This is a genomic window from Aeromonas sp. s7(2024) (assembly GCF_040907825.1).
GTDB classification, from domain to species: Bacteria; Pseudomonadota; Gammaproteobacteria; order Enterobacterales; family Aeromonadaceae; genus Aeromonas; species Aeromonas veronii.
This window is the reverse complement of record NZ_JBFOCM010000011.1, coordinates 1-57330: the sequence shown is the minus strand read 5'-3', so window position 1 is coordinate 57330 and position 57330 is coordinate 1. Positions and strand designations below refer to the sequence as shown.

Sequence of the window (57330 nt, the reverse complement as noted above, 5' to 3'; positions counted from 1 at the left end):
AGAGTGCCATGACGGTATTGAAGAGCCGGGCTCTGGCGGCCAACCCGCCCGAAGCAGCCCACCTCAAGGGTTACGAGCTCAAGGAGTGGGCCGGACTCGGCTTTTTGCGCGATCTCAGCCCGATGGCCGAACACCTCGGCTGGTACAGTCAGATGCCACCCATGGTGCGTGCCACCCTCAGCCAGAATGGCGCCCTGATGGCGGTGCCCACCGGCATCCACCGGGTCAACTGGTTGTGGCTCAACCGCAAGATCTTCGAGCGCAACAAGCTGACTCCACCCACCAGCTGGGCCCAGTTTGTCACCGTCGCCGACCAGCTTAAAAAACGGGGCATCACCCCGCTCGCCATCGGCAACGAGCCCTGGCAGCTGGCAGTGTTGTTTGAAACGGTGGCGCTCGGTGAGGGCGGTAAAGAATTCTATCGCAAGGCGTTCCTCGAGCAGGACAGCGCCACCCTGACCGGCCCCGACATGGTGCGGGTGTTGACTCGTTTTCAGCAGCTGCGCGCCTATGTGCCGCAAAAATACGCCGGTCTGAAGTGGCATCAGGCCACCAACCTGCTGGAGAGCGGTGGCGCCGCCATGCAGGTGATGGGGGACTGGGTGAAGGGGGAGCTGAGCGCGGGCAACTACCGACCGGGTGAGGATATCGCCTGTCTGCCGAGCCCGGGCAGCGCCGGGCTGTTCAGCTACAACCTCGACTCCATCGCCATGTTCAAACAGCGGGATCCGGCCCAACTGCAGGCGCAGGGGGATCTGGCCCAACTGCTGATGACGCCGCAATTTCAGGAGGAGTTCAATCGGGTGAAGGGGTCGATCCCGGCGCTGACCAATCCCGACATGAGCAAGTTCGACCGCTGCGCAGTCCGCTCCTATCAGGATTTCCTGCTGGCGGAAAAGCAGGACAACCTGCTGCCCAGCATGGCGGAGGGGATGGCGACGCCGACCAATATGCGGCAGGCAATCCTCGATGTGCTGAGCAACTTCTTCAACGACCCCAAGGCCAACCCGGAGCAGACGGCGCTGCATCTGGAGCGGGCGATGCGCTCGACCCGCTGATCCGGGTACATTGCCAAACGGCAGAAATGACAAAGGCGGAATTGCTCCGCCTTTGTTGTTGAATCGTCATCCGATTCAGGATTGATCGTTCTCGTCCTCATCCTCGTCATAGTAATCGCTGAGCTCGATCCAGAGCCCCAACCCGACCATCACCATGGAGCCGAACCAGGTACCGGTATTCCCGATCGGGCTGCCCATCACTATCATGGCGAAGGACAAGAACCCCATGCCTGCATAGGCCTGTAATCTGCCGTAGGAGACCTGCATATTCACCTCCTTGTTGAATATGGTTCAATTTTTATATTACTCGTCCGGCGCAAGCTGGATAGGGCCGAATAACATTTCGGTTACATATGCTGGTGAATGGGTCGTTTGTTTGATTATTTTTTAGCCCTGAGTATCATTGGCAGCCGAATAGGTTGAAGGTTGATAATAGATGAGTGATTTATTCTGCGGCGCAACTCACGAGTTGGACGCAATCGGGCTTCGTTGCCCGGAACCCGTTATGATGGTTCGCAAGAAAGTGCGGCTGATGGCGGATGGCGAGACCCTGCTGGTCAGCGCCGACGATCCTTCAACCACCCGCGACATCCCCAGTTTCTGCCGCTTTATGGATCACACCCTGGTCGCCAGCGAGACAGAGCAGGCCCCCTACCGCTATCTGATCCGCAAGGGTCAATAAGCCCCTGTACCGGAGCACTCCATGACAACCATTACCCGAATTGGCACCACCCAGCGTTGGTCAGACGTGGTCATCCACAATGGCACCCTCTACGTGGTGGAAGTGCCCGTCAGCGAAGAGGCCGACATCCACCAGCAGACCCGCGAAGTGCTGGCAAGCCTGCAACGCCTGCTGGAAGCCAACGGCTCCGGCGTAGACAAAATTCTGATGGCCAACATCTATCTCAAAGACATTCAGGATATCGCTGCCTTCAACGAGCAGTGGGATGCCTGGATCCCGGCTGGCACCGCACCTGTGCGCGCCTGCGTACAGGCCCGTCTGGCCCACGAAGGCTACAAGGTCGAAGTACAGCTGACAGCGGCTGTCTAAGAGGCGCTTATCCCCGCCCCCTCTCCCACAAGGGAAAAGGGAGCAAACAACAGGGCGCTATTGCCAGCAACGGCTCCAATAGAAAGGCCCCGCCATCACTGGCGGGGCCTTTTCGTTACCGAGACCTGAACGACTTAGGCGGTCGGGGTCAGGGTAATGGTCACGCGGCGGTTCTGGGCTTTGCCAGCGGCGGTGCTGTTGGTAGCAACCGGCTGATCCGGGCCCACGCCGGTGGTGGAGATGCGGCTACCTGCTACGCCCTGACCAATCAGCTGGGCGGCAACGGCATCGGCACGATCGCGGGAGAGCTTCATGTTCAGATCGCGGGAACCGGTACTGTCGGTGTGACCGACCACGTTCAGGCGGGTCTTGTCGAACTCGGCAACCACCATGGCCACGCCGGAGAGGGTGTTGGCACCGGCCGCTTTCAGCTGGGAGCTGGAGCTGTCGAAGGTCACGTTGTTCGGCATGTTGAGGATCAGCTCATTGCCATTGCGGGTCACGCTGACGCCGGTGCCTTGCAGCTTCTCGCGCAGCTTGGCTTCCTGCACGTCCATGTAGTAGCCGATACCACCACCCAGCGCCGCGCCAGCAGCAACGCCGGTCAGGATGCCCTTCTTGCGGTCACCCTTGCTGGAGGAGAGCGCACCTACGGCCGCACCGGCAGCGGCGCCAGCCAGCGCGCCCCAGGCACCTTTGGAGGTCTGGGATTCACCTGTGTAGGGGTTGGTGGTACAGCCGCTCAGGGCAACGGTCAGTGCCAGAGCAGGCACCAGGATCTTGGCTCGCATGAAAAAACCTCTGTGAAAACAATCCGGCACCATGCCGGGGGCCGGATTGTAACGCGCTGGCACGCCATTGTCTGACGCAAGCCTGAACAGATGGCGAGAGTGGTGTTTTTTTGGGCAATCGGCGGGCTGTCAGCGCGGTAACTGACACTCGGCGTGGCAAGGACAGCTGACCAGATGATCGTTCACCATCCCCACCGCCTGCATAAAGGCGTAACAGATGGTGCTGCCGACGAAGTTGAAGCCGAGCTTCTTGAGCGCTTTCGACATGGCATCCGACTCCGGCGAGGTCGCCGGAATATCGCCGTTGCCCTGCCGCTGGTTGACGATGGGGGCGCCGCCAACAAAGCCCCACAGGTAGTCGGCGAAGTCGATCCCCTGCTCCTGCAACGCCAGATAAGCGCGGGCATTTCTGATGATCGACTGCACCTTGAGCCGGTTGCGGATAATGCCGGTGTCCTGCATCAGCCGCTCTACATCCTGCTCGTCGAAGCGGGCAATCTGCACCGGATCAAAGTCCGCATAGGCACGGTAGTAGCTCTCGGTGCGCTTGAGGATGGTGATCCACGACAGCCCCGCCTGCTGGCCGTCGAGGCAGAGCTTGGCAAACAGCTCGCGCGAGTCATAGACCGGCCTGCCCCACTGTTTGTCATGGTATTCAATATATTCCGGGTCCTTGGTCACCCAGGCGCAGCGCAGTTCCATTTCCTCTCCCTCGTTATTTCAGCGGTTTGCCCGACCCTGCCCACTGTGCAGGCGGCACTGCTCACATCATATACCGGACATCCCGCCCGACCAGCCAGGGCGCAGCACCATCCCGCGAATCCGCTGCAATTTCGCCTATTATCCGACCATGCCAGACGGTATACTCCCTCGGTTCACATTCAGCAAATCTTGCTCTGATTTTCACTTCGCGCGAAAAAAATTATGCAAAAATTCGATGTCAAAACCTTTCAGGGCCTGATCCTGCAGCTGCAGGACTATTGGTCCCGCCAGGGCTGTACCATCATTCAGCCGCTGGATATGGAAGTGGGTGCCGGTACTTCCCACCCCATGACCTGTCTGCGTGCCCTGGGCCCGGAGCCCATCGCCTGCGCTTACGTGCAACCGTCCCGCCGTCCGACCGACGGCCGCTACGGTGAAAACCCGAACCGCCTGCAGCATTACTACCAGTTCCAGGTGATCATCAAGCCTTCCCCCGACAACATTCAGGAACTCTATCTGGGCTCCCTGAAAGAGCTGGGTATGGATCCTGAAATCCACGACATCCGCTTCGTGGAAGACAACTGGGAAAACCCGACTCTGGGTGCCTGGGGTCTGGGTTGGGAAGTGTGGCTGAACGGCATGGAAGTGACCCAGTTCACCTACTTCCAGCAAGTTGGCGGCCTCGAGTGCAAGCCGGTTACCGGCGAGATCACCTATGGTCTCGAGCGTCTGGCCATGTACATTCAGGGCGTAGACAGCGTCTACGATCTGGTCTGGTCTGACGGCCCGCTGGGCAAGACCACCTACGGCGACGTGTTCCACCAGAACGAAGTGGAGCAATCCACCTACAACTTCGAACACGCCGATGTGGAGTTCCTGTTCCACTGCTTCGAGCAGTACGAGAAGGAAGCCCAGAATCTGCTGGCACTGGAAAAACCGCTGCCGCTGCCTGCCTACGAGCGCATCCTCAAGGCCGCTCACTCCTTCAACCTGCTGGATGCCCGCAAGGCCATCTCGGTCACCGAGCGTCAGCGCTACATCCTGCGCATTCGCACCCTGACCAAGGCCGTGGCAGAGGCATACTACGCCTCCCGCGAAGCGCTGGGCTTCCCGATGTGTCAGCGCAGTGAGAACAAGCAAGGTTAAGGAACGGACATGGCACAACATACATTTCTGGTAGAGATCGGTACCGCTGAGCTGCCGCCCAAAGCCCTGCGCTCCCTGGCCGAAGCCTTTGCCGACAACTTCAAAGCCGAACTGACCAAGGCCGATCTGGCCTTCGGCGACGTCGAGTGGTTTGCCTCACCGCGCCGTCTGGCGCTGAAGGTAAGCGAGCTGGCTGGCGAACAGCCGAGCAAGAGCGTCGAGAAGCGCGGCCCGGCCGTGGCGCAGGCGTTCGATGCCGAAGGCAAGCCAACCAAGGCTGCCGAAGGCTGGGCCCGTGGCAACGGCATCACCGTTGAGCAGGCCGAGCGTCTGGTCACCGACAAGGGCGAGTGGCTGGTTCACACCGCCAAGGTTGAAGGCCGTCCGGCCGTCGATCTGCTGGGTGAGCTTGTTAGCCAAGCGCTGGCCAAGCTGCCCATCCCGAAAATGATGCGCTGGGGCGACAAGACCATCCAGTTCGTGCGTCCGGTCTTCACCGTGACCCTGCTGCTGGATGGCGAGCTGGTTCCCGCCCACATTCTGGGTATCGACTCTGCCCGCACCCTTCGCGGCCACCGCTTTATGGGCGAGAGCGAGTTCACCATCGACAACGCCAGCCAGTACCCGCAGATCCTGCAGGAGCGCGGCATGGTGATTGCCGACTTTATGGCGCGCAAGGCCAAGATCAAGGCTGACGTCGAAGCGGCCGCTGCCGCCTTCGGTGGCGTGGCCGATCTGGACGACGCCCTGCTGGAAGAGGTCACCGCACTGGTCGAGTGGCCGGTGGTGCTGACCGCCAACTTCGAAGAGAAGTTCCTGGCAGTTCCGGCTGAAGCGCTGGTGCACACCATGAAGGGTGACCAGAAGTACTTCCCGGTCTACGACAAGAACGGCAAGCTGCTGCCGAAGTTCATCTTCGTCACCAACATCGAGTCCAAAGACCCGAGCCAGATCATCAGCGGCAACGAGAAGGTGGTTCGCCCCCGTCTCTCTGACGCCGAGTTCTTCTTCAAGACCGACCTCAAGCAGACCCTGGCCTCTCGCCTGCCGCGCCTTGAAACCGTGCTGTTCCAGCAACAGCTGGGCACCGTCAAGGCCAAGGTCGAGCGTATCGAGACCGTCGCCGGCTTTATCGCCGAGCGTATCGGCGCCGATGTGGCTCAGGCCAAGCGTGCCGGTCTGCTCTCCAAGTGTGACCTGATGACCAACATGGTCGGCGAGTTCACCGACACCCAGGGTGTCATGGGGATGCACTACGCCCGTCACGATGGCGAAGACGAAGCAGTTGCCGTGGCCCTCAACGAGCAGTACATGCCGCGCTTTGCCGGTGATGCCCTGCCGTCCGGTCTGGTTGCCTGCGCCGTCGCGCTGGCCGACAAGTTCGACACCTTGGCCGGTATCTTCGGCATCGGCATGCTGCCGAAGGGTGACAAGGACCCGTTCGCCCTGCGTCGCGCCGCCATCGGTGCCCTGCGCATCATGACCGAGAAGCAGCTGGATCTGGATCTGGTTGAACTGGTTGAAGAAGCGGTACGCGTCTACGGCGACAAGCTGACCAACAAAACCGTCGTTACCGACGTGGTCGACTTTATGCTGGGCCGCTTCCGCGCCGCCTATCAGGATGAAGGCATCGGTGCCGACGTGGTGCTGGCCGTACTGGCCCGCCGCCCGACCCGTCCGCTCGACTTCGATCGCCGCGTCAAGGCCGTCAGCCACTTCCGCACGCTGGATGCCGCACTGGCACTGGCTGCCGCCAACAAGCGCGTGAGCAACATTCTGGCCAAGGTTGAAGGCGAGTTGCCGACTGCCGTCAAACCGGAACTGCTGGTCGATGCCGCCGAGAAGGCGCTGGCCACCCAGGTTGCCGAACTGCAAGCCGAACTGGCCCCGCTGTTCGCTGCCGGTGACTATCAGGCTGCCCTCACCCGTCTGGCCGCCCTGCGCGAGCCGGTCGATACCTTCTTCAACGAAGTCATGGTGATGGCCGACGACGAGGCCCTCAAGGCCAACCGTCTGGCGCTGCTGAACAACCTGCGCAACCTGTTCCTGCAAGTCGCGGATATCTCCCTGCTGCAGTGATTTTGGTTGAATCAGTGATATAAAAAACGGCGCCGTTAAGGCGCCGTTTTTGTTTGTTCAAAACATTTAAAAAATCTATTTTAAAAATCATTGTCTTAAGCGTTATTGTAACTCTGACCTTTTACTCATATTTTCATGATATCAATTGAATATTCTTTGATAAAACGTAAGAATCATGCTCTCAAACGGAGGAATGATACATGGCCACCAATTACTCAATTCGTATTGACTTTGATAGAGAGCAAGAAAATCCTCAGCGAGTGTTCATCGCTATGGCCATGTATATTGAAGGATTTAATGCATTACAAGAGTCTTTTATGCAAGGTTTTGGCAAGGGTATCGAATTTGATACTTCCCTTGAAAAAACTAGAGAAGGGTCATGCATTGCAGACATAGCTATAAAAGTGAAAGATATAATAAGAGGGGTTCGCTTAGAGAGTCTTTACGATTGTATTTATGAAGGAATCAAGAAAGAGATTAGTACATCGGAGAAAATTGATTCAGAAACAGATGTGAAAACATTTATTAAAAATGTTTACTCTGCTTCAGGGGCAAACTCACCCCAAGATAAATTATTTACTTGTCATGGCGATGCAGACCCTATAAATATAGCTGACGCACTTAACAAAATATACAAAGCCAATAGTGAATTGAGTAAGAATGATAAGGTCCAGTTCGGGAGAGGAGATGATTTAACCGACATTAGTGAAACCTTCTCATGTCCAAGAAATGGCAGCCAAATATTTTCTAACACTGTAGAGGATTTCCCTGCCAAGGAAATTCTTATTGTTCGTCGTCCATCATATGTGAAAGGTTTACAATGGGATTTTGAAATAACTCATGGTAAAAATAAAAAGATAACTGCAGCAATGCTAGATGATGTTTGGTTCGAAAAGTGGGTTAGACACGAAGATGCACTATGGCCAGGGGATGCACTACATGCGTATGTCAGAACCAAAAGAAAAACAAATAAGCTAAGACCTCACCTCGCATCATACGAGAAAGAAATTGTTAAAGTCATACGCGTAGTCCCTCAAGGGGAAGTACAACAACTAGGCTTGGAGCTAGATCATGAATAAAAGAAATTATGATGTGGCGAAGAAAGAGGTTGTATTTATTGCACTTCCCTTACTTCTTCTATTCATAATAAAGTTATTTGACGATGCTTTAATGTCATTTGTTAAAATATCTGATTTCTCATTAGCTTTATCTATGATGTATGGTCAACTGCTGGCAAAAAGCCTTGATGTGCCTGATACAAAAAACGTATAGAAAGATTTAGTACATATCAGGTTTATATCTTTGCGATATCAATGATATCCATAACAATGTATATTTCATTTAATCTCATCCCATCTGTTAGGGTCGAATTCTATATTGCCCAGATAATTATCTTTATCGTGGGGATTATCTTTTATATTCCTATGTCGACTCTGATGAGTGACCTTTCAAAGAAATAACCCGTAGGTTCGATTAGCCGTCAGGCGTAATCGGACGTTCGCGTAAATGGATTCTCTCGCCATAACGGCCAGCCGCACTTCCCCCTCCAGCTGGCCGATCCTGTTTCACGGCAACCACCGTAATCAAAGCCTCTCGATCGTTCGATTACGCTGCGCTAATCGAACCTACAGGGGGGTAATGAGCTGTTATCATTTGAGACAGTGCCCAGCGCCGCCACGCCCAAGAGGAAAGTCATGGATATACCTGCCGCCCCATCCCCCGCCATCTGCCAGCTGTGTCAGGAGAAAGCAGATCTCGACTTCGACTTCACCATGGCCTTTCAGCCCATCGTCGATTGCAGCAAGCGCACCATCTTCGGCTATGAGGCGCTGGTACGGGGGATCAACAACGAACCGGCGCAGAGCGTGATTGCCCGGGTCAACGATGGCAATCGCTACCGCTTCGATCAGTTGTGCCGGATCAAGGCCATCGCACTGGCCGCCCGGCTCGATATGCGGGGCATGCTGAGCATCAACTTTCTACCCAATGCGGTCTACCGCCCGGAGCGCTGCATCCGCACCACCCTGCAGGCGGCCCGCGAGCATCTCTTCCCCATCGAGCAGATCATGTTCGAGTTCACCGAGGTGGAGCAGGTGCTGGATAACCGCCATATTCGCGGCATTGTCGATCACTATCAGGCGCTCGGCTTCAAGACGGCGATCGATGACTTTGGCGCCGGTTACTCGGGCCTCAACCTGCTGGCCGATTTTCATCCCAACATCGTCAAACTCGATATGCACCTGCTGCGCGGCATCGACCAGGACCCGACCCGGCAAGCCATAGTGCGCCACTGTCTGGCGCTGTTTGCGGAGCTGAAGATCATCCCGCTGGCGGAGGGAATCGAGACCCGCGAAGAGATGGCCTGTCTGCAGGAGATGGGCATCAGCCTGATGCAGGGCTATCTGTTTGCCCGCCCCGGCTTCGAAACCCTGCCGGAAGTAGATTTCGCCAGCCTGTAAGCCATGTCGGCCTGCCCTGCTCCCCTCAGCCCACTCCCGCCCGAATAAGAAAACGGACACCCGAGGGTGTCCGTTTTTATGTCATATCACCTTGCCCCGAGGGGTTGTGTGCTGACGGTTTACAGATAGCTCTCATCGACGCCGATATGAGCCAGCGCAGCCAGTTCGAGCGGTGTCAGCTGGCTGGCGGAGTCGATCATGGTCGGCTCGCCACGGGCGGACTCGGGCAGTTGCAGCCGCTCCTTGAGCGCATCGGTCAGGCTGCCCACCAGATTGCCCATGCGGGTCAGGCGGGAGACCAGCACGGCCTCAGGGCTGCTTTCGCTATCGGCAAAGCCGGAGACCTGAGCCACCGCGAAGTCGCAGATAGCCCTGGCCCGATCACCAAAAGCCCCTTCCAGCTGTTGCAGCACCTGCCGTGCCTCGCTGTCGCCGAGACGCCCCAGCTCCGCCTGCATATGGCCGGTGTCAAAGCGCAGTCGCGCCCCGGCATCGAGCCGTTCCTCTCGCGGCTTGAGCGCGGTATGGTCCACCCACGCCTGCTCGGTCTGACCGGCAAACTGCATCAGGCCGCCCAGCACCAACCGCTGGTTGGGGCGCGCCGAGGCGAGACTGTCGAGGGCATGACCAAGGGAAGAACCCTTGGCGTCGCTGCCGCTGGCCAGCGAGAGCGCCAGAGTACGCAGGGTTTGCAGATCGCCACGGGTCTGCAACTTGGCCATGTGGGAACTATTGATGGAGCCATCGGCAATGTGTTGATGCAGGGCATTGAGATCGCTGCTGCTCAGGGTCACCTCGGTCGAGGTTTGATCCCGCAGCAGGTAGCTGGCCTGATAGCTGATAAGATCCAGCGCCAGCTTGTAGCCGGTGGCCGGGGTCTGCCGCGCCATGGCGACCTGTTCGCGGGCAGCCCCTTTGCTCTCACCGCTTTGGACGGGTGCCGCATCCGCAGTGGTGGTCGCACTTTGCGCCGGTTCGCCAGCGATTTCAGCCTTGACGGCCCGCTGCAGGTCGGCTACTTCACCCATCGCGGTGTGCAGCTGGCTCATCGCCTCCTGCAGCAGTTCGGGGGTGGCGCTGGCGAGCAAGTCGGTCACCTTGCCCCCCACAGTGCCCCACTGCTGGAGCGGGATACCGGCGATGGGGCGAGCCAGCAGCCCGGCAGCCAACTCACGGAGTTCCGGCTGCTCGGAGCCGATGACAACGGCCTGCAACGCGGTGCAGAGCGAGCGCAGTGGGCCGTTGCCGGTCGCCAGAGTGGCGTGCTCCTTGCCCAATTGTTCGGCGGCGATGTTGTTCAATACGTCCGCCTTGGCAAAGCCACCCAGCGAGCTACCAAATGCAGCCTGCTTCATCAGGCGCTGAAGATCCTCGGGGGAAGTGGCGGTTTGCGCCTTCGGCGCAGCGGCACTCTTGCCGCTCCCCAGCAGGTTGCCGATCCACTCCTTGATAGCCGCAAGCACTCGCGCTGGCCGGGACTCCGACCGCGAAAGCTGCCCCTGCCCTTTTTGCGGTTCGCTGCGGTTGCCCAGCAAGATCGCATCTTGTCCGGTGGCAACCTGACGTGCCTCCAGCTGGCCCATCCGGCCAACCCCTGTGGTTGCATCACTGTGGTGAGCGACGGCCTGTGTGCCGACGGTGTTTGCTTGAATCTGCATGATGATTGTCTTCTTGTGATGTTTCGCCGCCAGTCTAGGAGAGGCCATCAACAGGGACTATCGGGATTGGTCGCGATTTTTGTACTGAGCGCGGCGTGCTATCTCGCTGACCGAAAAGCTAAAAAAAGAGAGCCACCATTAACAGTGCCGCTGGCGGTGACCTGCTCTAATGGCACCATCATCAATCTGGAGCCATCAATGAACTCTCTTTATCACGCCGCCATCCACCAGCTGTTTCTCTCCCTCTCCCTGCCTGCGCCGCAACAGGAGGAGAGCGTCACCAGCCTGCAGATCGGCGAACTGACCTGTCACCTGACCGAACACCCGGCCGACTATCTGCTGATGTTTACCCGCCTCGACGCGGCCACCAGCGCTCAGGCCGCCGCCCAGAACCTCTTCAGCCAGGACCCGTGCAAGCCGGTACTGGGTTTCGATACCGAGAGCCTGACACCGGTACTGTGGAGTCGTCAGCCCTTGCAACAGCTGGATCGCACCCAGATCCACCACCAGCTGGAACAGCTGGTACACGCCGCCAGCGAGATCAACAAAGGCCAGGACGGCACTATCCGGCCTTGAGCCATTGGTGTGACCACACCCCACGTCACCATAGAGGGGTAACTACACCTCTGGCCTGAGCAAACTGGGCAGCGGGCCCCCGGACTGGTATGGTTTTGCCATCAATTCATCAACGACCGAGATATCATGAGACGCAAAACCATGGCCCTGCTGCTGGGCACCCATCTGCTGGTCGCGGCGGCAGGCTTTGCCGCCGGTGTCTATACCCTGCCGATCCTGATCGCGCCACCCGCCCCTGATACCGAGCAGGTCGCGGCCAGCCAGCAGCAAGCGAGATTCCACGGCACTTTTCGCCGGGATCTGAAAGACAGCGATCGGCTGCACTGGGGGGAAGGCAAGGTGAGCATAGGGCCGGATGCCGTCAGTCTGATGGGCAAGCTGGCCCCCGGGCCGGACTACCAGCTCTACCTCTCCCCCGAGTTTGTCGAGACCGAAGCCGATTTTGCCCGCCTCAAGGATCAAATGGTGCGAGTCGGGCCGGTGAAGACCTTCGACAACTTTATCGTGCCGCTGCCCGCCACGATCGATCCGGCCCGCTACAGCAGCGTGATCGTCTGGTGTGAAACCTTCGGCCAGTTCATCACCGCCGCCCGTTATCAGGATCTGCGCCCGGAGCAGTAACCTCGCCCCTGACCCGCACCATGAAAAAGGGCTGACATCGCTGTCAGCCCTTTGGCTATCCGCCCCTTCGTCATTAACGCTCCGGTTTGGTCATCTCCCGCAGCAGCTGATCGATGCAGCCCACTACCTGCTCTGAGTTCTGCTCGATCTCGCGGTAGAGCGCCTCCGCCTCTTCATGCTTGTGCTGATTTTTCAGCTCGATAATCTGCTGGATCACCTGATGCAATCTGGCGTGCGGGGCGGCCATCGCCCTGAAGGCGGGTTGAGCGCCGCAGCATGCCTGCCCTTCGCTGAAGTACCAGTGGCCAAGGCGGCACTCCTTGTCACTGACCGCCTCGCTGCGCGACAGCCCCTCCTGCCCATCCAGATAGGCTCGGACACGGGTCTTCCAGCCCATATGAGCGGCGCGGGCACGACTCAGCACCATCCGCACGTTGGAACCATCCTGAAACTGCCCGGCCAGATCCCCCAGCTTGTCCACCAGGGTCGCCACATGGCTGGCGATATGGGCGGTATCCCGCGCCACCAGCGTGGTGGCCTGGGAGATCTCGTGGACGCTGACGATGTTGCGGGTGATCTCGTCGCTCACCGAGGATTGCTCTTCCGAGGCAGCGGCGATCTGGGTGTTCATGTCGCGAATGCTGTTGACCGCCCCCTTGATCCGGCCGAGGGCTTCTCCCGCCTGATTGGCCCGCTCCACCGACTCCCCGGCCCGCGAGACGCTGTGTTCGATCATGGTCACCGTGGTACCCACCGCCCGTTGCAACTGCTCTATGGTGCCGCGGATCTCGGCGGTGGAGTGCTGGGTGCGCCCGGCCAGCGAGCGCACCTCGTCGGCCACCACCGCAAAACCGCGCCCCTGTTCACCGGCCCGGGCCGCCTCGATGGCGGCGTTGAGGGCCAGCAGGTTGGTCTGCTCGGCGATGGACTGGATCACCGCCAGCACCGAGCCAATCTGCTCGCTGGCCTTGGCAACCTCTTTCACCGTGTTGCCCGCGCTGGCGATCTCCTCCGCCAGCTGTTCGATCATGTTGACGCTCTGCTGCACCACCTCATCGCCGGTGACCGCCTGATTGTCCGCTTCGTTGGCCGCTTCGGCCGCCTGTGCCGTGTTGTTGGCCACCTCGTGTACCGTGCTGGTCATCTCGGTCATGGCGGTGGCGAGCTGGGTGGTCTGCTCCTGCTGGCGCGTCATGCTGCCAAGGTTGCCTGCAGCACTGCGCGATAGCCGCTCGCTCTCGCCAGCCAGTTCGCCCAGAGTGGCGGTGAGCTGGCTGATGGTGTCGCGGATCTTGGCAACAAAGGCATTGAACGCCGACCCGAGGCGGCGGATCTCCTCCGGCCCCGCCACCGGCAGCTTGCTGCCGAGATCGCCGGAGCCATTGGCCAGCGCCTCCAGCGCCTTGACGCTGTCGAGCAACGGACGGCTAAGACGCGCCAGCAGCAGCACCAGCGCCACCGCAATCAGAGCGGTGCCAAGTAGCGCGATCATTACCATCTGCCAGCTCTGGCGTACCAGTGCGGCTGCAACCTCACTGTGATCACGCGCCAACTCGATCACCCCGACCGCCTTGCCGGAGAAGTCGCGCAACGGTGCCGCCATCACCAGAAAATCGCTCCCCTGCTGCTTGATGGTGGTGAAGCGGCTCTCTCCCGCCAATACCTCCTGATACCAGTCCACCGACTCACCAAGCATGGAGGTACCAGTCAGCATAACGGGTTTACCCTGTTCAAAAAGATAGATGGCTAGGCGACTGTCCTTGCCCAGCAGATCGGCAAACAGCGAGGTGTCGAGGGCGCGGCCAAACTCCACCGAGCCGACCGACTGACCATTGAAAGTGACCGGCACTACGCCGCGGATCCCGGTGCCACCCTGACCGGTCTCCAACCCGCCGACCGGTTGATGATTGCGGTTCACCTCGACCACAGCCAACCGTGTAGTAGAGAGGTCGTCGCCATGATTTGCGGGCTTGTGTACCCGATAAAGGGAAGTAGCCGGGGGAATGTGAAAGTGAAACTGCTGGATCCCCTGCGCCTTGAGGGCGGGCCAGAGCGGATCAAACAGATTGGCGAGGGTCTGCCAATCCTTGTCGGCCACAGCCCTGGCTGCATCCGGCCGCTGGGCGATCAGGGTCGCCGCCAGCACGGTTTCATGGCTGGTGTTTTTGATCACCGCTTCCACGTTCTGGAGCTGGCTCCGCAGTGCAGCCTGCTCGGCCGCGAGCGCCCGCTGGCGATTTTCAAACAGATTAAAGGTAAGCAGCACCACGGCGAGCAATACGATGCCGCCGATTGCCAGCAGCGTGATCTGGTGACCCAGCTTGCGAGGGGGGAACATAAGACACCATCCTTGACAGTCATACCCAACCTACAGGATGGAACGGTTAAGTCGGGAGTCCATCAGAACTTAACCCTTTGTTGATATTGATCAAACGATTAACAAGCAAAATGCGAGGCAGCTCAAACGGGGGGAATATTCACTCACAAGGCCGAGATCGGCACTGCGAGCAACAGGTTGAAAGTAACCCCCCCATAAACAAAAACCCCCTCGTGACAGAGGGGGTTTTTCGTTTTGGCAACGGGTGCGGATTAACGCAGCGGTTTGACCGAGCGACGGACGATCAGCTCGGGCTGTACCGTCATCGACTCCACTTCCAGCTCCTTGTTGCGGATCCGGCTGACCAGATGCTTCACCGCCAGCTGGCCCAGTTCGGCCTTCGGGTGGCGGATGGTGGTCAGCGGCGGGCTGGAGAAGCGCGCCATCTCCACATCGTCGTAGCCGATGATGGAGATATCGTCCGGCACCTTGACTCCCGCTTCCCAGGCAGCGCAAATCGCGCCGATCGCCATGGGGTCGTCGAAGGCAAAGACCGCGGTCGGACGAGGCTGCAGAGCCAGGATGCGCTGCATGGCATCGAAGCCGCTCTGGCTCTCGTAATCCCCTTCAAAGACCTGTTCATCTTTGAGGGTCAGACCATGTTCGCCCAGCGCATCACGTACCCCGTCCAGTCGCTGCTGGGTGGTCGGCTTGGAGAGCTGGCCAGTGATGCAGACGATGTCGCGGTGCCCCAGCTCCAGCAGATGGCGAACGGCCATGCGGGCGCCGATGCGGGCGTTGTCGTTGATGACGTTGGCGAAATCGCACTCCGTGCCCCAATCCAGTACCACCTGCGGCACATTCTTGTGGATGCGCAGCATGTCGCGCAACGGGGTGTCGATATCGGTACCCAATACCAGCAGGCCATCCACCCGTTTTTCCATCAGCATTCTCAGGTAATGCTGTTGGCGAGGCGGCTGGTTTTCGGTGTTGCAGAGGATCAGGCTGTAGCCCTGTTCGAAGCAGTACGCTTCAACCCCTTGCACCACTTCTGCGAAGAAGGGGTTTACGCTGGTGGTCACCAGCATGCCAATGGTCTTGGTCGAATTTATTTTAAGACTGCGCGCTACCGAGTTGGGCGCGTAGTTGAGTTCTGCCACCGCCTCAATCACTTTCTGGGTCGCGTCTTCGCTGACCCGCCGAGTGTGGTTGAGCACATGTGAGACGGTGGAGATGGATACGCCTGCGCGCGAGGCGACATCCTTGATAGTGGCCATCTCTGTCTCCTGACTGTCAAAGGCGGAACATTAGCAGATTTCCCGAATAAAGGCTTGGTTTTAACGAGCTCTGCCACGGAATTGTCAATGCCGGCTAATTTAGGCGCTCATTTCTGTTTGCGCAAATGGATTGTGGTCAAAATGGGAGCGCTGTCAGAGTAAAATATCGCCAGATTAATCCTCTGGCGTTTGTCAGAATCGCCTCTCGTTACCAAGATGCTAAGTCAACAAATCAAAATTAAGCTCTGATTAGCCGAAAATAACAGGTCATTTATTTCAAAATACGCCCATCCAACCCCCTCTGGTTAGTATCTTTAACAGCTTGTTATTGCCCCGTGAGGAATGATAGAACCATACCTATAGCCGGATGCACGGGATGTAGATCCGGAATGGCACACGGAAATGAAACAATCCACTGATTAAGGGACGAATCAATGCATAAGTTGAGCAAAATCACAGTTGGCGCAGCGGTTTCTTTGGCTCTGTTTGGATCGATCTCCATCGCCCACGCGGCAGACACCATCAAGATCGGTATCGCAGGCCCGGTCACCGGCCCGGTCGCCCAGTACGGGGACATGCAGTTCACCGGCGGCAAGATGGCGGTTGAGCAGATCAACAAGGCTGGCGGCATCAATGGCAAGCAGATCGAAGCGGTCGTCTATGACGATGCCTGCGATCCCAAACAGGCGGTGGCCGTTGCCAACAAGGTGGTGAACGATGGCGTCAAGTTCGTGGTCGGTCACCTCTGCTCCGACAACACCCTGCCCGCCTCCGACATCTATGAAGACGAGGGGATCCTGATGGTCACCCCCGCTTCCACCAACCCCAAGATCACCGAGCGCGGTTACCAGCTGACCCTGCGCACCATCGGCCTGGATAGCGATCAGGGCCCGACTGCCGCCAAGTACATCATCGAGCAGGTCAAACCCCAGCGCGTGGCCGTTATCCACGACAAGAAGCAGTATGGTGAAGGGATCGCCTCCAGCGTCAAAGCGGCGCTCGACAAGGCTGGCGTGAAGGTGGTGGCCTTTGAAGGGATCACCGCCGGTGACAAGGACTTCTCCGCCCTGATCGCCAAGCTGCAGAAAGAGAACGTCGATTTCGTCTACTACGGCGGCTATCACCCTGAGCTGGGCCTGATCCTGCGTCAGGCTGGCGAGAAGGGGCTGAAAGCCAAGTTCATGGGCCCGGAAGGAGTGGGTAACAAGGATATCTCCGCCATCGGCGGCCCGGCTTCCGAAGGCCTGCTGGTGACCCTGCCGAACAAATACGATCTGGTGCCTGCCAACGCCCCGCTGGTGGCGGCGTTCAAAGCCAAGGGTCAGGACTCCTCCGGCCCGTTCGTCTGGACTACCTATGCCGCGGTGCAAACCCTGGCAGCCGGTATCGCCAAGGCGGGTGAAGATGACCCGGCTGCCGTTGCCGCCGCCATCAAGGCCGCACCGATCGATACCGTGATGGGCCCCCTGACCTGGGCACCGAACGGTGACCTGAAAGGTTTCGAATTCGGTGTGTTCCAGTGGCACGCTGACGGTACTTCCAGCCAAGTCAAATAATCTGCCGATCGGGGGTGAGTACGCTCACCCCCTCCTCTCTTTGCGGGCAAGTACAGGGAACGCAGTATGTCCGAACACCTCCTCTATCTGGTTCAGCAACTGCTGAACGGATTAACCATAGGCAGCACCTATGCGTTGATCGCCATTGGCTACACCATGGTCTATGGCATCATCGGCATGATCAACTTCGCCCACGGCGAGGTGTACATGATCGGCTCCTATGTCGCTTTTATGGTGATGGCGGGGCTCATGATGATGGGCATCGACAGCACCTTTCTACTGCTGGGAGGCGCCTTCCTGGTCAGTATCATCATCACCGGCACCTATGGCTGGAGCATCGAGCGGGTCGCCTACCGGCCACTGCGCGGTGGCAACCGGCTGATCCCCCTCATCTCCGCCATCGGCATGTCGATCTTCCTTCAGAACATGATGCGCATGGCTCAGGGCTCACGCGATATCGCCATGCCCAGCCTGATCTCAGGTGGCTGGACCCTGGGGGGTGAAGATGGTTTTCAGGCCAGCCTCTCCTATATGCAGCTGATTATCTTCGTGGTGACTTTCATCACCATGCTGGCGCTGACCCAGTTCATCGGCCGCTCCCGCATGGGCCGCGCCTGCCGCGCCTGTTCGGAAGATATCAAGATGGCCAACCTGCTGGGCATCGACACCCACGTGGTCATCTCCATCACCTTCGTGCTGGGGGCCGCGCTGGCCGCCGTCGCCGGGGTTCTGCTCGGAATGTATTACGGCGTCATCAACCCCTACCTCGGCTTTATGGCCGGTCTGAAGGCCTTCACTGCCGCAGTGCTGGGCGGTATAGGCAGCATTCCGGGCGCCGTACTGGGCGGCCTGCTGCTCGGTGTGGTTGAAGCCCTCACCGCCGGTTATCTCAGCACCGAGTACAAGGATGTGATGGCGTTTGCCCTGCTCATTTTTGTGCTGCTCTTTATGCCTACTGGCATCCTGGGTCGTCCGGAAGTGGAGAAAGTGTGATGAAACATCAATTTATCCACGCCTGTATCGCCAGCCTGGTGCTGCTGGTGCTGTCTTTCTGGCTGCTCGGCTTCAAGCTGGAGACCGATGGCTCCAGCCTGCAGGTAGTGAGCCGCCTCGATGTGTCGCTGGCCTGGCTGCTGGGGGGGGCCACCCTCGTTTTCTGGTTCCAGATGCTGCGCGGCCAGATTGCCAAGCTGTTTCAGGCCTCCATCAGCGGCTTCTCGGTCGGCTTTACCAAGCTGGTGCTGCCGAGCCCGGAAGAGGCGCCCAAGCTCTATAACCTCACCGCCGTGCTGGTGCTGCTGTTCGCGGTGAGCTGGCCCTTTATGGCCTCTCGCGGCGCCATCGATCTCGCCACCCTCACCCTGATTTACATCATGCTGGGGCTGGGGCTGAACGTGGTAGTCGGCCTCGCCGGCCTGCTCGATCTCGGCTATGTCGGCTTCTATGCGGTCGGCGCCTACAGCTATGCCCTGCTCAACACCTACTTCGGACTGAGCTTCTGGGAGTGCCTGCCCATCGCCGGGCTGATGGCCGCTACCTTCGGCTTCCTGCTCGGCTTCCCGGTGCTGCGGCTGCGGGGGGACTATCTGGCCATCGTCACCCTGGGTTTTGGCGAGATCATCCGCATCCTGCTCAACAACATGACCACCCTGACCGGCGGCCCGAACGGGATCTCCGGCATTCCCAAACCGACGCTCGCTGGTTTGGAATTCAACCGCACCGTCAAGGATGGCGGCTTTGATACCTTCCACAACTTCTTCGGCATTACCTACAACGCAAACCACAAGGTGATCTTCCTCTACCTGATGGCGCTGGTGCTGGTGGTGGTGACCCTGTTCGTCATCAACCGCCTGCTGCGCATGCCGCTGGGCCGCGCCTGGGAAGCGCTGCGGGAAGACGAAATCGCCTGCAAATCGCTGGGGCTCAACCCCACCATCATCAAGCTGACCGCCTTCACCATAGGCGCCACCTTCGCAGGCTTCGCGGGGAGTTTCTTTGCCTCGCGGCAGGGCTTTATCAGCCCGGAATCCTTCGTCTTTATCGAGTCGGCCATAGTGCTTGCCATCGTAGTGCTGGGTGGCATGGGCTCGCAGATCGGAGTGGTGCTGGCTGCCATCGTGATGACGGTGCTGCCGGAGCTGGCCCGCGAATTCAACGAGTACCGCATGCTGATGTTCGGCCTCTTGATGGTGTTCATGATGATCTGGCGGCCACAAGGATTGCTGCCGATGACCCGTCCGCATCTGGAGTTGAAGAAATGAGTACTCATCAGAAGTTAATGGAAGTCTCTGATTTGTCGATGCGCTTCGGTGGCCTGCTGGCCGTCAACGGGGTCAAGCTGGATATCGACAAGGGCGAGGTGATCTCCATCATCGGCCCCAACGGTGCGGGCAAGACCACCATCTTCAACTGCCTGACCGGTTTCTACTGCCCGAGCGGCGGCACCATCCGCTACAAGGGTGAGGAGATCCAGGGGCTGCCCGGCCACCTCATCGCCCGCAAGGGGATTGTGCGTACCTTTCAGCATGTGCGGCTGTTCAAGGAGATGACCGCGGTGGAGAACCTGCTGGTTGCCCAGCACCAGCACCTCAACACCAGCTTTATCGCCGGTCTGTTCAAGACCCCGGCCTTCCGCCGTGCGGAGCAGGAGGGGCTGGAGCGGGCCGCCTTCTGGCTGGATAAAGTGGGCCTCAAGGATCTCGCCAACCGCGCCGCCGGTAATCTGGCCTATGGTCAGCAGCGCAGACTCGAGATCGCCCGCTGCATGGCGACCAGTCCCGAGCTGCTGATGCTGGACGAACCGGCCGCCGGTCTCAACCCGAAGGAGACCGACGAGCTGGACGAGCTCATCATGAGCCTGCGGGACGAATTCGGGGTCTCGGTGCTGCTGATCGAGCACGATATGAAGCTGGTGATGGGCATCTCCAACCGCATCTTCGTGGTCAGCCAGGGCACCCCGCTGGCCCACGGCAAGCCGGATGAGATCCGTAACAACCCGGCAGTGATCAAGGCCTATCTGGGCGAGTCGTAAGGACAAAAAGATGTTAGAACTTCGCAACGTATCGACCCACTACGGCAAAATTCAGGCACTGCACGATGTCAGCGTCGAGGTGAAAGAGGGGGAAATCGTCACCCTGATCGGCGCCAACGGCGCAGGCAAGACCACCCTGCTGATGACACTCTGCGGCGAACCCAAGCCCAGCAGTGGCTCAATCTGGTTTGAGGGGGAACAGATCAGCTCCCTCACCACCGCCCGCATCATGCGCAAGGATATCGCCGTAGTGCCGGAGGGGCGCCGTATCTTCGCCCGCCTGACAGTGGAGGAGAACCTGCTGATGGGCGCCTTCTTCGTCGACAAGGCCGAGCAGCATGGCCTGCTGGATCAGGTGTTTACCCTGTTCCCGCGCCTGCACGAGCGCCTGCAACAACGGGCGGGCACCATGTCCGGCGGCGAGCAGCAGATGCTGGCCATCGGCCGCGCCCTGATGAGCAAACCGCGCCTGCTGCTGCTGGATGAACCCTCGCTGGGGCTGGCCCCCATCGTCATCCAGCAGATCTTCGACACCATCGAACAGTTGCGGCAGAAGGGGATGACCATCTTTCTGGTGGAGCAGAACGCCAACCAGGCGCTCAAGCTGGCCGACCGCGGCTATGTGCTGGAGAACGGCCACGTGGTGCTGCAAGACACGGGCGCCGCCCTGCTGGCCAACCCGGCAGTGCGGCAGGCCTATCTGGGCGGTTAACCCACTGACCCGCATGCCATATCAACAAGGGAGCCGCTGGCTCCCTTATCTTTTGTGGGGTTAGTTTGCGCCCAAGCTTGCGGTACACTGGCCCGTAATCAACCTATTCGCAGGACATCCCGATGGACCAGTTTGCCCATATCAATGCCCATGATGCCCACCAGAAACTGAGCGCGGGTGAAGCCCGTCTGGTGGATATTCGCGACCCGCAATCCTTTGAAGCGGCCCACGCGGTCGGCGCCTTCCACCTCACCAATGGCACCCTGGTGCGCTTTATGAATGAAGTGGATTTCGATACCCCGGTCATCGTGATGTGCTATCACGGCAACAGCAGTCAGGGGGCGGCCCAATACCTGCTGCAACAGGGTTATGACGAGGTCTACAGTCTGGATGGCGGCTTCGAAGCGTGGCGCCGGGAGTTTCCCATCGAGGCAGGCGAGGCATGATCCAGCTGCTGGTGCTCGACAACGCCCGCATGGCACAGGCGCTGGTGGACTATCTGGCGACCCTGGGCATCTCCTGCGAGCTGACCCAGTCCGAGCTGGGGGTCACCATCTGGCTGGCGGACGAGCAGCGCCTCGCTCAGGCCCAGCTGGAGGTGAAGCGCTTTCTGGCCGAGCCGGGCCACCCGCGCTACATGGAGGCATCCTGGCAATCCGGCCGCGCCGATGCCCGCATCGACTACAGCAAGGGGATGACGGACCCCATCACCGACTTCCTCCATCAGGCGGGGCCACTGACGCTGGTGGTCATCATCGCCTGTCTCGCCATCTACGGGATCGAGGCCATCGGCCTGCCCATCTACGACGAACTGGCATTCCACCCGACGCTGGCCCAGTTCACCGACTGGCAGGCGTGGCGCTATTTCACCCCCGCCCTGATCCACTTCTCGGTGCTCCATCTGGTGTTCAACTTGCTCTGGTGGTGGTATCTCGGCGGTCAGATCGAGCAGCGCCTCGGCAGCGGCAAGCTGCTGATCCTGCTGCTGGTGGGCGCCGCCCTGCCCAATATCGCCGAGTTCTTCGCCAGCGGCCCGCTGTTTGGCGGCCTCTCCGGCGTGGTCTATGCCCTGCTCGGCTACTGCTGGCTGCGCAGCAAGTTGCAACCGGCCTGTGGCCTCACTCTGCCACCGGCGCTGATGGGCTTTATGCTGTTCTGGATGGTGCTCGGCTTCTTCGACATGCTCGGCACCAGCACCGCCAACATCGCCCACCTGACCGGCCTGCTGGTCGGCCTGCTGCAAGGCTGGCTGGATCGCAACCACCAGCCGACCTGATTTTTCAGCAGTTGCAGAAACGAGAACGCCGCCCCGAAGGGCGGCGTTTTTTTACGCGATAGGCAGTTACTGCTTGATCAGGGTGTCATCGGTTACCTTGACCGCCGCACCGCCACTCATAAAGAAGCTGGCGAACTGGGTCTGGATCTCGGTGGTGACCGCGCCAGCCTGATCGAAGTTCTCGTCAGGAGCCAGCAGAGAGCTATGGCCCCCTTTCAGGAAACGCGCAGCATGGTGACCCGCCGGGAGCACGCCGGACCCCTTCAGCTCTTGCAAACCCAGCACCCGGAACAGCGGCTCGGTGCCACCCAACGGTGCAGAGGCGATGCTGTTGGGGATCACCTGATCCGGCAGATTGAGGGCGCCATCACCCACAATTTCGGTGGCGAACAGCGGGAAGCTCTTGGCGACGCCACTGCCCAGATTGATCGGGTCGGCAGAGTCCAGCACTGACTGGGCGGCAAAGGTATAGCTCTGCAAGGTGCTCGCCGCACCCGCCTGCGTGGCAGCATCCAGGCTGGGCAGGAACTCGTTGACGAAGCAAGTGGCGGCAGCTGTTTTGCAATTCGGTGCATAGGCGGTAAAGCCCGCTTTCAGCGCCGGACTGCCCGAGGTAAGCACGCTCATCTTGATGGTCGGCCCGAAGCTAGGCGAGTTGAGCAACAACGGCGCGATGCCGCCACCCGGCATCGCCAGACCACCGGTATCGAACTTGAACAGGGCATCAGCCTGAGCACTGCCGGTGGTCTGGTTGGCGACAGCCAGCAGATTGGCCCCGGTAATGGCACCAAGTGAGTGACCGAGGAAATGCACCTTCAGACCGGCACCACCCAATTGGCCACCCAATCCCTGGGTGTTGGCCAGACCGACAGCCAGTCGCAGCCCCAGCAGATCCGCCACGCTCTGTTTCAGGTTGTCCCGCGCCACCGTCAGATAGTTGAGGTTCAGATAGGGGAGCGGGTTCTCCGATGTGGTCACCGTCGCCATGCTGTTGCTCAGGGCATAACCACGCTCGCCGTGCAGCGGATGATCGATCACTACCACAGCGACATTTTTGGCTGTTGGTGTGACTTGCAGACCAGCACCAATCTGGCCCAGCGCCAGCGCATAGGCGTTCTCCTTGATGGAGGTAACCCCGTGTTGATAGATGATCACATCGGTAATTGTATTGAGCGGTGCAGCGGCGAAGATCCGCAGCGGTACCGATTGAACTTCGCTCAGGGTCGGCAACGGGTTGAAACGGCCGATATTGCGCTCGGCATCCAGCGGCTTGCCACCGGAGGTGAGAGTCACCCCGATCAGCTTGCTTGCCTCGGTCAGCAGTTCACTCTGACGGCTCGGGTCGGCGATCAGCTCACCCAGCAATGCCGGGTCCACGCCCGCCCCGACCAGCCCACCGATCACCTCGCTATCACCCGCTTTCAGCGCGTTGGCGATGGCATAGAGGCTGGGAATGGCGCCGCGCCAGGATTGGGTCTTGGCCTTGTCCCAGGAGCCAGCCAGCGCGGGTGTAGAGAGGAAGTAAGGGAGCTTGACGGTGCCGGTGTAAACCTTGGTCAACTGGGCAACACCGTTAAGCGGCATGCCTGCACCAAAGGCCGCACTCAATGCATCTTTCTGATCCTGCGGCAGGAATGGCTCAGCAGCCAGCTGGGTCAGAAAATCCACCCCGCCATTAAGACCGTTGATGGTATAGGTTGCTGGCAGGCTGGTGTTGCCCTTGGCATCCTGTTTCCACAGCGCTGCGGCGTCCAGGCTCGGGCTCTGCAACACGAACGCTGCGGCACTCTTCACTGCCAGCAGCACATCGGCACCAGATTGGGTGGCAAACCAGTCGGAGAAGATCACACGATCGCTGGTGATCCCGGTGGCCGCCTTGAAAAGACCTTCTTGCAGCGAGATCAGGCCATTGATGGTCTGCTCCTGCGTGGTTGCGCCAGCTGTCGATTTGAAGCTGCTGTAATCGCCGCCCGCCTTGAGCGGTGTGCCACGACTGTCCTTGAGGGCATCGGTCGCCACTATCATGTAGTAAGAAGAGGGATTGAGTGGCTTGAGCGGAACCAGATTGAGCTTGCCGTCCCCGCCGGTGACCACAAAGTCGGTCCCATAAACCAGTGGCTTGCCGCCCTTGACTCCGTTGGGTTGCAGAGTGACCGGATCCAGCGTGAGCTCGAGCAGGTAGAGGGGCGCAACGGCAGAGGCATACTCGCTGGCCGCCGGTGCCGGCACAGAGACACCGGTCACGGTCGCCGGTACCAGCTGGACGGGTTGGGTGGTTGACCAGCCATCCAGGGTGGAGAGGGCAGATACCGGGTTCGACAGATCAGCAGTTTCTGTCGAAAACTTCAGGGTACCGTCGCTGGCACGGGGGGCCAGCACGCTCGGGCGCACCCCGTTGGCACCACTCAGGACGTAGTCGAGGGAGCTGGTGGTGTCTCCCTTGTTGTCATCTCCACCACATCCGGCCAGCAGGGCGCTGACAACAGCTGCATAAATTAGCTTCTTCTTCATTTTTTATTCTCTTTTTATAAGGTTGTTATCCATCACAAGCCAACGGGGTCATCACGACCTCGACTGCAAAACGTTAACATAAAACCAACACCAAATAAGACTCATGCCGGACAGTTCTGGCTCAGCTTTGTGGTGCATGTCATGGTTTCAGGTTAACAAAGGGGCGCAAGGGTAGCAGTTGTAGCCCCATCACCAGACCCGACCAGCCAGCGGGCATCATCACGACTAAAAAGCCGCCGCGATCTCGGCAAAGTGAGGGAATTGTCGGTAGAATGTCCGCCAACGCTTAAGGAGGACATCATGATCGACCCGAAGAAACTGGAAGAGATCGCCAAGCAGGTGCACAACTCCCTGCCGCCCGGCATTCGCAGCATGGGTGAAGAGGCCGAGAAGAAGATGCGTCAGGTACTGCAAGCCCAGTTGGGCAAGCTTGACCTGGTCAGCCGCGAAGAGTTCGACGTGCAGACCAAGGTGCTGCTGCGTACCCGTGAAAAACTGGCCGCCCTCGAAAGCAAGCTGGCTCAGCTCGAGCAGCAGCTCGGCGCCAAAGGCGAATAATGAAAACCCCAGCTCGGCTGGGGTTTTTGCTTTGAATTGAACCTGTAAAAACCATCACACCTGAAGCAGATACCAGGCTCGCTTGCCACGCGCCTTGGCCTCATACATGGCACGGTCGGCCACCTCCAATGCCTGCCGGAAGCTCAATGGCTCCTCCTCCCACAGGGCGATGCCGATACTCAGCCCCACCCGTTGCGGGCAACCGGGTTTGGGCACATAGCCGTGCATCCGGCTGATCAGGGCGTCAGCCAGTTGCGCCAGGCCATGGCTCGACACATCCCGGTGCAGATGCACCACAAACTCGTCGCCGCCGTAACGGCCACATAGCGCCGAGCCAGGCATAATAAGGCGCAGCCAGTCCGCCATCTGCTGCAACACCAGATCGCCGCAGGCATGGCCCAGCTGGTCATTGATCCCCTTGAAATCATCCAGATCGATAAAGAGCAGCGCCCCCGCGCCTTGCGGCTGCAGCTGGGCGAACGCCTTGCCAAACCCCTGTCGGTTGAGCAAACCGGTCAGCGCGTCGCTGTTGGCACGCTCCGCCAGTCGCTGCTCATAAGCCTTGCGCTGGGTGATATCGATATGGGAGCCCATGATCCGCAGCGGCTTGCCATCGCCATCCCGATCGACGACCCGTCCCCTATCCCACAGCCAGGTAACCTCGCCTTGCGGATTGATGGTGCGGTATTCGGCTTCATAGAAGGGAGTTTTGCCCTCAAGGTGGGCAAAGTAGCTGCCCATGGCATGGGCGCGATCGTCGGGATGGAGCTTGGCGCTCCACTGATCGAAATGAGGGGCCATGTCACCGGCCTGAAAGTTCTGCAGATTGAAGACGCGCAGCTCGCCGGTGGGAATGGTGCCCTGCCAGAGACAGATGCCGGTGCCATCGAGGGCGGCATTGAGCTTCTCCTGCAACAGGCCGTTTTCATACTGCAAAGCGGCGATCTCTGCCTGCAAACGAGCCATTTCACCGCCATGAGGGGACGGGATCAGCGTTGCGACCCGCTCGACAGAGCCGGTCTCTCCCCTGTCATCCTCCGCAGATGCCCTGCCCTCTTCACTCAACACTGCGCCTCCTTGTGCTTGCTCTATGGATGCTCTTGTCAATCCCCCACAAAGATGCCATCAGCTACGTTCGATTAGTAGCCATTCATAGCCAAAATATTGAAAAATAATGGGATAACGCCGCGATAATCCAACCATTCGGTACGATCAGGTACTGCGGGAGCCCTAAAAACAAAAGCCCCCGGCAAAACCGGGGGCTGCGTCATCCAGACGGGGATCCCGTCAGATAAATTCGTAGGCGTCACCGAAGATACGCTCCGGCTCGGCGCCGAGGATCTTGAACTCCTCACGCGCGGCACCCGCCATCTCGAAACGGCCGGCGACATAGATGTCGTAGTCGTGGAGGCTGACGAAGTCATCCATGATCGCCTTGTGTACCAGCCCGCTCTTGCCGGTCCAGTCAGCCTCCGGCTCCTGCACCACCGGGATAAAGGTGAGCGGCGCATAGTCACGCTCCCACTGCTGCATCTGCTCCAGCTCATAGAGCCAGTGAGCCTGACGCACACCCCAGTAGAAGAACACCGGGCGCTTGCTGCCCGTGTCGATCAGGTACTCCAGAATGGAGCGAGCGTAAGAGAAGCCGGTGCCGCCCGCCATCAGGATCAGCGGACGGGGGGATTCATCGCGCAGGAACGCCTTGCCAGCCGGCAATTCGACCTCGATCTCCCCCTGCTCGCGCATGCGGGCCAGCACCTGACCGGCGTAGGCGTTCTCGGGAGTCGCACCGATCTGCAGCTCCAGCACGCCCGGGCGGGTCGGTGAGTTGGCGATGGAGAAGGGGCGCTTGTCCGAATCGCTCATCACCACCAGCAGATACTGGCCCGGCTTGAAGCTGATCGCTTGCTGCGGCGTCAGGGCCACATGCCAGATGGTGTCGACATATTCGCGCAGTTCCTCTACGCGGCATTTGATACGTTGCATTCTTGTCCTTGTGGCGGGCTCGCTCGGCCCGCTTCGCTCATTGTTTCACTATGGAGTGACGACCAGCAGCCCTGGCCCCGTCAGTCGAGAATACTCAAATCAGTGCGGATCGCATCACTTTTTGCAGCAAAGCTGTCATGTTTACCTCATCCGAGGATATTGAGCTCATCCCAGATGGCATCGACCTTCTGCTTCACCGCCTCATCCTGAACTATGGGCTGACCCCACTCCCGATTGGTCTCGCCCGGCCACTTGTTGGTGGCATCCAGCCCCATCTTGGAGCCGAGGCCGGAGACCGGCGAGGCGAAGTCCAGATAGTCGATCGGCGTATGCTCGATCAAGGTGGTGTCCCGTGCCGGATCCATCCGGGTGGTGATGGCCCAGATCACATCCTTCCAGTCGCGGGCGTTGACGTCATCGTCACACACCACCACGAACTTGGTGTACATGAACTGGCGCAGGAAGGACCAGACCCCAAGCATCACCCGCTTGGCGTGGCCCGGGTAGCGTTTCTTGATGGTCACCACCGCCATCCGGTAGGAGCACCCCTCCGGCGGCAGATAGAAGTCCACAATCTCGGGGAACTGCTTCTGCAGCAGCGGCACGAACACCTCGTTCAGCGCCAGACCCAGCACCGCCGGCTCATCGGGCGGACGGCCGGTGTAGGTACTGTGATAGATGGCATCGCGCCGCTTGGTGATGTGGGTGATGGTAAAGACCGGGAACTCGTCCACCTCATTGTAGTAACCGGTGTGGTCGCCATAAGGCCCTTCCGGCGCCATCTCACCCGGCTCCAGATAGCCTTCCAGCACGATCTCGGCGCTGGCGGGCACCTCCAAATCACAGCTGATGGCCTTGATCACTTCGGTACGGCTGCCACGCAGCAAACCAGCAAAGGCATATTCGGAGAGAGTATCCGGCACCGGCGTAACCGCGCCGAGAATGGTCGCCGGATCGGCACCGAGTGCCACCACCACCGGGAATCGCTCACCGGGATGGGCCTCCTGCCACTCGCGAAAATCGATGGCACCGCCACGATGATCCAGCCAGCGCATAATCAGCTTGTTTTTGGCGATCTTCTGCTGGCGATAGATGCCGAGGTTCTGCCGCTTCTTGTAGGGGCCACGGGTGATGGTGAGGCCCCAGGTAACCAGCGGCGCCACATCGCCGGGCCAGCAGTGCTGGATCGGAATCTGGTCGAGATCGACCGCATCTCCCTCCTGCACCACCTGCTGGCAGGGGGCGGAAGAGAGGCGCTTGGTCGGCATGTTGAGCACCTGCTTGAAGATCGGCAGCTTCTCCATCAGCTCCTTGAATCCCTTGGGCGGCTCGGGCTCCTTGAGATAGGAGAGCCAGACCCCGACCTGACGCAGGGCGCCCACATCGGGCTGCCCCATGCCCATGGCAACCCGATCAGGGGTACCGAACAGGTTGGTCAGCACCGGTATGGTGTAGCCTTTGGGATTTTCGAACAGCAGAGCCGGGCCACCCGCACGCAGGGTGCGATCGCTGATCTCGGTCATCTCCAGATAGGGATCTATCTCGCGGGTGATCCGCTTGAGTTGTCCGTTTTGTTCCAGCTGCGCGATGAAATCACGCAAATCCTTGTATTTCATGCAAGTTCCCAACCGGGTTCAGGAGGTCACGCATTATAACCCTGGCTGCCCATCGGGTGTACCCGAATCGGGCAACAGACTCGGTGCAATGGGTGGCATGTCACGCTGGCCGAGGCGTCTGGCCAGTGCAGAGAGCAGCTGGGGCTCGTCCACCTCCATCAACAGACCGGCCACCAGCGCCCCGTATTGACGATTGGAGAGTTCCGCCAGCAGGTATTTCTGGGCCTGCGGCGGCAAGGGCGAGAGCGCGCTCAGCTGACGCAGGGCGGCCCCCTTCAATCCCTCATTGCCACTGGCGGCAATCAGCAGATCGCTGGCAGCGCCGCCGTGATGGAAGCGGCTGATGGTAGAGAGTGCACGCAGCGCATCCTGATCTGCCGGCCGCCGCCACAGCATGCCATAGAGCGCCGGTTCGCCGGTGCGCCGCAATAGATGGAACAACAGGTGATTGTCGGGCAGATAGATATTCTGGCTAGCCAGCGCTTGCGCCTCTCGTATCCAGATCGGTTGCGGCAAGGTGTCGAGGGCCAGCAACAGGGCTTGCTGCTGCATGGCGAGATCGGGGTTACTGCTGTAGTACATGGACTTTAGCTGGAAGCTGCCCTGGGCAAGCTGCTGCCGATAGCGCTGCATCAGTGATTGCAGCTGCCACTCCCCCAGCAACTGACGGGCCTGCGCGGCAAAATCATAGACAGGTTGCTGCACCAGAAAACCGTCGACCTGCTGCTCCATGAGCCACTCGGGTGCCTTGTCGGCCTGAGCCTCGACCCACTGTTGCAACGCAGGGGATGCAGGGGAGGTAGCGGGAATATCCCTCAGCAGCTGCAACAGCAGGAACTCCCGCCGCTCGCGACTCAGGGTCGCCAGCAGAGAGTCGATGGCTGCGAATTGCCCCTCCTGCAGACGGCCCGCCAGATAGCGCTGGTGCGTCTGCAACGTCTCGGCTGTCACCGCAACCGGAGCACTCTGCGCACAGACTGGCATTGCACTCAGCAACCCCAGCAATAACCAGAAAACAGGCTTCATGACGTCTCCATCCATGTGACATCGGGATCTCATACTACTAGGGCGACCGGAAAACAGATAAACAAAAACCGCGACCAGGGCCGCGGTTTCGTCATTTTCTGACCGGACTTACTTCTGCTGGCGCCGCATGGCGTCGAAGAACTCGTCGTTGGTCTTGGTCATCGCCAGCTTGTCGATGAGGAACTCGATACCGTCGATCTCGCCCATCGGGTGGACAATCTTGCGCAGGATCCACATCTTCTGCAGCTCGTCACCTGAGGTGAGCAGCTCTTCTTTACGGGTGCCTGAGCGAGTGATGTCGATGGCCGGGTAGACACGCTTCTCGGCAATCTTGCGCGAGAGGTGCAGTTCCATGTTGCCGGTACCCTTGAACTCTTCGTAGATAACCTCGTCCATTTTGGAGCCGGTATCGATCAGCGCGGTGGCGATGATGGTCAGGCTGCCGCCCTCCTCAACATTACGCGCGGCGCCGAAGAAGCGCTTGGGACGGTGCAGGGCGTTGGCGTCCACACCACCGGTCAGTACCTTGCCGGATGACGGGATAACGGTGTTGTAGGCACGGGCAAGACGAGTGATGGAGTCCAGCAGGATCACCACATCTTTCTTGTGTTCGACCAGACGTTTGGCCTTCTCGATCACCATTTCGGCAACCTGAACGTGACGGGAAGCAGGTTCGTCAAAGGTGGAAGCGATCACTTCACCTTTCACCATCCGCTGCATCTCGGTCACCTCTTCCGGACGCTCGTCGATCAGCAGAACGATCAGTTCACAGTCCGGGTGGTTGTAGGCGATGCTCTGGGCGATGTTCTGCAGCAGCATGGTCTTACCGGCCTTGGGCGGCGCCACGATCAGGCCACGCTGGCCTTTACCGATGGGGGAAGCCAAGTCCAGTACACGGGCGGTGATATCTTCGGTAGAGCCATTACCCCGTTCCATACGCAGACGTTCGTTGGCATGCAGGGGGGTAAGGTTTTCAAACAGGATCTTGTTGCGGGAGTTTTCCGGGCGGTCGTAGTTGACCTCATTGACCTTGAGCAGTGCGAAGTAGCGCTCGCCCTCTTTCGGTGGCCGGATCTTGCCGGAGATGGTATCGCCGGTACGCAGGTTGAAGCGGCGGATCTGGCTCGGGGAGACGTAGATATCGTCAGGGCCTGCCAGATAGGAGCCATCTGCACTGCGCAGGAAGCCGAAACCATCGGTCAGGATTTCCAGCACACCGTCGCCAAAGATATCTTCACCACCCTTGGCGTGCGCCTTGAGGATTGCAAAAATAATATCTTTCTTGTGCGCCCGAGCCAGATTTTCCAACCCCATGGATTCGCCAAGCTTGACCAGCTCGGACACAGGAGTGTTCTTTAATTCAGTCAGATTCATAGTGGTGAAAGTCTGTAAGCAAGGATTGAAATGAGGAGACAGTCTGCTGGATTGATGCTGATCGGATTTGATTGCCAGGCTGTGGTTAGCAAAGAGTCAGGCAAAAAGGTTAGCAAACGAGCGATAAACTAGCACCAATCGGGATGAGCGTCTAGGTGATAAAACACAAGGAGCGCATTATTGCAATGCGCTCCTCTTTAATTATTACAGGTTGCCGTCCAGGAACTCTTTCAGCTGAGTCTTGGACAGTGCACCGACCTTGGTCGCTGCCACTTCGCCATTCTTGAACAGCAAGAGGGTCGGGATACCACGAATGCCGTACTTGGGCGGAGTATCAGAGTTATGGTCGATGTTCAGTTTGGCTACGGTCACGCGACCTTCGTACTCTTGGGCAACTTCTTCCAGGATCGGGGCAATCATCTTGCACGGACCACACCACTCGGCCCAGAAGTCGACCAGAACGGCGCCATCGGCTTTGATTACATCTGCCTCGAAGCTGGCATCGCTCAGCTGAACAATCTTGTCACTCATCTCCAACTCCAGTCAGTAATTAAGACTTTATTGACATATCAACAAAGGCAATAGTTGCCCTATTTGAAATGATCCTGTTTATTATTGCAAGCCTAACCTGATAACCTACCGCCATGAGCAAAACACACTTAACGACCGACAAATTCGCCCAAATGGGCCTCGAACCCGAAGTTCTGGCTGGTCTGGAATCAAAGGGATTTCACTATTGCACGCCCATCCAGGCACTGTCTCTGCCACTGCTGGTAGAAGGTCATGACCTCGCCGGTCAGGCCCAGACAGGAACCGGCAAGACCATTGCCTTCTTGGCCGCGACATTCAACTATTTGCTGACTCACCCGCTGACCAAGCCCCGTCTGGTTAACCAACCCAGAGCCATCATCATGGCACCCACCCGGGAACTGGCAGTACAGATCTATAACGATGCCGACAGCATCGCTGCTTCTACCGGCCTGAAACTCGGCCTCGCCTACGGTGGCGAAGGTTACGACAAACAGCTGGCCGTGCTGGAGCAGGGCGTCGACATCCTGATCGGCACCACTGGCCGCATCATCGACTACTTCAAGTCCAAGGTGATCGATCTGAGCAACATTCAGGTCGTGGTACTGGACGAAGCGGATCGCATGTTCGATCTGGGCTTCATCAAGGACATCCGCTTCCTGTTCCGCCGCATGCCGCCCGCCACCGAGCGTCTGAGCATGCTGTTCTCAGCCACCCTCTCCCTGCGCGTGCAGGAGCTGGCCTACGAACACATGAACCATCCGGAACATGTGCAGGTAGAGCCTGAGCAGATGACCGGCGTGCGGATCAAGGAGGAGCTGTTCTACCCCTCCAATGAAGACAAGATGTTGCTGCTGCTCTCCCTGATGGAAGAGGAGTGGCCGGAAAAAGCGATCGTCTTCGCCAACACCAAGCATGTCTGTGAAGACGTCCATGCCTGGCTGGAAAACGACGGCCACCGCGTCGGTCTGCTGACCGGTGACGTGCCGCAGAAGAAGCGGATGAAGATCCTCGAGGATTTCACCAAGGGTGCGCTCGATATTCTGGTCGCCACCGACGTGGCCGCCCGTGGTCTGCACATCCCTGACGTGACCCACGTCTTCAACTATGACCTGCCCGACGACGCCGAAGACTATGTACACCGTATCGGTCGTACCGGTCGTGCCGGCAAGAGCGGTCACTCCATCAGCCTGGCCTGTGAAGACTATGCCTTCAACCTGCCGGCCATCGAGGAGTACATCCACCATGCCATTCCGGTCAGCAAATATGATCGCGAAGCGCTGCTGGATGACGTGACCCCGCCGAAACGGGTGTTCCGCAACCGTCAGCCGGTGAACCGCAACATGCGGGATCGTCAGGGCGGTGGCAACAGCAACAACCGTCGTCGTCCGCCGCGCAAGAGCTAAGGACAGGCCCGTTGCACAACTCGCCTCTCTATGCCGCTATCGACCTCGGCTCCAACAGCTTTCATATGCTGGTGGTGCGCGAGGTCGCCGGTGCCCTGCGCACCGTCGCCAAGGTCAAGCGCAAGGTTCGCCTCGCAGCCGGGCTCGATCCGGAATTTCGTCTCAGCCGTGCCGCCATGGAGCGAGGCTGGGACTGTTTGCGTCTCTTCTCCGAACAGTTGCAGGACATTCCGGCCGACAATATCCGGGTGGTGGGCACCGCCACCTTGCGGCTTGCCACCAACGTCGATGAGTTCCTCAGCGAAGCGGAACGGGTACTCAACCACAGCATCGAGATCATCTCGGGCGAGGAAGAGGCCAAGACCATCTATGAAGGGGTCTCCTGGACCTCTGCCGGGGAAGGCAACCGGCTGGTGATCGACATCGGCGGTGCCAGTACCGAACTGGTGATCGGCGAACATAGCGAAGCAAAACTGCTCAACAGCCTGCACATGGGCTGCGTCACCTGGCTCAACAATCACTTCGGTGATGGCGAGCTCTCCGAAGCCCGTTTCGAGCAGGCGATTGCTGCCGCCAAGGCGGTGCTGGAGAAGGTGGCGGACGATTACCGCGCCCTCGGCTGGCGTACCTGTGTCGGCGCCTCCGGCACGGTGCAGGCGCTGCAAGAGATCATGCTGGCGCAAGGGAAGAGCGAGCGGGTCACCCTGCCCAAGCTCCAGGAGCTGATGGGTCAGGCCATCGCCTGCGGCAAGCTCGACCGGCTGCAACTGGAAGGGCTGGCGGCCGAGCGGCTGACCGTATTCCCCTCCGGCCTCGCCATCCTGATCGCCATCTTCGAAACCCTCGATATCGAGAGCATGACCCTCGCGGGGGGCGCCCTGCGTGAAGGACTGATCTACGGTCTGCTTGGCAACAATCACGACTGTGATGCCCGGGATCGCACCGCCGACAGCCTGATCAGCCGCTATCAGCTGGATAAAGAGCACGCCGAACGGGTGCGCGATACCGCTGTCGAGGCGTTCAACCAGCTGCAACCGGCCTGGCGACTCTCGAAACGCTACGGTCGTCCGATCTTGCGTTATGCCGCCCTGCTGCACGAGATCGGCCTCTGTATCGAATACAAGAAGGCGCCGCAACACGCCGCCTACATCATCGACAACATCGACATGCCGGGCTTTACCCCTGCGCAAAAGAAGCTGTTGTCGGCCCTGCTGTTCAACCAGCGGGACGAATTCAAGCTGGAACCACTGGAGAAACAGGGTGCAGTCACCGGTCGTCAGGCGATCCGGCTGGCCCGTATCCTGCGCATCGCGCTGATCCTCTGCATGCGCCGTACCCAGGGCACAGTGCCCAGCTTCACCCTGCAGGCAGAAGAAGAGTCACTGACACTGACCCTGCCCAAGGGCTGGATGGATGAACACTACCTGCGCGCCAGCGAGCTGCGCTTTGAAGTGGAACGCCAGCAGAAGATGGGCTGGCCGACCCGCGTACAGGAAGCCTGACTCAGCAACCTGCCTGTTTTGGAGCCGATCATGCCGGATTATCAACCCATCAGCTGCGATCTCTACGACTGGCTCGAAATTGCTGCCAGCTGGCAACTGCCGGTGACCCTCACCAGCCGCGATGATCGCCAATGGGATGACAAGATCCGCACTATCGAAGCCAGCGAAGGGGTCGAGTATCTGCTGCTGCACAGTGGCGAGCAGCTCAGTCTGGCAGAACTGGCGACCTTGCGCCTGAACTGGCAAGGGGAAGAGAAGCTGATCCGCTTCGCGCCAACCAACTGAATCTAATAAGAAAAAGGAGGGCCAACATGACGTTGGCCCTCCTTTTTTGCATCCGTAACTCGCACCGACCGTTAACTCGCCGCCAGCGCCGCCATCACATAGACATCGAAGCGATTGCTCTTGGTCTCGATAGCCATGCTGGGCTTCTGTTCGTTGAGCCAGCCGGCGTAGTCCGGCCGCTTCACCACCACCCGCTTGTTCGCCATCTTGAGGGCAGCCGGCAACAAGGCATCCGCATCGAGATCCGGCCCCACCAGCGACTGGAACACCCGCATCTCTTTTTTCACCAGCGCCGACTTCTGCTTGTGAGGGAACATGGGGTCGAGGTAGATCACCTCGGGCCGCTCCGGCAGCGCCAGCAAGTTGTCCACCGCCGGGCCGTGCAGCAGGTGCATCCGCTCACGCACCCAGGGGCCAATCTCCGGGTCTTCGGCGGCTCGAGCCAGACCATCCTGCAGCAGAGCAGCCACCACAGGGCTGCGTTCGATCAGGGTCACCTTGCAACCGAGGGAGGCGAGCACGAAGGCGTCGCGCCCCAGACCGGCAGTGGCATCCACCACGGTCGGTGTGGCACCGGCCTTGAGCCCCACCGCCTTGGCGATGGACTGGCCCCGACCGCCGCCAAACTTGCGGCGATGTGCCACCGCCCCTTCCACGAAGTCCACATAGACGGCACCCAGCTTGGGCTCATCCAGCTTGCGCAGCTCCAGTCTCTCTTCAGTCAGTACCAGCGCAAACGGAGCCGGAAACTCCACGTCGGCAAGGCGTAAACGCAGGGCGTCGAGCTCGCCATCACGGGCGGGGACTTCACTGAAAACCTGAATATGGGGCATAGGAGACAGACTCATGGCACGTACAGAAGCGGCCATGATAACAGAAGCGGTGGATCAGCTCACGACAGTGAGGTTCATCCCCTGACGGTTGAGAGCGAGGTAATCAATGAGATCGTCATAGGCCAGCGGGCGGCTGAGCAGATAACCTTGGGTGAAGGCACACCCCTTCTGGCAGAGGAAGTTGAGCTGCTCGCGGGTCTCTACCCCCTCGATCACCACCTGCATGCCGAGGTTGTGCACTATGTTGATGATGCCGTCGAGCAGCATCCGATCCTGCTCATTGAAGGGGATATGGCGCACGAAGGAGCGGTCGATCTTGACCAGATCGACCGGGAAGGTGCGCAGATAGTTGAGGGCCGAGTAGCCGGTACCGAAATCGTCGATGGCCAGCTTGCAGCCCGCCTCGCGCAGGGCATCGATCCGCACCCTGTGCTGATCGCTGCTCTCCATCAGCAGAGATTCGGTGATTTCGATGACGATGTCGGCAGGATCGAGCCCGAAGTGCTGGATCACCTTGAGCCACTCACTCGCCTCGGGGTCGATGGTCTGGAACTCCATGGTGGAACGGTTGATCGACATCTGCAGATCAGGGAAGCCGGACTGCTGCAATCGCGCCAGATCCCGGCAAGACTGCCACAATACCAGCGCACCCAGCCCCTGAATCAACCCCGCCTCTTCCGCCAGCGGAATAAACTCGGCAGGAGATACCTGCCCCCAGTGGGGGTGATACCAGCGCACCAGCGCCTCCAGCTTGGCGACCCGTCCGCTGCGATTGTCCCAGATGGGCTGGTAGGCCATGGTCAGCTGCTCCAGCTTGATCGCTTCGGCCAAATCCTGCTGCATCTGGTGGCGCTGGCGTACCTCTTCCCGCATGGATGAGCAGTAGGCACCGAGCAACCGTCCCTGCCGCTTGGCCGCAAACAGCGCCTGTTCGGCGTTGCGCAGCAGCTCGTCGCTCTCGCTGCCATCAACCGGGCAGAGGGTCATGCCGATGGTCGCGGTCACATAGAGATGCTGGTTGGCCAGCATAAAGGGACGGGCAAAGCTGCCGATCACCTGCTTGGCAAACACCTCGGCCTGACGGCGGGTGACGATGCCGGGCACCAGGAACGCGAACTCATCGCCACCGATACGGGCCACCAAATCTTCGGTGCGCACCCGGCTCACCAGTCGATCCGAGACCTCCCGCAGCAGGGCATCGCCAGCATGGTGATCCATGCTGTTGTTGACCGCCTTGAAGTTGTTGAGGTCGAGCACCATGAGCGCGAAGCGCTCGCCCCGCTCGCAGAAGCGGGTGAGGCAGCGGCCAAACAACCAGCGGTTGGGCAGGCTGGTGAGGTTGTCGTAGTTGGCCTGGGTCGCGATCTTCTGCTCGGCCACTTTGGTCTGGGAAAGATCGCTGAAAATGGCGATATATTGCTGAATTTTGCCGGCTTCGCGCAGGGTGCTGATCATCAGCTGCTGCGGATAGAGCTTGCCGCTCTTGCGCTTGTTCCACACCTCGCCACGCCACACCCCCACCCGCTCCAGCGCGTGGTACATGTCGGCATAGAAGGTCTGATCGTGCAGCCCGGACTTGAGCATGCTGGGACGTTGGCCCCGCACCTCGTCGCTGCTGTAGCCGGTGATCTGCTCGAAGGCCGGGTTGACCGAGATGATGCGACTGTCGGCATCGCACACCAGAATCGCTTCGGAGAGGTTGTCGTAGACCCGGTGAGAAAGCTTGAGCTGCTCCGCATGGCGCTTGAGGGGATCGATATTCTCCAGCAGCACCATCAGGTAGTCCGGCTGCTGCTGCTCGTCGCGGATCAGGGTGACAGTCACTCGCCCCCACAGGATCTCGCCCCCCTTGCAGAAGTAGCGCTTCTCCTGGGTGAAACTGCTGCGCTCGCCGCGCCGGATCTCCTCGTAGCACTCAAGGCTGCGCTGCCAATCCTCCGGGTGATTGATGTCGGAGATGGAGCGATGAAGCAGCTCGTCGAGGGGATAGCCCAACATCTTCTCGATAGCCGGATTGGCCCAGAGAATGCGGCCGGTAAGATCGAGCTTGCCGATCCCCACCGGGGCCTGAAACAGCATGCTCTGCAACACATGAGGGGTATCAGGCAAGAGTTGCGGCAGCTGGCGCTGCAGCATCAACGCCAGTTCGCGACCGGCCAGCGGCCCCAGCAACCGGAGCAGCCCCATCACCTTCGTCATATTGGCCTGCGGCTGACGATAGAGCAGGCAGCAGATACCTATGGTTTCGCCATCCGCATCCTTGAGGGCGATCCCGGCGTAGGCCTGGGCTTGCCACGCATCGGCAAGCGGCATCGCGGGGAACAGCTGCAACAGACGATCGCTGAACCAGGCTTCCCCCTCCTGCCAGGTAACGGCATCGGGAGAGTCAGTGATTGGCAGTGTCAGGGTATCGGGGTCAAGAGAGGAGGGATGGGCAGCCTGAACCGTCAGGTGGGTAGCATTTGATTCCCTGCTGGCGATCAGGACGACATCAGCCATCACAGCAGCGGCGATTTCACTCACAAAGGTATCGAAATATCCCTGGCCGCTCGAATGAGCCAGACTTGAGATGATTTGATAGACGGAATCGAGTGCTCGCCTCATGGCAAGTGGCTTTCTCTCCTTGAAGGTTAGAACACGACTCTACTGAAGAGCTGTGAGCAGTGCAAATATGCAATCAGCAAGATATTAAAAAGCCTTGAAAAAAGGGACCAAAAGGTCCCTTTTTGTCGCAGAAATCACGACTCGATCCCACTATGCCGCAAAACAGTGTACCTGGTTGAAGCTCACACAGGCGGCGGGTCAGGAATCTCAGGCAGCGATCCCGCTGTGTCGCAGCAGTGCATCCACCTTGGGCTCACGGCCACGGAAGGCTCGGAACAGCTCCATCGGCTCCTTCGAGCCCCCCTTCTCCAGAATATTCTTCAGGAAGGATTGGCCGGTCGCCTGGTTGAAGATCCCCTCCTCCTCGAAGCGGGAGAAGGCATCGGCAGAGAGCACCTCGGCCCACTTGTAGCTGTAGTAGCCCGCCGCATAGCCGCCCGCGAAGATGTGGGAGAAGCTGTGCTGGAAGCGGTTGAACGCCGGTGGCGTCATCACGGCCACCTGACTGCGTACCTCGTCCAGCAGCGCCGGGAGCTGTGCCGGATTGGCCGGGTCAAACTCCTGATGGAGACGGAAGTCGAACAGGGCGAACTCCAGCTGGCGCAACATCTGCATCGCCGCCTGGAAGTTGCGGGCGGTCAGCATCTTCTCCAGCAGATCGGCAGGCAACGGCTCGCCGGTCTCGTAGTGGCCGGAGATAAAGGCCAGCGCCTCGGACTCCCAGCACCAGTTCTCGAGGAATTGGCTCGGCAGCTCCACCGCATCCCAGGCCACGCCGTTGATACCGGCGACACCGGCCACATCGATGCGGGTCAGCATGTGGTGAATGCCGTGGCCAAACTCGTGGAACAGGGTGACCACTTCGTTGTGGGTAAACAGCGCAGGCTTGCCATCCACCGGGCCGTTGAAGTTGCAGGTCAGGTAGGCCACCGGTTTTTGCAGCGAGCCATCCTGACGGTAGCGACGACCCAGACAGACATCCATCCAGGCCCCGCCCTGCTTGTGCTCGCGGGCGTAGAGGTCGAGATAGAAGCTGCCGCGCAGCTCGTCGTCGGCATCGAAGATGTCGTAGAAGCGCACGTCCGGGTGCCAGGTGTCGATGCCGAGACGCTCGCGCACCTTCATGCCGAACACCCGCTTCACTACTTCGAACAACCCCTTCACCACCTTGCTGGCGGGGAAGTAGGGGCGCAGCTGCTCATCGGAGATGGAGAACTTGTGCTGCTTGAGCTTCTCGGCGTAGTAGGCGAGATCCCAGGCTGCCAGCTCGCTCTGACCATGCTGCTCGGCGGCGAAGGTGCGGATCTCCTCCAGCTCAGCCTTGCCTTGTGGCAGGGATTTGGCCGCCAGATCGGTGAGGAAGCTCACCACCTGTTCGGTCTTGTCCGCCATCTTGGTAGCCAGGGAGAGCTCGGCATAGTTGGCAAAGCCCAGCAGCTGGGCCAGTTCGCGGCGCAGGGTGAGCAGCTCGCTCATGATGGCGGAGTTGTCCCACTTGCCCGCATTAGGGCCCTGATCGGAGGCGCGAGTGGTGAAGGCTTCGTACATCTCGGCGCGCAGCTCGCGGTTGTCGGCATACATCATCACCGGCAGATAAGAAGGGATATCCAGAGTGAACAGCCACCCCTCTTTGCCTTTAAGTTCCGCCATCTGACGGGCAGCGGCACGCACGCTGTCGGGCAGACCGGCCAGTTCAGCTTCATCGACCACCAGCTTGTGCCAGCCCTGGGTCGCATCCAGCACGTTGTTGCTGAAACGGGAGGCCAGCTCGGAGAGGCGGGCCTGAATTTCGCCGTAACGCTGCTGCGCCTCGGCAGGCAGACCGATGCCGGAGAGACGGAAGTCACGCAGGGTATTCTGGATCTCCTTGCGCTGGGCGCCGCTGAGCAGCGGGAAATCATCGCTCTGGGAGAGGGCCAGATAGGCCTGATAGAGCCCTTCATGCTGACCGACATAGGTCTGGAATTCGGAGAGCAGCGGCAGGCAGGCGTCATGGGCCTCGCGCAGCGCTTCGCTGTTGAGTACGGAGTTGAGGTGGCTGACCGGCGACCAGATCCGTGACAGGCGGTCATTTACCTCTTCCAGCGGGGCAATCAGGCTATCCCAGGTATGGGGATCACGCTGGGCCAGCACATCGCTGATCTTCTGCTTGCAGTCAGCAATAGCCTGAATCACGGCAGGCTGAACCTGCTCCGGCTTGATCTGGCTGAAAGGGGGCAGCGAATCCATTGTCAGCAAAGGGTTATTCATCCCGGTTACCTCTTGTTTGGTCTTGAACAGACCGCTTTAGCAGCTCTGTATGGCTTTCTAACATGTGGCCAAGCCACGCAATAATCAAGCGGGAATCCGCCGCAACCCTGTACTTTTCCAGCCATTGCGACCCGGATCTCTGCCGTTGCTGCAGTTTTGCTATCAACAGCCAGTAACAGAATGAATCTGTGGGCCTTTTTTGGCTCTTACCGCTACTTTCAAGGGGCAAAAAGTCGCCATTTACCGGCGCCACAGCTGCCAGCCAAGTACCGTCATGCTCAATCATGGAAACGGACAAAATGTGGTAGCTGTAACAAATTATCAATATTTTTCAGTCAATTAGAATCAAAACCAACTATTGATTAATTTATTTTCAAGCATCTATCATAGGCAACCTGCCATGCAGGTCACTTGATTCTCTGTGCTGCACAGAAATCGGGTGAAAAAGGCAAAGTGACCCGAAAGGGCGCGACGCAAAGCCACCGGTCTAAGGGAAAACACCTATGACAGCGGGGCTGCCCCCGGGGACGTCCGGTCACAACCGACGCCCCATTTGCACCGTACGGAGAGACGATGAACAAACTCAAATTATCCCTGCTTGGCTGCCTGCTCGGCATGGGCGCCCCCATGGCATATGCCACCAGTGCCGGTCAGGCGATGGTCAACCCCCAGTCCGGCGTAGTAGTCGGCTATTGGCACAACTGGTGTGACGGCTCGGGCTACAAGGGCGGTATCGCCCCCTGCGTCAAGCTCGATCAGGTCAACCCGCAATACAACGTGGTCGATGTCTCCTTCATGAAGGTCTATGGCAGCGATCCCATCCCCACCTTCAAGCTCGACCCGGCCATCGGCATGAGCGAAAGCCAGTTTATCGAGCAGATCGCCGAGCTGAACCGTCAGGGCCGTGCCGTGCTGCTGGCGCTGGGCGGTGCCGATGCGCACATCGAGCTGCGCAAGGGTCAGGAGCAGGCCTTTGCCGATGAGATAATCCGTCTGGTGGAGACCTATGGCTTCGACGGGCTGGATATCGACCTGGAACAGGCCGCCATCACCGCCGCCGACAACCAGACCGTGATCCCGGCGGCCCTGCGTCTGGTCAAGGATCACTACCGCGCCCAGGGGAAAAACTTCCTCATCACCATGGCGCCGGAGTTCCCCTATCTGACCCAGACTGGCGCCTACATCCCCTATATCCGCAATCTGGAAGGGTACTACGACTGGATCAACCCCCAGTTCTACAACCAGGGTGGCGACGGTATCTACATTGATGGCATCGGCTGGATTGCCCAGAACAACGATGCCCTGAAAGAAGAGTTCATCTACTACATGGCGGATTCGCTGAGCAACGGTACCCGCGGCTTCTACAAGATCCCCCATGACAAGCTGGTGTTCGGCATTCCGACCAACATCGACGCCGCCGCCACCGGCTATGTGCAGGATCCGCAGAAGCTCTACAACGCCTTCAACCGACTGAAGAGCGAGGGGCAACCGCTGCGTGGCGTGATGACCTGGTCCATCAACTGGGACATGGGCCGCAACGCCGCCGGTCAGTCCTACAACGAATCCTTCATCAAGAGCTACGGCCCCTTCATCCACGATCAGGAGATCACGCCGCCGGTCGACAACGGCAAGCCGGTGTTCAGCGGCCTGAGCGATACCCGCATCAAGCAGGGCACCGCCTTTGATCCGCTAGCCGGTGTCAGCGCCAACGACAAGGAAGATGGCGACCTGACTGGCCAGATCCAGGTAGAAGGCTCGGTAGACAGCCAGCGCATCGGCCTCTACCCCCTCACCTACAAGGTGAGCGATCGCGACAACAACGTCACCGAGCAGGTACGCACCATCGAGGTCTACAGCATGAAGCCGGTGTTCAGCGGTGTCACCGACACCACGCTGGAACTGGGTACCGCTTTCGATCCGATGACCGGCGTCAGCGCCCATGATGAAGAAGATGGCAACCTGACCGCCCAAATCAAGGTCAGCGGCAACGTCGACAGCAGCAAGGTCGGCCGCTACACCCTCACCTATCAGGTGAGCGACAGCGCCGGTCAGCAGGTAACCCAGCAGCGCAACGTGACCGTCAGGGAGCAGGGCGCCGTCTGTGAAAACAGTTGGGATGCCAAGAAGGTCTACGTGGGCGGCGACATCGTCAGCCACAACGGCAAGAACTGGCTGGCAGGCTGGTGGACCCAGAACGAAGAGCCGGGCACCACGGGTGACTGGGGCGTCTGGCGCGTACAGGGCGACAGCGACTGCGGCGGCACAACGCCACCCGCCGAAGGCAGCAGCGACTTCACCGTCAGCACCATGGGCTCCGACTACACCATAGTCAACGGTCAGGTCAGCATCCGTTTCAACCTGACCACCGCCAACCCGGTACAGATCACCGCGACTCTGGAGCAGAGCGGCCGCAGCCACGGTACCACCAGCAGCCAGGTGAACGGCACCAGCACCCTGGTGCTGCAGGGCAGCAATGTGACCGACGGTAGCTACGAAGTAGTCATCACCGGTCTGGCAGATGGCCAGCAGCCGGTGGTACAGCGCTTCCCGGTTGCGCTGACCGAAGAGAGCAGCGGCGGTGGCGAGGGTGACTACCCGGCCTACGCCCCCAACACCGGCTATCAGGCCGGTGATCGGGTCAGTAATGCCGGTGGCAACTATGAGTGCAAACCCTGGCCCTACAGCGGCTGGTGTGGCGGCTCGACCAGCCACTATGCACCGGGTACCGGCTCTGCCTGGAGCGATGCCTGGATCAAGCTCTGACCTTGCCCCAACCACTAACGGGGGCCGGCAGGCCCCCGCCCATATCCTGCCCGTCGGCCACGCTGCCGATGGGCAGGATGCACTGACCCGGACGGGTTAGCCCCTCTCTTTTACATGCTTGCCAACCACCAAAAAACATCCAACAACAACCAAGATAAGGAAATCACCATGCCAAGAACCACCAAGCTTGCCACCCTGCTCGGTTTGCTGCTGTCGGCCCATGTCGTGGCCGATGAGCGCGAACAAGCCTATTTCAAACAAACCTATCAGGAGCACTACGAACAGATGACGGCGCGCCTCGCCGCGCTGCACCAGAGTGCGGCTGACGAGCAGAACGTGATCATCAAGGATGGCAAGCGACACCTTGCCATCAACGGCCTGCTCTACCCGCTGACAGCGGATAACCACATCCTGTTCGATCTGCCCAAACCCCACTTTTTCGACGAAACAGCCATTCGTAACGTCTTTGATTTCTTCGATGAGGAGTGGGAGCTGACCTGGTACGACGGTGGGGTCGTAGCGGTCAACAAACGCTTTGGTAACTATGACTACGGCAACGGCTGTCTGCTGGAGTACTTCCCCCACGGCCAGATCCAGAATGGCGAACGCACCCGGGTGGTGATGGAGAGCAGCTCCTGCAGCGTCAACTCGTTTGCCACCTCGCTGCAATATCTGGACAAAGGCGAGGAGCTGACGGCCGACCAGCTGGGGCTGGACGCCAGCCTGATCACGGCGGTCGAGCGCTATCAGGATCGGCTCTATGTCAGCCAGAACGGCAATCCGGGCCATGTGGCCATTATCGATATCCCGAGCCGCCAGCAGATTGGCGAGATCCGCGGCACCGCAACCGGCAGTGCCACGGCCTACAACCAGGTCAGCGAACTGTTTGTCCGCAACAACCTGCTCTACGTGGTCTCGCGCTACTCGCACCGGGTCGATATCTTCGATCTGGCCGACGAGCATCGCCATGTCACCACCCTGGGAACCGGTCGGGATTCCGGCAGCAACAGCCTGCACCGCGCCCAGGCCGTCTTTGCCAATCAGGATTACGTGCTGGTGGCCGATGCGCTGAGCGAGATCAAGGTCTACCGCCAGCAGGATGTGACGCCGGAGAACAGCCTCCAGACCCCCATCGCCGGTCGGCTCGCCTTTGAAGGAAAATACAGCCACCGTCTGGTGCAACTCCATCAGGTGGGTGACTATCTCCTGGCCCATACAGCCGGCAAAAACTACTACATCTATGACTTGCGCAAACTGGCTGATGCCATCGCCAGCAACATCCCGCTGGCGCCTGAGCAGGTGATCGCCGACAGCAATCTGCAAAAAATCGACATGGATGGCGATCTGCTGGTGGTGAACTTCAAGGACCGCATCGAGTGGCATGATGCCGATACCCTGATCGCCAACGACTTTCAGTTCAAGAACCCGACCTTTACTGTCCGGGAGATCAACCAGCAGCCCGTGGCGGCGCTGAAAGATCTCCAGCTGGTGGGCTCGGCGCTTGTCACCGCCAACGAACGCGGCCTGGGTTTCAACCAGCTGCTGAGCAAGGAGATCAGCTTCACGGCCGACGAGCAGTTGCCGGCTCGCCCGCTGATCTTCGATCAGCTGATGCCGACCGCAGTCAGCTACATACTGCGCAATGACGAACCCTACGAGGTGCTGATCGATCGCGCCCAGCGTTCGGTCAACATCAATTCGCTGGTCAAGACCGAGCTGCTTGATAACGACACGGTGCGCATCACCAACTATGCCGCCAGAGAGCTGCATGACATCAATATCGAGTCACGCCTGAACGGTATCAACAAGTGGCTGATCCTGGGCCAGCTCGATCGCCTGCCCGCCTATGCCCAAATCACCCTGCCACTGAGCGCCTTTGGCGAACAGGGACGCTTCAACAGCGCCAGCCGCGATGGTGTGTTTGATCTCAACAACCTGCTCGACAACAGCATCAATCTGCCAGCCCAGTTCGAGCACAGGTTCAGCTCCAACTCGGATCCGTTTGCCCAGAAGCTGGCACGCCTCAAGCCAAGCTGGAACGTGCGCTTCGCCACCAACACCAGCGGCTCCTGGCGCCCCATCAATGCCCTCTACGCCCGCGAGTGGCTGATCATCGCCACCAACCTGGCATACATGGTCTCGACCGAGGAGTTCAAACACGTCTGGTACAACTTCAAGGCAGTGAACGGCTACGAGATGTTCGGCAATGGCGGTAACAGCTATGTGCCAAACGGGATCTTTACGGCGGCCGATTATGACTACTACTACCACAGCCTGATGAAGCGCCCCTACCTCAACCTGGGGATCACCGCCATGGGGGGCGGGCTCGGGAGTGGTGGCATCACCGGGGTCGATACCTTTAACTTTGTCAGCCACTACTACGGCAGCTGGGGCATCATTGCCCACGAATTTGGCCATGGCTTCGATGGGAAGTCCTACAGCCATGAGAGCGCGTTTGCCCGTGGCAGCCATGGCTGGCATCCCCTGATGACGGGCATGGCCAACTACCATATCCGCAAGGGCGACCTGCCCTATCTGGACGATGATCTCAACGGTTTCCACAAGCCGGAAAACGACATCTATCGCTACAACTCGGTCAGCCAGGGGGCTCGCAAGCACCGCGCTGACAGCCACATGTACTATACCGACCACTACTTCATGCAATTCTCCACCATGCCGCAAGGCTGGGTAGCCAACGGCAGCGACTTCAGTGCCGGGCAGCTGGCAGCCCTGAACAATCAGGAGCGACTGCTGATGGGCTGGATCCCCAAGGAGTCGGAGAAAGGCAATCTCTGCCGGTTCACCTTCCAGGATGGCGAGCAGTACTACGGCTACGTCGAACAGCAGGCTGATGGTCTGCTCTGTGATGCCGGATCCCTGATCCGTTATCGTCAGCCCGATGGCCAGTTTGTGCCGCTGGTCTCGGCCATCAACCAGTTTGACTGGCTGTCACTCCACCACAAGGGCAAGCTGGATCAGCCAGTGCTGCACCAGAATGGTCGCCAGCTCTGCTACAAGAATGTGGCGGGCTTTTACGGTATCGGCTTCGTCAATGACAACAAACAGTGCACCCAGTTGCCCAACGTCTATCAGACCAATGGCAAGCACTGGCTGACCAGCTCCGGCTGGACCGGTCTGACCTACCTGAGCGGAGACTTCATTCTGCCCACGACCGGTAGCAGCAGTGACTTCACCGTCACCGATCTGGCGGCCGAATATCTCATCGTCAACGGCGCGATCGACTTCAGCCTGACGCTGACCACCGCCAACCCGGTGACCGTCACCGCGACCCTGTTGCAGGATGGCAATCCGGTCGCCACCGGCAGCGCCCTGATCGATGGTCAGGGTTCCCTGCAGCTGGCACAGTCGGGCCTAGCGGCCGGCAGTTACGAGCTGCTGCTGGCGGGCATGGCTGAGGGGAGCAAGCAGGGCTTCGAGCGCCGCTTCACCCTGGCATTGGTGGAACAGGCTCCGGGTGGTGACAGTGACGGTGGTAACGGCAGCTACCCAGCCTATGTTGCGGGCACCGCTTATCAGAGTGGCGAACGGGTCAGCAATGCCGGTGGCGACTACGAGTGCAAACCCTGGCCCTACAGCGGCTGGTGTGGCGGCTCGACCAGCCACTATGCGCCGGGTACCGGCAGCGCCTGGAGCGATGCCTGGATCAAGCTGTAATCATCCGCTCGTGACCAAAAGAGAGTCATAACGACAGAGGGGGAGCCATCGGCTCCCCCTCTCGTTTCTCTCTTCAACCCGGCTTAACGGGCATCTTCCTTCAACCACTGCGCCACGCGCTTGGCGAAGTAGGTGAGGATGCCATCGGCCCCGGCCCGCTTGAAGCAGAGCAGAGACTCCATGATGGTCTCCTTCTCTTTCAGCCAGCCGTTCTGGATCGCCGCCATGTGCATGGCGTACTCGCCGCTGACCTGATAGGCGAAAGTCGGCACGCCGAACTGATCCTTCACCTGACGAACCACGTCCAGATAGGGCATGCCCGGCTTGACCATCACGCTGTCGGCCCCTTCCTGAATATCCAGCGCCACTTCGTGCAGGGCTTCGTTGCTGTTGGCCGGGTCCATCTGATAGGTAGCCTTGTTGCTCTTGCCGAGGTTGCCGGCAGAACCGACCGCATCGCGGAACGGGCCGTAGTAGCAGGAGGCGTACTTGGCGGAGTAGGCCATGATCTGGGTGTTGATGAAGCCATTCTCTTCCAGCGCCGCGCGGATGGCACCGATGCGGCCATCCATCATGTCGGACGGCGCGACTATATCGACCCCGGCTTCGGCGTGGGAGAGTGCCTGCTTGATCAGGATCTCGGTGGTGATGTCGTTCAGCACATAGCCTTCGTCATCGATGATGCCGTCCTGACCGTGGGTGGTGAACGGATCGAGCGCCACGTCGGTGATCACCCCCAGCTCCGGGAAGCGGGCCTTGAGGGCACGCACGGTGCGCTGGGCCAGCCCGTTCGGGTTGTAGGCCTCTTCCGCCATCAGGCTCTTGCTCTCCAGCGGAGTGACCGGGAACAGGGCAATAGCAGGTACGCCCAGCTCCACCAGCTCGGCAGCCTCGATCAGCAGCAGATCGATGGAGAGACGCTCCACCCCCGGCATGGAGGGAACGGCTTCCCGACGGTTCTCCCCCTCCAGCACGAACACCGGATAGATGAGATCGTTGACGGTCAGTACGTTCTCGCGCACCAGACGACGGCTGAAATCATGTTTGCGCAGACGGCGCAGGCGGCGGCCCGGAAAGGCGCCCGGAAGAGTTGTAGCCATGAATCACTCCTGGAGAGGAAGTTGGAAGAACGCGGCGGAGGTGGCCCGGGTATGGGCCAGCAAGGCCTCGGGCGCTTCACCACGACAGGCCGCCACCACCTGGGCGATGTGCGGCAAAAAAGCAGGTTCGTTGCGTTTCGGGCGCGGTTTCAGATCCCGCGGCACCAGATAGGGGGCATCGGTCTCGATCATCAGCCGACCGGCCGGAATGCGAGCTACCTGTTCGCGCAGCAGCTGACCACGGCGCTCGTCGCAGAGCCAGCCAGTCACCCCGATATGCAGCCCCAGCGCCAGACACTCGTCCAGCTCCTCGTCGGAACCGGTGAAGCAGTGCAGCACGGCTCCCGGTAGTTTCGGCAACCAGGGACGGAGGATCTCGATAAAACGGGCGTGGGCGTCGCGGCAGTGGAGAAACACCGGCATCCGGAGCTCAGCAGCCAGTGCCAGCTGGGCGTCGAATACCGCATCCTGCACCGGGCGGGGGGAGAAGTCGCGGTTGTAGTCGAGGCCGCACTCGCCAATAGCCACCACCTGCGGCAAGGCTGCCAGCTCGCGCAGGGCGGGCAGGGTCGCCGCATCGACACTCTTGGCATCGTGAGGGTGTACCCCGGCGGTGGAGAAGCAGTAGCCCGGCCAGCGGGCGGCCAACTCTGCGCTCTCGCGGCTGCCGTCCAGATCGGTACCGGTCAGGATCAGCGCTTCCACTCCGGCGGCACGGGCACGGGCCACCAGCTCAGCCTGCTCGCCGGCGAACTGGCTGCTGGTCAGGTTTAAACCGATATCTATCATGGGATGAGACGTTCCGAACAAAAGGAATACATATCAGGTATTTGAAAACCATCTACCGAATGGGGTCTTACCATACGCCTCGAACGGGAGCATGAAAAGAGGAAGGGAGCCTCAGCTCCCCTCGTTCTGCTATTCCTGCGGACGTCGTCATCCTCTCGCCGTCCGGCAAACAGGTGACGAACAGAGCCTCAGCTCTCCCCATCCGGTTGTTCCTGTTGTTCCTCATCCTCTTTCTTCACGTAGAAGCGGGCGAAGAACAGACCTATCTCCCACAGCGCCCACATCGGAATGGCGAGCAGGGTCTGGGAGAAGACATCAGGCGGCGTCAGCAGCATGCCGACCACAAACACCCCGACGACAACGTAAGGACGTTTCTCCTTCAGGTTTTGCGGTGTGGTCACGCCGGTCCAGCAGAGCAGTATGGTGGCCACCGGAATTTCGAACGCCACCCCGAACGCGAAGAACAGGGTCAGTACGAAGTCCAGATAGCTGGCGATATCGGTCGCCACCGTCACCCCTGCGGGTGCGGTACTGGTGAAGAAACCGAACACCAGCGGGAACACCACGTAGTAGGCGAACGCCATCCCCGCATAGAACAGCAGGGCACTGGAGACCACCAGCGGCATGATCAGGCGCCGTTCGTGCTGGTACAGACCGGGGGCGATAAAAGCCCAGGCCTGATAGAGCAGATAGGGGATCGCCACGAAGAAGGAGACCACCAGGGTCAGCTTGATCGGCGTCAGGAAGGGGGTCGCCACATCCGTCGCGATCATGCTGGTCCCTTCCGGCAGCTGGCTGAGCAGCGGCTGGGCCACGAAGTCGTAGATGTTGTTGGAGAAATAGATCAGCGCCAGAAACACCACGAGGATGGCGGTAATGGAGCGCAGCAAGCGGGTTCTCAGCTCAACCAGATGGCTGATCAGGGGTTGTTCGGCCTGACTCATGGCTTCACCTCCCCTTTTACTGCGGAGTCGCTGACCGACACAGGCTCACTCTCCCGCTGGCTATTGACCGGTGGCACGTCATGGCTCAGTTGCACCACAGGCTCCACCGGCGTGGCAGGCTCAGCCTGGGCGACCGGCTCGGGGCGCGGCGGACGGATCTCGTTCTCCACCTGATAGGGGCGATTGACCGACTGGGCCGCCGCCTTGAGCTGTTCGATGGACTCCTGCAGCTCGGGGCTCAGGTTGCTCATCTGCAACTGTTCGGCCTTCTTGAGGTCGTTATGCAGCTCTTGCAACTTGAGCTCCTGCTCCAGCTCGGACTTGACCGAGTTCGCGGTCGAACGAATGAGGCGGATCCAGTGGGTAGCCGTGCGGATGGCAACCGGCAGCCGCTCGGGCCCCAGTACCACCAGTGCTACCACACCGATAACGACCAGCTCCCAAAAACCGATATCGAACATGGCTTAGGCCTGGTCTTTGTCTTTCTGTTTGGCGGTCTCACTGCTCTGAGTGGCCGCTTCGTTCAGCTGTTTCGGGGGAAACTCGGCATCTTTCTGCTCGGCCTTGGCATCAGCCGGCTCGTCGGAGAGGGCTTTCTTGAACCCTTTGACCGCCGCGCCCAGATCACCGCCAATGCCGCGCAGTTTCTTGGTACCGAACAGCAGCACGACGATGACTGCGATGATCAACAATTGCCAAATACTGATACCACCCATGATTTTCTCTCCAGAACAGGCGCCTGACGGCGCGGTTGTTGATTAATGGGAACGGGTTCGCAACCAGCCGACCAGCCAGCAGAGGGCTGCACCGGCGAGACTGGCTTGTCCCCACTCAATGTGTTGTTTTTGGGTCAGCAAGAATACACCCGCCAATAGCAGGCTGGCTCCAACCCCTAAGAGGTAGCGGGCCTGCCCCTGCCGACGGCTGTGACGGCGGAACTCGGCAAACATCTGGTCGAAATGACGCTGCTGATGACGGGTCTGGCGCAGGGTCTCATAGACCAGCTCCGGCAGCTCCGGCAGCTTCTCCGCCCAGAATGGCGCCTTCTCCTTGATGGCGTTCAATACCGACTTTGGCCCCACCTGTTCGTGCATCCAGTTCTCGAGGAACGGCTTGGCGGTCTGCCACAAATCGAGCTGCGGGTAGAGCTGACGCCCCAACCCTTCCACATAGAGCAGGGTCTTTTGCAGCAGCACCAGCTGCGGCTGCACCGTCATATGGAAGCGACGTGCGGTGTTGAACAGGTTGAGCAGCACGTGACCGAACGAAATTTCGGAGAGCGGCTTCTCGAAGATGGGCTCCAACACAGTGCGGATCGCGAACTCGAACTCGTCCACCTTGGTGTCTGCCGGTACCCAGCCCGACTCCACATGCAGCTCTGCCACCCGGCGATAGTCGCGGTTGAAGAAAGCGAGGAAGTTCTCTGCCAGATAGCGTTTGTCCTCCCGATTGAGGGTGCCGACGATGCCGCAGTCGATACCGATCCAGAGCGGGTTTTCCGGGTGCTCGTAGGAGACGAAAATGTTACCGGGGTGCATGTCGGCGTGAAAGAAGCTGTCGCGGAACACCTGGGTGAAGAAGACCTCCACCCCGCGCTCGGCCAGCAGCTTCATGTTGGTGCCGTTGGCTTCCAGCGCCTCAATATCGGAGACCGGAATGCCATAGATGCGCTCCATCACCAGCACCTGCTCGCGGCAGAGATCGGTGATAATTTCAGGCACATAGAGCGCCTCGGAGCCGGTGAAGTTGCGGCGTAGCTGGATGGCGTTGGCCGCTTCGCGCATCAAATTCAGCTCGTCGAGGATGGTCTTGCGATACTCCTCCACCACCTCGATGGGGCGCAGCCGCGCACTCTGGGGCACGAAGCGGGCCACCAGACGGGCCAGCGCCTGCATCAGCCGCAGGTCTGCCTCGATGACCGGCTCGATGTCGGGACGGATCACCTTGATGACGATCTCGCGGCCACTCTCCTTCAGGCGGGCGGTGTGCACCTGCGCGATGGAGGCCGACGCCAGCGGCGTCTCGTCGAAGTCGTCAAACAGGGTCTCGATGGGACAACCCAGGCTCAGCTCGATCTGCTGGCGCGCCGCCTGACCACAGAAGGGGGGCACCCTGTCCTGCAGCAGGGCCAGCTCTTCGGCGATATCCGGCGGCAACAGGTCGCGGCGGGTCGAGAGCATCTGGCCAAACTTGATGAAGATGGGGCCAAGAGCCTCGAAGGCGAGGCGGATGCGGGCACCGCGGCTGAGATCCGGTTGCTTGTTCTTGAGCCAGAAAAGGGAGCGACGGGCCAGACGACCCGGCCAGGGTTGATAGCGGGCGGGCACCAGTTCGTCGATGCCCTGCTCCAGCAGGATGGTGATGATGCGATAGAGGCGTTTGAACTCCTTCGGGGTCATCAGGTCACCTGCTGTTCGAAGCGGGCCAGCCGCAGTTCGACGGCCTTGAGCTGCTGGGCCAGCACCTCGACGTCATCGTTGAAACTCGCCACTTCCAGCGGGCCGGGTGCGAGGCGGGCCTCTTCGGTCAGATATTCCGCCAGCTGGCTGCGGGTGCGGCACAGCTCGCGACCGACCAGGCGACGCGCCTGACGGGCACCACTGAACAGGGTGTGGGCCAGCACGTCGCCGGTATAGCGCGACAGCTCCTCCTCCCAGTCGATATCCAGCTCACCCAGCAGCACGCTGAATGCCTGCACCAGCTGGGGATCACCGCTCAGATCCAGCTTCTCCTCGCGGATATAGCGGGTCAGAGCGGACGGTTCTTTCAGCAGACCGAGGGCGGTCAGCGACAGGCTGAGCACCGCATCGGCCTCACCTTCATGCTGGGCCAGCACATCCAGCCGACGCTCGGAGAAGACAAACCAGAGCGGCTTGAGTTCACGCAGCTCCAGCTTGAACACCTTGCCCACCAGTTTGCGCAGCCGCTCCGGGCTCTGTTTGTCCAGCGCCAGCAACTGGTTGAGGCTGGTTTCGATCACCGCGGTGACCATGGCATCCATCGGCATAGGCAACCTTAAAACTTGTAACCGCGGTGCAGGGCGACCACACCCTGAGTCAGATTGAAGTACTCCACCTGCTCGAAACCGACATTTTCCATCATGCCGGCCAGGGTCTGCTGATCCGGGTGCATACGAATAGACTCTGCCAGATATTTGTAGCTTTCACTGTCGTTCGCGACGATTTCGCCCATTTTCGGCAGCAGTTTGAAGGAGTAGAGGTCATAGAGCTTGGCGATCACTTCACTGACCGGCTTGGAGAACTCCAGCACCAGCAGACGGCCACCCGGCTTGAGCACCCGGAACATGGAGGCGAGCGCCTTGTCCTTGTCGGTGACGTTGCGCAGGCCGAAGCCGATGGTGATGACGTCGAAGTGGTTATCCGGGAAGGGGAGCGCCTCGGCATTGGCCTGCACGTAGGAGACGTTGTTGGCGACCCCCAGATTGCGCAGCTTGTCGCGGCCCACTTTCAGCATGGAGTCGTTGATATCCGCCAGCACCACCTGACCGGTCTCGCCGACGATGCGGGAAAACTTGGCGGTCAAGTCACCGGTACCACCGGCCAGATCCAGCACCTTCTGGCCCTTGCGCACACCGGAACAGTCGATGGTGAAGCGCTTCCACAGGCGGTGGATGCCGAACGACATCAGATCGTTCATCAGATCATACTTGGCTGCCACCGAATGGAAGACACCTGCTACCAGAGTTTCCTTCTCGGTCGCGGCCACGGTTTTAAAGCCAAAATGCGTTGTCGTTGCTTGTTCTGACATCCCTTAAACACCCATAGAGCAAAGAATGGCCGCCAGTTTACCAGAGCCACTGGCGTCCGGACACCTTAAACCCGGCTCGCAACCAACTGCATGCCCAGTACCACCATGGCCAGACAGAGGAAGAGATTGAGACCGATATTGAGCAGCGCTTTCAGATAGGCCCCATGTTGAGCCAGCACTACCGTATCGAGGGCAAAGGAAGAGAAAGTAGTCAGGGCTCCGAGGATCCCCACCATCAGCAGCGGCTTCATCGGATGTTCTACCACATGACCGTGACTGATGAGGGCGAACGCTATCCCCATGATGAAAGAGCCCACCACGTTGACCACCAGAGTCCCATAAGGAAAGTGGCGCCCCAGCAGCAAGGCCATCAGTTCGGCAATCCCAAAACGAAGGCAGGCGCCGATGGCGCCCCCTGCAGCAACATAGAACCAGGTTTGCATGGTGTCACTCCCTCAGGGTCAGGCCGCCATTATGTCGCAATGGCGGCCCTTGTGCCCAGAGGCGGAACTAATCGCCATCCAGCCTGATTGAAATCTCAGCGGCGAAAATCGATGGGCTCGGGCTGACCCAGCACGATTTCGGTCTGGGCCGGGCGGGTCTGGGCAATCACCTTGCCATGACGAATTGAATAACGCACCGGCACCTGACGGCGCACCGCATCGAAGCCGTTCTCGGCAGGCAGGATCAGCAGGTTGGCCGGTTTGCCCACCTCGATACCATAACGATCCTGCACATTCAGGGTGCGGGCGCTGTGGCTGCTGATCAGCTTCAGACCGTCGTTAATCTGCTCGTAACCCATGATCTGGCAGACATGCAGCCCCATGTGCAGCACCTGCAACATGTTAGCAGTGCCCATGGGGTACCAGGGATCGAACACGTCGTCGTGACCGAAACAGACGTTGATGTTCGCCTCCAGCATCTCCTTCACCCGGGTAATGCCGCGGCGTTTGGGATAGGTATCGAACCGCCCCTGCAGGTGAATGTTCACCAGCGGATTGGCCACAAAGTTGATGTCCGCCATCTTCAGCAGCCGGAACAGGCGGGAAGCATAAGCGCCGTTGTAAGAGTGCATGGCGGTGGTGTGACTGGCCGTCACCCGATGGCCGATACCCCGCTCGTAGGCCAGGGTTGCCAGCGTCTCGATAAAGCGGGACTGCTCGTCATCGATCTCATCACAGTGCACATCGACCAGAACCTGATACTTCTCGGCAAGATCGAAGATGTAGTGCAGACTTTCGACCCCATATTCCCGGGTAAACTCGAAGTGAGGGATCGCGCCAATCACGTCGGCACCCAGCTTGAGCGCCTCCTCCAGCAGTGCCTTGCCGTTGGGGTAGGAGAGGATCCCCTCCTGCGGGAAGGCGACAATTTGCAGCTCGACCCACTCCTTCATCTCCTCCCGCACCTCCAGCATCGCCTTGAGCGCCACCAGATTGGGATCGGAGACATCGACGTGAGTACGGACGAACTGGATGCCGTTGGCGATCTGCCACTTCAGCGTCTGGATGGCGCGCTGTTTCACATCCTCATGGGTCAGCAGCGCCTTGCGCTCGGCCCAGCGCTCGATCCCCTCGAACAGGGTTCCGGAGAGATTCCAGCTCGGCTCGCCCGCCGTCTGGGTGGTATCGAGGTGAATGTGGGGTTCGATAAAGGGAGCGATCGCCAGACCGCCCTCCCCGTCCAGCACCCGACCTGCGACGGCATGTTCGTCATGGGGTTCGATGGCGGTGATGACCCCATCCTGACAGCGGATCTGCCACAACCCTTCCCGATCGGCCAAACGAATATGTTGAATCAGCATTTGTTAGCTTCCTGTATCAGAACCGGCCGCAGGGTGAGGCGAACCAGAATGAAATAGGTGAAGGCGGCGCCCAATACCGCGTTGAGCGGCACTATGCCCGGCAGCCACTTGCCGACAGCCACCCCGACTGCCGTGGCAACCAGCGCCTGCCAGCGGACCGTCTCGAACTGCTGATCGGCAAATTGACGGTAACGCTCACGATTGAGCAGGAAATCCATGATGATAATGCCACCGATCGGCGGAATTGCTGTACTCAAAAAGGCCAGCCAGCCGACAAAATTGTTGTAAAGCCAGAGGGCGCAAGCCGTACCGATAAGGCCGTTGATCACGCTGAGCGGCTTGCTCTTGAGGCCGGTAATGTTGGCAAAACCGAGGCCAGAGGCATAGAGCGCGTTGTCATTGGTGGTCCAGATATTGAGGCCCAGCACCAGAATGGCGGGGATCAGCAGTCCCTGCATCAGCATCACTTCCGAGATATCGGCCTGACCGGTCACCGCCGCACCGGCTGCGCCGAAGACGAACATTAGCGTGTTGCCCAAAAAAAACGCCACCATGGTAATCATGACGGCGCCCCAGGGTTTGCGACCAAAGCGAACAAAGTCGGCGGTCAGGGTTCCTGCACTGATAAAGGAACCAACCACCATGGTCAGCGCCGTGGTGAACTCGATGGGATTGCTTGGTTGTACCTGCTGCAGCGCCGCCATGCCACCGGTCGAGGTCACCGCCAGCCAGACCGAGTAGCCGCCAAGCAGTGCAATGGCCGGTACGGCCACAAAGCTCAGCACCATCAGGGCGGAGATGCCGAAGTAGACGGTCACCGTCATCAACATGCCCGAAATGGCGATCAGCCAGTTCACATCTATGCCGGTCGCCTTCTGCACCGGCAGGGCAAACATCGCCACACCAACGCCAAACCAGCCGACCTGAGTACCGCCCAGCAGCAGGGATGGCAGCCAGGAACCTTTGACGCCGAAGGAGTATCGCGCCAGCAGATGGGTAGAGAGACCGGTTGAAGCACCGATATAACCGAGACAGGCGGTATAGATCCCCAGCAACAGGTTGCCGATCAGTACCGCCTTGATGAAGTCGTCAAACACCAGACCGGTACCCAGCGCACCACCGGTCCACATGCTGGCAGAGAAGAAGGTCAGGCCGAGCATCACCAGCATCAGCGAAAGCACACCTTTGCGCCCTTTGGCGGGTACCGCCCCCAAACAGTATTCGTTATCCTGCGCCATGCTCTCTCTCCACGTAATAGGCAAAACGCGCCGGATTTTACATGTAAAACGTTTTACGTCAATCGATCATGGTTAAATCTCTGGATAAAACCATCAATAGCAGTCAAATGAGTAACACATTAGGACTCAAACCAGCAGATAAACAGTGTCGACTGCAAGCAGAGGGGGTTGCGGGAATGGGAATGTAAGGGGATATCACAAAAATGACAGATGCAAAAAAGCCTCCCTTTTCAGGGAGGCTTTCTATTTAATGGTGCTGATACCCAGAATCGAACTGGGGACCTCATCCTTACCAAGGATGCGCTCTACCGACTGAGCCATATCAGCACACTAACCGGTAAAGACCACGCTGGGCGTAATCTTGAAATTGGGTGCCTGGCAGTGTCCTACTCTCGCATGGCGAATGCCACACTACCATCGGCGCTACCGCGTTTCACTTCTGAGTTCGGCATGGGATCAG

The 57330-nt window shown here is 59.6% G+C and carries 50 protein-coding genes, 1 tRNA gene and 1 riboswitch (1 of these 52 only partly in view); of the genes, 23 read left to right on the top strand and 28 right to left on the bottom strand.

Annotation, left to right across the window (positions count from 1 at the left end; translation table 11 throughout):
* A protein-coding gene (locus AB5Y73_RS03355) for an ABC transporter substrate-binding protein (RefSeq protein WP_107683488.1) crosses the window boundary here: on the top strand, positions 1 to 1058 show its 3' portion. The gene continues 181 nt to the left of window position 1, outside the view; only the last 1058 of its 1239 coding nucleotides appear in the window; its start codon lies off the left edge, out of view; it ends in the stop codon at positions 1056 to 1058.
* Positions 1059 to 1133: 75 nt separating this feature from the next.
* Here AB5Y73_RS03355 and AB5Y73_RS03350 read toward each other — a convergent pair whose 3' ends face one another.
* Positions 1134 to 1325 (bottom strand): hypothetical protein, encoded by a 192-nt coding sequence (locus tag AB5Y73_RS03350; protein WP_005339471.1) that lies wholly within the window; start codon positions 1323 to 1325, stop codon positions 1134 to 1136.
* Between the two features lie 169 nt (positions 1326 to 1494).
* On the opposite strand from AB5Y73_RS03350, the gene tusA reads away from it, so the two are divergent.
* Both tusA and AB5Y73_RS03340 read left to right on the top strand, forming a co-directional pair.
* Entirely contained in the window at positions 1495 to 1740 is a 246-nt protein-coding gene (tusA, locus tag AB5Y73_RS03345; protein ID WP_005339470.1) for a sulfurtransferase TusA, read from the top strand.
* Between the two features lie 21 nt (positions 1741 to 1761).
* The gene (locus AB5Y73_RS03340; RefSeq protein WP_005355943.1) at positions 1762 to 2109 is read left to right on the top strand and encodes a RidA family protein; all 348 of its coding nucleotides are present in this window, start codon (positions 1762 to 1764) and stop codon (positions 2107 to 2109) included.
* Positions 2110 to 2243: 134 nt separating this feature from the next.
* On the opposite strand, the gene AB5Y73_RS03335 is transcribed toward AB5Y73_RS03340, so the two are convergent.
* Entirely contained in the window at positions 2244 to 2900 is a 657-nt protein-coding gene (locus tag AB5Y73_RS03335; RefSeq protein WP_005339468.1) for an OmpA family lipoprotein, read from the bottom strand.
* 129 nt (positions 2901 to 3029) lie between these two features.
* A complete protein-coding gene (locus AB5Y73_RS03330) occupies positions 3030 to 3602 on the bottom strand; it encodes a DNA-3-methyladenine glycosylase I (RefSeq protein ID WP_058059621.1) in 573 nt (190 codons plus the stop codon).
* A gap of 222 nt (positions 3603 to 3824) precedes the next feature.
* On the opposite strand from AB5Y73_RS03330, the gene glyQ reads away from it, so the two are divergent.
* The 5 genes from glyQ to AB5Y73_RS03305 all read left to right on the top strand — a co-directional run bounded on the left by glyQ (position 3825) and on the right by AB5Y73_RS03305 (position 9286).
* Positions 3825 to 4748, top strand: coding sequence for a glycine--tRNA ligase subunit alpha (glyQ, locus tag AB5Y73_RS03325; RefSeq protein ID WP_005339464.1), 924 nt, complete (start codon positions 3825 to 3827; stop codon positions 4746 to 4748).
* Between the two features lie 9 nt (positions 4749 to 4757).
* Positions 4758 to 6827 (top strand): glycine--tRNA ligase subunit beta, encoded by a 2070-nt coding sequence (gene glyS, locus AB5Y73_RS03320; protein ID WP_128834547.1) that lies wholly within the window; start codon positions 4758 to 4760, stop codon positions 6825 to 6827.
* A gap of 200 nt (positions 6828 to 7027) precedes the next feature.
* On the top strand, positions 7028 to 7906 hold the full coding sequence (locus tag AB5Y73_RS03315) for a hypothetical protein (protein ID WP_107683490.1): 879 nt from the start codon (positions 7028 to 7030) through the stop codon (positions 7904 to 7906).
* A complete protein-coding gene (locus AB5Y73_RS03310) occupies positions 7899 to 8099 on the top strand; it encodes a hypothetical protein (RefSeq protein ID WP_181497689.1) in 201 nt (66 codons plus the stop codon). The genes AB5Y73_RS03315 and AB5Y73_RS03310 overlap by 8 nt, the downstream gene beginning before the upstream one ends.
* Before the next feature lie 422 nt (positions 8100 to 8521).
* Entirely contained in the window at positions 8522 to 9286 is a 765-nt protein-coding gene (locus tag AB5Y73_RS03305) for an EAL domain-containing protein (protein ID WP_181497690.1), read from the top strand.
* A gap of 119 nt (positions 9287 to 9405) precedes the next feature.
* On the opposite strand, the gene AB5Y73_RS03300 is transcribed toward AB5Y73_RS03305, so the two are convergent.
* Entirely contained in the window at positions 9406 to 10944 is a 1539-nt protein-coding gene (locus AB5Y73_RS03300; protein ID WP_107683493.1) for an ADP-ribosyltransferase, read from the bottom strand.
* A gap of 198 nt (positions 10945 to 11142) precedes the next feature.
* On the opposite strand from AB5Y73_RS03300, the gene AB5Y73_RS03295 reads away from it, so the two are divergent.
* Together AB5Y73_RS03295 and AB5Y73_RS03290 are read left to right on the top strand one after the other, a co-directional pair.
* Positions 11143 to 11520: a CesT family type III secretion system chaperone gene (locus AB5Y73_RS03295; protein ID WP_019446305.1), complete on the top strand. Its 378-nt coding sequence runs from the start codon at positions 11143 to 11145 to the stop codon at positions 11518 to 11520.
* Between the two features lie 126 nt (positions 11521 to 11646).
* Positions 11647 to 12141: a DM13 domain-containing protein gene (locus AB5Y73_RS03290; RefSeq protein ID WP_103251649.1), complete on the top strand. Its 495-nt coding sequence runs from the start codon at positions 11647 to 11649 to the stop codon at positions 12139 to 12141.
* 73 nt (positions 12142 to 12214) lie between these two features.
* On the opposite strand, the gene AB5Y73_RS03285 is transcribed toward AB5Y73_RS03290, so the two are convergent.
* Entirely contained in the window at positions 12215 to 14479 is a 2265-nt protein-coding gene (locus AB5Y73_RS03285; protein ID WP_265781969.1) for a methyl-accepting chemotaxis protein, read from the bottom strand.
* A 251-nt stretch (positions 14480 to 14730) separates the two neighbouring features.
* Complete coding sequence (locus AB5Y73_RS03280) at positions 14731 to 15735, bottom strand: substrate-binding domain-containing protein (RefSeq protein WP_005355925.1); 1005 nt, start codon at positions 15733 to 15735, stop codon at positions 14731 to 14733.
* 434 nt (positions 15736 to 16169) lie between these two features.
* On the opposite strand from AB5Y73_RS03280, the gene AB5Y73_RS03275 reads away from it, so the two are divergent.
* The 7 genes from AB5Y73_RS03275 (at position 16170) to glpG (ending at position 22310) form a co-directional block, all read left to right on the top strand.
* Positions 16170 to 17291: a branched-chain amino acid ABC transporter substrate-binding protein gene (locus AB5Y73_RS03275; protein WP_005339442.1), complete on the top strand. Its 1122-nt coding sequence runs from the start codon at positions 16170 to 16172 to the stop codon at positions 17289 to 17291.
* A gap of 66 nt (positions 17292 to 17357) precedes the next feature.
* Positions 17358 to 18284 carry a high-affinity branched-chain amino acid ABC transporter permease LivH gene (livH, locus tag AB5Y73_RS03270; RefSeq protein ID WP_005339439.1) on the top strand — a complete coding sequence of 309 codons (927 nt, stop codon included), beginning with the start codon at positions 17358 to 17360 and terminating at the stop codon, positions 18282 to 18284.
* Positions 18284 to 19552, top strand: a complete 1269-nt coding sequence (locus AB5Y73_RS03265; RefSeq protein WP_076493776.1) for a high-affinity branched-chain amino acid ABC transporter permease LivM — start codon at positions 18284 to 18286, stop codon at positions 19550 to 19552. Before livH ends, AB5Y73_RS03265 begins: the two co-directional genes overlap by 1 nt.
* Positions 19549 to 20322, top strand: a complete 774-nt coding sequence (gene livG / locus AB5Y73_RS03260; RefSeq protein ID WP_118854424.1) for a high-affinity branched-chain amino acid ABC transporter ATP-binding protein LivG — start codon at positions 19549 to 19551, stop codon at positions 20320 to 20322. Before AB5Y73_RS03265 ends, livG begins: the two co-directional genes overlap by 4 nt.
* A gap of 10 nt (positions 20323 to 20332) precedes the next feature.
* Positions 20333 to 21034 carry an ABC transporter ATP-binding protein gene (locus AB5Y73_RS03255; RefSeq protein ID WP_005342433.1) on the top strand — a complete coding sequence of 234 codons (702 nt, stop codon included), beginning with the start codon at positions 20333 to 20335 and terminating at the stop codon, positions 21032 to 21034.
* 122 nt (positions 21035 to 21156) lie between these two features.
* Positions 21157 to 21480: a thiosulfate sulfurtransferase GlpE gene (gene glpE / locus AB5Y73_RS03250; protein WP_005355913.1), complete on the top strand. Its 324-nt coding sequence runs from the start codon at positions 21157 to 21159 to the stop codon at positions 21478 to 21480.
* Positions 21477 to 22310: a rhomboid family intramembrane serine protease GlpG gene (gene glpG, locus AB5Y73_RS03245; RefSeq protein WP_005339431.1), complete on the top strand. Its 834-nt coding sequence runs from the start codon at positions 21477 to 21479 to the stop codon at positions 22308 to 22310. Before glpE ends, glpG begins: the two co-directional genes overlap by 4 nt.
* 66 nt (positions 22311 to 22376) lie before the next feature.
* On the opposite strand, the gene AB5Y73_RS03240 is transcribed toward glpG, so the two are convergent.
* Positions 22377 to 24821: a VolA/Pla-1 family phospholipase gene (locus tag AB5Y73_RS03240; RefSeq protein WP_118854423.1), complete on the bottom strand. Its 2445-nt coding sequence runs from the start codon at positions 24819 to 24821 to the stop codon at positions 22377 to 22379.
* A gap of 300 nt (positions 24822 to 25121) precedes the next feature.
* Here AB5Y73_RS03240 and AB5Y73_RS03235 point away from each other — a divergent pair, with 300 nt between their 5' ends.
* Complete coding sequence (locus tag AB5Y73_RS03235) at positions 25122 to 25379, top strand: accessory factor UbiK family protein (protein ID WP_005339429.1); 258 nt, start codon at positions 25122 to 25124, stop codon at positions 25377 to 25379.
* Between the two features lie 54 nt (positions 25380 to 25433).
* Here AB5Y73_RS03235 and AB5Y73_RS03230 read toward each other — a convergent pair whose 3' ends face one another.
* From AB5Y73_RS03230 to trxA, 6 genes are all read right to left on the bottom strand, one after another.
* The gene (locus AB5Y73_RS03230) at positions 25434 to 26447 is read right to left on the bottom strand and encodes a sensor domain-containing diguanylate cyclase (protein ID WP_107683497.1); all 1014 of its coding nucleotides are present in this window, start codon (positions 26445 to 26447) and stop codon (positions 25434 to 25436) included.
* 219 nt (positions 26448 to 26666) lie between these two features.
* A complete protein-coding gene (gene fre / locus AB5Y73_RS03225; RefSeq protein ID WP_005339423.1) occupies positions 26667 to 27365 on the bottom strand; it encodes an NAD(P)H-flavin reductase in 699 nt (232 codons plus the stop codon).
* 146 nt (positions 27366 to 27511) lie between these two features.
* Positions 27512 to 28981: a 4-hydroxy-3-polyprenylbenzoate decarboxylase gene (gene ubiD, locus AB5Y73_RS03220; protein ID WP_107683498.1), complete on the bottom strand. Its 1470-nt coding sequence runs from the start codon at positions 28979 to 28981 to the stop codon at positions 27512 to 27514.
* 33 nt (positions 28982 to 29014) lie between these two features.
* Positions 29015 to 30007, bottom strand: a complete 993-nt coding sequence (locus AB5Y73_RS03215) for a hypothetical protein (protein ID WP_107683499.1) — start codon at positions 30005 to 30007, stop codon at positions 29015 to 29017.
* 108 nt (positions 30008 to 30115) lie between these two features.
* Complete coding sequence (rho, locus tag AB5Y73_RS03210) at positions 30116 to 31381, bottom strand: transcription termination factor Rho (RefSeq protein WP_005339417.1); 1266 nt, start codon at positions 31379 to 31381, stop codon at positions 30116 to 30118.
* Positions 31382 to 31585: 204 nt separating this feature from the next.
* Positions 31586 to 31912, bottom strand: a complete 327-nt coding sequence (trxA, locus tag AB5Y73_RS03205; RefSeq protein WP_005339416.1) for a thioredoxin TrxA — start codon at positions 31910 to 31912, stop codon at positions 31586 to 31588.
* Positions 31913 to 32025: 113 nt separating this feature from the next.
* Between trxA and rhlB the strand changes: the two genes are divergently transcribed.
* Genes rhlB through AB5Y73_RS03190 form a run of 3 tightly spaced genes read left to right on the top strand, consistent with a single transcriptional unit; the run spans position 32026 to position 35102 of the window.
* Entirely contained in the window at positions 32026 to 33315 is a 1290-nt protein-coding gene (gene rhlB, locus AB5Y73_RS03200; RefSeq protein WP_005339414.1) for an ATP-dependent RNA helicase RhlB, read from the top strand.
* Between the two features lie 11 nt (positions 33316 to 33326).
* A complete protein-coding gene (gene gppA / locus AB5Y73_RS03195; RefSeq protein ID WP_005342413.1) occupies positions 33327 to 34817 on the top strand; it encodes a guanosine-5'-triphosphate,3'-diphosphate diphosphatase in 1491 nt (496 codons plus the stop codon).
* 30 nt (positions 34818 to 34847) lie between these two features.
* Positions 34848 to 35102: a Rho-binding antiterminator gene (locus AB5Y73_RS03190; RefSeq protein ID WP_026035056.1), complete on the top strand. Its 255-nt coding sequence runs from the start codon at positions 34848 to 34850 to the stop codon at positions 35100 to 35102.
* A gap of 71 nt (positions 35103 to 35173) precedes the next feature.
* Here AB5Y73_RS03190 and AB5Y73_RS03185 read toward each other — a convergent pair whose 3' ends face one another.
* From AB5Y73_RS03185 to prlC, 3 genes are all read right to left on the bottom strand, one after another.
* Positions 35174 to 35926, bottom strand: coding sequence for a class I SAM-dependent methyltransferase (locus AB5Y73_RS03185; RefSeq protein ID WP_107683512.1), 753 nt, complete (start codon positions 35924 to 35926; stop codon positions 35174 to 35176).
* A 63-nt stretch (positions 35927 to 35989) separates the two neighbouring features.
* Positions 35990 to 38539 carry a bifunctional diguanylate cyclase/phosphodiesterase gene (locus AB5Y73_RS03180; protein WP_107683500.1) on the bottom strand — a complete coding sequence of 850 codons (2550 nt, stop codon included), beginning with the start codon at positions 38537 to 38539 and terminating at the stop codon, positions 35990 to 35992.
* A 207-nt stretch (positions 38540 to 38746) separates the two neighbouring features.
* Positions 38747 to 40789, bottom strand: coding sequence for an oligopeptidase A (gene prlC, locus AB5Y73_RS03175; RefSeq protein WP_107683501.1), 2043 nt, complete (start codon positions 40787 to 40789; stop codon positions 38747 to 38749).
* Positions 40790 to 41226: 437 nt separating this feature from the next.
* A riboswitch (cyclic di-GMP riboswitch) is annotated at positions 41227 to 41312 on the top strand.
* A 50-nt stretch (positions 41313 to 41362) separates the two neighbouring features.
* Here prlC and AB5Y73_RS03170 point away from each other — a divergent pair.
* Together AB5Y73_RS03170 and AB5Y73_RS03165 are read left to right on the top strand one after the other, a co-directional pair.
* The gene (locus AB5Y73_RS03170) at positions 41363 to 43552 is read left to right on the top strand and encodes an immunoglobulin-like domain-containing protein (protein ID WP_279499354.1); all 2190 of its coding nucleotides are present in this window, start codon (positions 41363 to 41365) and stop codon (positions 43550 to 43552) included.
* A gap of 168 nt (positions 43553 to 43720) precedes the next feature.
* On the top strand, positions 43721 to 47227 hold the full coding sequence (locus AB5Y73_RS03165; RefSeq protein ID WP_107683503.1) for a hypothetical protein: 3507 nt from the start codon (positions 43721 to 43723) through the stop codon (positions 47225 to 47227).
* 83 nt (positions 47228 to 47310) lie between these two features.
* On the opposite strand, the gene hemB is transcribed toward AB5Y73_RS03165, so the two are convergent.
* The 12 genes from hemB to AB5Y73_RS03105 all read right to left on the bottom strand — a co-directional run bounded on the left by hemB (position 47311) and on the right by AB5Y73_RS03105 (position 57197).
* On the bottom strand, positions 47311 to 48327 hold the full coding sequence (hemB, locus tag AB5Y73_RS03160; protein WP_005339394.1) for a porphobilinogen synthase: 1017 nt from the start codon (positions 48325 to 48327) through the stop codon (positions 47311 to 47313).
* A gap of 3 nt (positions 48328 to 48330) precedes the next feature.
* Positions 48331 to 49116 carry a TatD family hydrolase gene (locus tag AB5Y73_RS03155; RefSeq protein WP_107683504.1) on the bottom strand — a complete coding sequence of 262 codons (786 nt, stop codon included), beginning with the start codon at positions 49114 to 49116 and terminating at the stop codon, positions 48331 to 48333.
* 188 nt (positions 49117 to 49304) lie between these two features.
* A complete protein-coding gene (gene tatC, locus AB5Y73_RS03150; RefSeq protein WP_005339388.1) occupies positions 49305 to 50060 on the bottom strand; it encodes a twin-arginine translocase subunit TatC in 756 nt (251 codons plus the stop codon).
* Positions 50057 to 50521 carry a Sec-independent protein translocase protein TatB gene (gene tatB, locus AB5Y73_RS03145; protein WP_107683505.1) on the bottom strand — a complete coding sequence of 155 codons (465 nt, stop codon included), beginning with the start codon at positions 50519 to 50521 and terminating at the stop codon, positions 50057 to 50059. The genes tatC and tatB overlap by 4 nt, the downstream gene beginning before the upstream one ends.
* A gap of 3 nt (positions 50522 to 50524) precedes the next feature.
* Complete coding sequence (gene tatA, locus AB5Y73_RS03140) at positions 50525 to 50776, bottom strand: Sec-independent protein translocase subunit TatA (RefSeq protein ID WP_005339385.1); 252 nt, start codon at positions 50774 to 50776, stop codon at positions 50525 to 50527.
* A 42-nt stretch (positions 50777 to 50818) separates the two neighbouring features.
* On the bottom strand, positions 50819 to 52459 hold the full coding sequence (gene ubiB / locus AB5Y73_RS03135) for a ubiquinone biosynthesis regulatory protein kinase UbiB (protein WP_236095655.1): 1641 nt from the start codon (positions 52457 to 52459) through the stop codon (positions 50819 to 50821).
* Entirely contained in the window at positions 52459 to 53067 is a 609-nt protein-coding gene (locus tag AB5Y73_RS03130; RefSeq protein ID WP_236095656.1) for an SCP2 domain-containing protein, read from the bottom strand. The genes ubiB and AB5Y73_RS03130 overlap by 1 nt, the downstream gene beginning before the upstream one ends.
* 8 nt (positions 53068 to 53075) lie before the next feature.
* On the bottom strand, positions 53076 to 53828 hold the full coding sequence (ubiE, locus tag AB5Y73_RS03125) for a bifunctional demethylmenaquinone methyltransferase/2-methoxy-6-polyprenyl-1,4-benzoquinol methylase UbiE (protein WP_005342396.1): 753 nt from the start codon (positions 53826 to 53828) through the stop codon (positions 53076 to 53078).
* A gap of 65 nt (positions 53829 to 53893) precedes the next feature.
* Positions 53894 to 54271 (bottom strand): fluoride efflux transporter CrcB, encoded by a 378-nt coding sequence (gene crcB / locus AB5Y73_RS03120; RefSeq protein WP_107683508.1) that lies wholly within the window; start codon positions 54269 to 54271, stop codon positions 53894 to 53896.
* A 95-nt stretch (positions 54272 to 54366) separates the two neighbouring features.
* Positions 54367 to 55632, bottom strand: a complete 1266-nt coding sequence (locus tag AB5Y73_RS03115; protein ID WP_041210568.1) for a cytosine deaminase — start codon at positions 55630 to 55632, stop codon at positions 54367 to 54369.
* Positions 55626 to 56870 (bottom strand): cytosine permease, encoded by a 1245-nt coding sequence (gene codB / locus AB5Y73_RS03110; RefSeq protein WP_107683509.1) that lies wholly within the window; start codon positions 56868 to 56870, stop codon positions 55626 to 55628. Before codB ends, AB5Y73_RS03115 begins: the two co-directional genes overlap by 7 nt.
* Before the next feature lie 251 nt (positions 56871 to 57121).
* Positions 57122 to 57197 (bottom strand) — tRNA-Thr (locus tag AB5Y73_RS03105).
* Between the last annotated feature and the right edge of the window lie 133 nt (positions 57198 to 57330).

Coding starts and splice junctions, on each gene's coding strand:
- AB5Y73_RS03215 (WP_107683499.1), bottom strand. CDS start 30,007: ATGAAGCCTGTTTTCTGGTTATTGCTGGGGTTGCTGAGTGCAATGCCA.
- rhlB (WP_005339414.1), top strand. CDS start 32,026: ATGAGCAAAACACACTTAACGACCGACAAATTCGCCCAAATGGGCCTC.
- AB5Y73_RS03315 (WP_107683490.1), top strand. CDS start 7,028: ATGGCCACCAATTACTCAATTCGTATTGACTTTGATAGAGAGCAAGAA.
- AB5Y73_RS03275 (WP_005339442.1), top strand. CDS start 16,170: ATGCATAAGTTGAGCAAAATCACAGTTGGCGCAGCGGTTTCTTTGGCT.
- AB5Y73_RS03335 (WP_005339468.1), bottom strand. CDS start 2,900: ATGCGAGCCAAGATCCTGGTGCCTGCTCTGGCACTGACCGTTGCCCTG.
- livH (WP_005339439.1), top strand. CDS start 17,358: ATGTCCGAACACCTCCTCTATCTGGTTCAGCAACTGCTGAACGGATTA.
- AB5Y73_RS03340 (WP_005355943.1), top strand. CDS start 1,762: ATGACAACCATTACCCGAATTGGCACCACCCAGCGTTGGTCAGACGTG.
- tatB (WP_107683505.1), bottom strand. CDS start 50,521: ATGTTCGATATCGGTTTTTGGGAGCTGGTCGTTATCGGTGTGGTAGCA.
- ubiE (WP_005342396.1), bottom strand. CDS start 53,828: ATGTCAGAACAAGCAACGACAACGCATTTTGGCTTTAAAACCGTGGCC.
- trxA (WP_005339416.1), bottom strand. CDS start 31,912: ATGAGTGACAAGATTGTTCAGCTGAGCGATGCCAGCTTCGAGGCAGAT.
- AB5Y73_RS03310 (WP_181497689.1), top strand. CDS start 7,899: ATGAATAAAAGAAATTATGATGTGGCGAAGAAAGAGGTTGTATTTATT.
- prlC (WP_107683501.1), bottom strand. CDS start 40,789: ATGAATAACCCTTTGCTGACAATGGATTCGCTGCCCCCTTTCAGCCAG.
- AB5Y73_RS03165 (WP_107683503.1), top strand. CDS start 43,721: ATGCCAAGAACCACCAAGCTTGCCACCCTGCTCGGTTTGCTGCTGTCG.
- AB5Y73_RS03235 (WP_005339429.1), top strand. CDS start 25,122: ATGATCGACCCGAAGAAACTGGAAGAGATCGCCAAGCAGGTGCACAAC.
- fre (WP_005339423.1), bottom strand. CDS start 27,365: ATGCAACGTATCAAATGCCGCGTAGAGGAACTGCGCGAATATGTCGAC.
- ubiD (WP_107683498.1), bottom strand. CDS start 28,981: ATGAAATACAAGGATTTGCGTGATTTCATCGCGCAGCTGGAACAAAAC.
- tatA (WP_005339385.1), bottom strand. CDS start 50,776: ATGGGTGGTATCAGTATTTGGCAATTGTTGATCATCGCAGTCATCGTC.
- AB5Y73_RS03265 (WP_076493776.1), top strand. CDS start 18,284: ATGAAACATCAATTTATCCACGCCTGTATCGCCAGCCTGGTGCTGCTG.
- AB5Y73_RS03190 (WP_026035056.1), top strand. CDS start 34,848: ATGCCGGATTATCAACCCATCAGCTGCGATCTCTACGACTGGCTCGAA.
- AB5Y73_RS03280 (WP_005355925.1), bottom strand. CDS start 15,735: ATGGCCACTATCAAGGATGTCGCCTCGCGCGCAGGCGTATCCATCTCC.
- AB5Y73_RS03115 (WP_041210568.1), bottom strand. CDS start 55,632: ATGCTGATTCAACATATTCGTTTGGCCGATCGGGAAGGGTTGTGGCAG.
- AB5Y73_RS03130 (WP_236095656.1), bottom strand. CDS start 53,067: ATGCCGATGGATGCCATGGTCACCGCGGTGATCGAAACCAGCCTCAAC.
- AB5Y73_RS03255 (WP_005342433.1), top strand. CDS start 20,333: ATGTTAGAACTTCGCAACGTATCGACCCACTACGGCAAAATTCAGGCA.
- livG (WP_118854424.1), top strand. CDS start 19,549: ATGAGTACTCATCAGAAGTTAATGGAAGTCTCTGATTTGTCGATGCGC.
- AB5Y73_RS03240 (WP_118854423.1), bottom strand. CDS start 24,821: ATGAAGAAGAAGCTAATTTATGCAGCTGTTGTCAGCGCCCTGCTGGCC.
- glyQ (WP_005339464.1), top strand. CDS start 3,825: ATGCAAAAATTCGATGTCAAAACCTTTCAGGGCCTGATCCTGCAGCTG.
- AB5Y73_RS03170 (WP_279499354.1), top strand. CDS start 41,363: ATGAACAAACTCAAATTATCCCTGCTTGGCTGCCTGCTCGGCATGGGC.
- ubiB (WP_236095655.1), bottom strand. CDS start 52,459: ATGACCCCGAAGGAGTTCAAACGCCTCTATCGCATCATCACCATCCTG.
- crcB (WP_107683508.1), bottom strand. CDS start 54,271: ATGCAAACCTGGTTCTATGTTGCTGCAGGGGGCGCCATCGGCGCCTGC.
- AB5Y73_RS03180 (WP_107683500.1), bottom strand. CDS start 38,539: ATGAGGCGAGCACTCGATTCCGTCTATCAAATCATCTCAAGTCTGGCT.
- tusA (WP_005339470.1), top strand. CDS start 1,495: ATGAGTGATTTATTCTGCGGCGCAACTCACGAGTTGGACGCAATCGGG.
- glyS (WP_128834547.1), top strand. CDS start 4,758: ATGGCACAACATACATTTCTGGTAGAGATCGGTACCGCTGAGCTGCCG.
- AB5Y73_RS03305 (WP_181497690.1), top strand. CDS start 8,522: ATGGATATACCTGCCGCCCCATCCCCCGCCATCTGCCAGCTGTGTCAG.
- AB5Y73_RS03295 (WP_019446305.1), top strand. CDS start 11,143: ATGAACTCTCTTTATCACGCCGCCATCCACCAGCTGTTTCTCTCCCTC.
- glpE (WP_005355913.1), top strand. CDS start 21,157: ATGGACCAGTTTGCCCATATCAATGCCCATGATGCCCACCAGAAACTG.
- glpG (WP_005339431.1), top strand. CDS start 21,477: ATGATCCAGCTGCTGGTGCTCGACAACGCCCGCATGGCACAGGCGCTG.
- codB (WP_107683509.1), bottom strand. CDS start 56,870: ATGGCGCAGGATAACGAATACTGTTTGGGGGCGGTACCCGCCAAAGGG.
- AB5Y73_RS03290 (WP_103251649.1), top strand. CDS start 11,647: ATGAGACGCAAAACCATGGCCCTGCTGCTGGGCACCCATCTGCTGGTC.
- AB5Y73_RS03350 (WP_005339471.1), bottom strand. CDS start 1,325: ATGCAGGTCTCCTACGGCAGATTACAGGCCTATGCAGGCATGGGGTTC.
- AB5Y73_RS03300 (WP_107683493.1), bottom strand. CDS start 10,944: ATGCAGATTCAAGCAAACACCGTCGGCACACAGGCCGTCGCTCACCAC.
- tatC (WP_005339388.1), bottom strand. CDS start 50,060: ATGAGTCAGGCCGAACAACCCCTGATCAGCCATCTGGTTGAGCTGAGA.
- rho (WP_005339417.1), bottom strand. CDS start 31,381: ATGAATCTGACTGAATTAAAGAACACTCCTGTGTCCGAGCTGGTCAAG.
- AB5Y73_RS03155 (WP_107683504.1), bottom strand. CDS start 49,116: ATGATAGATATCGGTTTAAACCTGACCAGCAGCCAGTTCGCCGGCGAG.
- AB5Y73_RS03285 (WP_265781969.1), bottom strand. CDS start 14,479: ATGTTCCCCCCTCGCAAGCTGGGTCACCAGATCACGCTGCTGGCAATC.
- AB5Y73_RS03330 (WP_058059621.1), bottom strand. CDS start 3,602: ATGGAACTGCGCTGCGCCTGGGTGACCAAGGACCCGGAATATATTGAA.
- hemB (WP_005339394.1), bottom strand. CDS start 48,327: ATGGCTACAACTCTTCCGGGCGCCTTTCCGGGCCGCCGCCTGCGCCGT.